Genomic DNA, 57,671 nt, shown 5'->3' with positions numbered 1-57,671 from the left:
TTTTCGGCCGGACGGACCGCGCATTGACAAAGCGGGCATTATCACTATGCTACAATAAAGGTCTTTCGGCACAACAACGGGATGTTCCGACGAGGGGCGTCCCGTTGCGTCGTTTTACGGGTGGCCGCATGCGCGGCCCCGCCAACCGAAGCCGACAGCGCCGGAGCTTTTGCCGGAGCGCCGCCCGTCCAACACGGGATGGCCGCCGCAACCAAGGGTTTTTGTGAACGCGAAACTAAAGGACGCCACCTCCACCCTCCGCAACCGCCTGGTCAACCGAGCTCTGCGCCTGGCCGACCAGGCCGCGGGCGTCCCCACTCTGGCCGCCGTCCGTTCGGCGCTTATCGTCATGCTGCCCTTCATGTTCCTGGGCTCTCTGGCGATTTTGCTGAACAGCTTTCCCCTGACCGCCTACAGGGACTTCATGGCCCATGTTTTCGGCCCGCGCTGGACCCTGTTCGGTGAGATCCTCTACAGCGGCACCTTTGCGATCATGTCCCTGAGCCTGGTCTTTTCCATCGGCCAGCATCTGGTGGACCAGTTTAACAGCGCCAGCCGGATTTTCCGGGCCAACCCGGTCATTGCCGGTCTGGTCAACCTGGCGGCCCTGTTCTGTCTTTTCCCGCAGTCGGCCTCGTCGGACAATCTGCGCTGGTTCGGCGTTTCCGGCCTGTTCGTGGCCCTGCTGGTGGGTCTGGCCTCCACCCGGCTGTTTCTGTTCTTTTTTTCCTTCAAGCAACTCCATCTGCATTTGCGCGGCGGCGCGCCGGACATTGCCCTGCCGCGTACCTTCAGCTCCTTTCTGCCCGGCATTCTGACCTTGCTGGTCTTTGCCGCCGTCGGCACGCTGCTGCACGGCACGGGTTCGTCCCTGCACGAACTGGCTTATCATTACATCCGCCTGCCTTTCGACGCCCTGCACGATGGTCTGGAGCGGAGCCTGCTCTATATCCTGTCCCTGCATGTGCTCTGGTTTCTGGGCATCCACGGGGCCAATGTGCTGGACCCCATTACCCACGATATTTATGGCGCGGCCATGCTTGCCAATGAAACCGCCGCCGCCGTGGGTCTGCCCCTGCCGCACATCATGACCAAGAACTTCATGGATGTGTTCGTGTTCATGGGCGGTTCGGGCGCTGGCATCTGTCTGGCGGGCGCGCTGATTCTGTTCGGCAAAACCCGCACCAGCCGGGGCCTGGGGTTTTTATCCCTGCTGCCCGGCATGTTCAACATCAATGAAATTCTGCTCTTCGGCCTGCCCGTGGTGCTCAACCCGCTGATGCTGATCCCCTTTGTGGGCACGCCCCTGATTTTGGCGGGCGTCAGCTATCTGGCGGTGGTCTGGGGGCTGGTGCCGGGCGCGAGTGTGGCCACGGAATGGACCACGCCCGTACTGCTCAACGGCTATCTGGCCACCGGCTCCCTGAACGGCTCTTTGCTGCAACTGCTGAACCTCTGCCTGGGCGTCTGCATTTACGCGCCCTTTGTGGTGCTGACCAACAAGGTCAACATCCGCCGCACCAACGCGGCGTTCAGCACTCTGACCGGGCGGATCTGCGGCGGGGACGGCGGCCCCTACAGCCGCCAGCAGGACGATGCGGGCACCCTGGCCCGCAGCCTGATTCTGGACCTGGAAAGGGAGAGCCGCAACGCCCAGGGCCTTTTTCTGGAGTACCAGCCGCAGATTTGTGCCCGCAGCGGCAGGGCGGTGGGCGTGGAATCCCTGCTGCGCTGGCGGCATCCGGCCTACGGGTCCATTCCCGCGCCCGTGACCGTGACCCTGGCCGAGGAATCCGGGCTGATCCGGCCCATCGGGATCTGGATTTTCGAAACCGCCTGCCGCACGCGCCGCCGCTGGCTGGACGCGGGCCTGACGGACCTGACCATGGCGGTCAATGTTTCCGCCTTGCAGCTGCAGGCCTCGCTGCCGGAGCGCTTTATGGAGATAACCCGCCGCTACCGCGTGCCGCCCGCGCTGATGAGCGTGGAAGTGACCGAATCCAGCGCCCTGGATTCCGGCTCGCCGGAAAGCCGGGTAGTGGCGCGCCTCCATGATCTGGGCTTTCCCATCGCCATTGACGACTTCGGCATGGGGCACAGCTCGCTGAAGTATCTTAAGCAGTTCCCGGTGAATTATGTGAAAATCGACGGCGAAATCACCAAGGAACTGGTCACCAATCCCATCTGCCGCGATATCGTCTCTTCCATCACCCGTCTCTGCCGGGCACGGGGCATGAGCTGCGTGGCCGAATTCGTGGAAAACGACGAACAGGTCGCCATCCTGCGCGAGGAGGGGTGCGACATTTTCCAGGGCTGGCGCTACAGCCCTGCCCTGCCCGAAGCGCAATGTCTGGCGTATCTTCAGCAAAACAGGACCGAGGGCGGCGAAGACTGCGCCGCCCTATCCGTCGCAACGCGGCCGGGGCCCGCCGCCGGGGAACGCTAGCCTGTGGCGGAACAACAGCAACGCCTGGTTCCGGGCGGTTTCCGCACCCTGCGGCTGCTTTGTCTTCCGGCGTTGTTCTGGGCATTGCTTTGGGCGTTGTGGCCCGCGCGTGCGGATGCGGCGGATACCACGGACAGTCCCGACAAGGGCAGCCCGGCCCGGACGCTCCTGCCCGAGGACAGCCCGCTCAGCCCCCTGGTAAACGACGCCCATCTCAGCGGCGGCCTGTATTTCTTCGGCCGGGACCGCCAGCGCTACGACGTGGACCGCAAAACCTACCGCACCAACCTGCGTCACGGTTCCCTTCAGGCCAATCTGGATCTGGTTTCCGGCTATGCCTGGGACCATCTGGGTTTTGATTTCGGCGCCTTCACCTCCCATGATCTGTTCAACTACGGCGCGCCGGACCATGAAATGGGCTACGTACCCTGGCAGGACCCCTGGCATCCGGACTGGAGCAGGCACTTCACGCTGAACGGCGTTTCCATCTATAAGGCCGCACTCAAGGCCAAGGCCGGTCCGGCCTGGCTGCGCGCGGGCTGGCTGCAGCCCGAAGGGCCCGGCGTGCTGGGCGTGAACTGGTCCATCATGCCCGGTTCTTGGCGAGGGGTGAACGCGGGGCTGGATTTCGGCGGCTTTTCCGTGGCCGGTATGGTGGCCGACACCTACAAAGCACCCTGGTTCCTGGACGAATACAAGCTGATGAAGAACGACGGCGAGAGCCATGTGCCTGGCGTCTGGAGCTTGGGGGCGCGCTACGCCTTTGACAACGGCATTACCCTGGAGGCGGCCTACGGCCAGTCGCCGGGTCATCTGCACAACGCCCATTTCAAGAGCAGCTGGGAGCTGCCCGCGGGACCGGGACGGCTGAAGTTCGGCTACCATCTTTACGCCATGGCCGACAGTGACGACGGCGACGGGGTCAACAACAATTTCGACGGCCCGGCCCTTCAGCACTATCTCTTCGGCCTGTATGAGCTGAATCTGTGGACCTTCCGCCTGGAAGGCACCTATACCGGCGCGCCCATGTCCGGGCCCTGGAGCCAGGGGCAGTTCGCCTACCGCCTGGCGGACCGCAACGGCGGAGCCAAGGGCGCCTATGAGGTCTGGTGGGATTCCCGCTCGGACTGGAACGCGGACGATGAAAAGGCGGTCTTCGCGGGCGTGGAGCGCCGTCTGGACGATATCCTTCCCGTAAAGGGCTTTTACGTGGGCGTGAGCGGGGCCGTGGGCTGGGACGGGCGGGGCTGGGGAACGTCCGAGCGCCTGCGCGAATGGGCCGTGAACGGCGATCTCGGCTATGTCAAACCCGACGGCCCCCTGGAAGGCGCTTTCGTCAAGCTGCATTACACGGAATATCGTAACGGTACGGACGCGCCCAGTTGGTCCGTGTACAAGAACGGTTTCCAGTCAGAGCACGATTTCAAGATTCTGATCGGCCTGCCGTTTTCGTTTTGAAGTAAAAAATTTGTCCGCAGGGCTAATCCCCGGAGAAAGTTTGCCGTAAAGCTGATCAAAAGGGTCATATATCAGCCGCGCCCCGAGCGGCCAATCGTGCGAATTTTTCGCGGGAGATGCGAGTATGCGTTGGCGAGACATCCGGCTTGTGTATAAATTGAGCCTTGCCTTTGGGGTGATTTTTCTGTTGTTCGGCCTGTACACTGTTTATAATTTCAAAGTCATCGGCGACATCTCCGGGGTTTCCGACGCCCTGGACCGCAGCAGCGAGTCCGAACTGACTCTGCTCAAGGCTGAAAACGCCCATTTCGTCTGGGCGGCCAATGTGGCGGCCTACCTCTTGGACGATACGGTGACCAGGCTCAATGTGGTCACCGACGGGCATCAGTGTACGTTCGGCAAATGGTTTTACGGCGAGGGCCGCAGGGAACTGGAACAACGCCTGCCCGCCGTGACCCCTATTCTGGACTCCCTGGAACAGCCGCATCTGGCCCTGCATGCGGTGGTGCCCGGCATCGTGGCGGCCCATGAAAAAGGCGATGATCAGAGCATGCAGACGCTCTACCGGGATGGAATCGCCACTAATCTGCTGCTGATCCGCCAAGGCCTGACCAAGGCCATCAAACTGGTGGACGAAGACCTCATGCGTTCCAACACGGCTCTGGCCAGGACCCTCGTCCAGAGCCGGAATGTGGCTTTGACCATGAGCGGCGGCATTCTGCTGGTCTGCGTGCTGCTGGCCGTCTTTCTCACCCGCAGCATCGCCGGGCCGTTGCGCCGTCTGGTGCTCTATGCCCAGGAAGTGGCGGGCGGCAATCTGCGCGAGCCCCGCATCGCCCAGAAAGACGAGGTGGGCCAGTTGAGCGCGGCCCTGGGCGTGATGGTCGGCACGCTCAAGCACAAGATCGAGGAAGCCCGCGAACAGACCGATATGGCCCTGGCTAAAAGCCGGGAGGCCGAGGAAGCCCTGGATTCGGCCAAAGTGGCCGCGCAGGAGACGGCGGCCAAGAATGATATGATTCTGGGGGCCTGCCAGCGCATCGAGGATGTGGTGAGCAATGCCAACCGCGCTTCGGGCGAGCTTTCAGCCGGTATTCTCCAATCCAAGAAGGGCGCGGAGGTCCAGGCTCGCAAAATTTCCGAGACCGCCTCGGCCATGGAACAGATGAGCGCCGTGGTGATCGAGGTGAGCCGCAACGCGACCTCGGCGGCGGAACTTTCCGCCGGTGCCCGCCAGAAGGCCGAGGAGGGCGCGGACGTGGTGCTGGAAGTGACCCGGAGCATCCGCAGCGTGCAGGAGCAGTCCCGCAGGCTGAAAGAGGATATGCAGACCCTGGGCCAGCATGCCCAGGCGGTCAACAGAATCATGAGCGTGATCTCGGATATTGCGGACCAGACTAATCTGCTGGCCCTGAACGCGGCCATTGAGGCCGCGCGGGCCGGTGAATCCGGGCGCGGCTTCGCGGTGGTGGCCGACGAGGTGCGCAAGCTGGCCGAAAAAACCATGGCCTCAACCACGGATGTGGATAACGCCGTGCGGGCCATCCAGCAGAGTGCGGACAAAAATATGCGCCAGGTGGATGAAGCCGTGCAGACCATCGAGCAGGCCACGGAACTGACCGGCAGGTCCGGCGAGGCCCTGCGCGAAATCGTTTCCATTGTGGACGGCGCCGCCACCCAGGTGCGGGCCATTGCCACGGCCAGCGAGGAGCAGGCCGTGTCCAGCCGGGAGATGGCCGACGCCATCAACGAGGTGGATACGGTGGCCGGGCAGACCGCCCAGGCCATGAACAACGCGGCGCGATCCGTGGCGGACCTGGCCGGACAGACCCGCACCCTGCACGCGCTGGTCACGGAAATGCGCGGCAAGGAGTAACGGGGCGCGGAAAAAGCGTGTTTTTTGTGTCCAGAGCGAAAAAGAAACATACTCTTGCGTCAGCTTTACTGTAACTTTGCGGTTATGTTACAAAAGCCGCATTTCCGCAAAACCAGCCCCCCGCTCACTTGCCGACAATATCGGCTGCGTTCGCGGGTCTAGAAGACGCACCGCTGGAGTCAAATGCATATCCGGAGTGGAGACATTCATTCGATTGCCCTGCGCGAAAGCGCAGGGCAGACGCATCTAATTTCAGCTTTTGCTGACCTCTTATTTGACGAGATTATCCGTCAAAACCAGCCTTTTTGGCGCTGGCGGCGTCATCTGGCGCTTTTTGCTGCTCATGTACTTGAGTACATTCCGCGCAAAAAGCACCATTTTCCTTGCCAGCGCCGAAAAATCTTAGTTTTTAGGATTCTCCCGGCATCAGCCATCCGCCTACGCTTCGCTCCGGCGGAGCAAAGGTGGCTTTACCCAACTCCGTAGCGTGTATTAACTATTTTAAATAATTAAATTAGAAATACACTGGCCGCGTTTTTTTAGATGCGTCTGCCCTGCGCGAAAGCGCCTCACCCCTTGACAGCCCCGCCTTGCCTGGGTTATGTCCAACCCCTTGGAGTTTTCCCCGTTTAACTGTTCCTTATGGAGGAATGCATGCCCACGATCAATCAGCTCATCCGCATTGAGCGGAAAGCCGTGGTGAAACGCAAGAAGACCCCGGCGTTGCAGGCCTGCCCGCAGCGTCGCGGCGTATGCACCCGCGTTTACACCACCACCCCGAAAAAGCCTAACTCGGCCCTGCGTAAGGTCGCCCGCGTGCGCCTGACCAACGGCATCGAAGTGACGGCCTACATCCCCGGCGAAGGCCACAACCTGCAGGAGCACTCCGTGGTAATCATCCGCGGCGGCCGTGTGAAAGACCTTCCCGGCGTCCGTTACCACATCGTGCGCGGCACCCTGGATACCTCCGGCGTGGCCGACCGCCGCAAGAGCCGTTCCAAGTACGGCGCCAAGCGTCCCAAGTAGGTTCCCGGCATTTCAAACCCCTTTGCCAATCCGCCCGGCGTGCGCCATGCGCCGCGCCACGGCCGCCCGCTTTGCTCTGGGCGCCGGCGCGTCGCGGGGTTGGTGACGCCGCAATACAAGCATGAAGGAGAAACCCCATGCCCCGTAAAGGTCCCGTTCCCAAGAGGGAAGTGCTGCCCGATCCGCTGTACTCCAGCCGTCTGGTCACCAAATTCGTGAACCGGCTGATGTACGACGGTAAAAAAGGTGCGGCTGAAAAGATTTTTTACAGCTCCCTGGAAACCCTGGCTGAAAAGACCGGCGAAGACCCCATGCGCGCCTTTGAAAAGGCCCTGGACAACGTCAAGCCGCATATGGAAGTCAAGGCCCGCCGCGTGGGCGGCGCCACCTACCAGGTGCCCATGGAAGTGCGTCCCGAGCGTCAGGTCTCCCTGTCCATCCGCTGGCTGATCAACTATTCCCGCTCGCGCGGCGAAAAAGGGATGACCGCCAAACTTTCCGCCGAACTGCTGGATGCCTACAACGGCCGCGGCGGTGCGGTGAAGAAGCGCGAAGACACCCACCGCATGGCCGACGCCAACAAGGCCTTCTCCCACTACCGCTGGTAAGGCCGTTCCGATTTGAATCGCATGCCGCCGACGCCGCGTCCGTAAGGAAGCGGCGTCGGTTTGGTACCACACCTTCCGCAGTATGGAGGAAATACCGTGTCCCGCACTGTTCCCGTAGACAAACAGCGCAATATCGGCATCATGGCCCATATTGACGCCGGCAAGACCACCACCACCGAGCGTATCCTTTTTTACACCGGCGTTTCCCACAAAATCGGCGAAACCCACGACGGCGAATCCACCATGGATTGGATGGAGCAGGAGCAGGAGCGCGGCATCACCATTACCTCCGCCGCCACCACCTGCTTCTGGAAAGACTGCCGCATCAACATCATCGACACCCCCGGCCACGTGGACTTCACCATTGAGGTGGAGCGCTCCCTGCGCGTGCTGGACGGCGCTGTCTGCGTGTTTGACGCCGTGGCCGGCGTGGAGCCGCAGTCCGAAACGGTCTGGCGCCAGGCTGACCGCTATCACGTGCCGCGCATCTGTTTTGTGAACAAGATGGACCGCATCGGCGCCAACTTTTTCCGTTGCGTGGGCATGATCCACGATCGTCTGGGCGCCAAGGCCGTGCCTTTGCAGCTGCCCATCGGCGCGGAAGACAAGTTTGAAGGCGTGGTGGACCTGGTGCGGGGCAAGGCCATCCGCTTCGACAAGACCACCAAGGGCGCCGAATTCGTGGAAGAGGACGTGCCCGCCGACATGCGGGACCTGTACGACGAAAAGCACCATGAGTTGCTGGAAGCTGTGGCTGAGGAAGACGAAGCCCTGCTTGAGAAGTACCTGGGCGGGGAAACCCTCACGGAAGAGGAAATCATCTCCTGCATCCGCAAGGCCACCATCGCCCGGAACATCGTGCCGGTGCTCTGCGGTTCGGCCTTCCGCAACATGGGCGTGCAGCCCCTGCTGGACGCCACGGTGGACTATCTGCCCTCGCCCGTGGACATCCCGCCCATGATCGGTCACGTGCCCGGCAAGGAAGACGAGATCATCGAATGCCCCTGCGACGACAAGCGGCCTCTGGCCGGTCTGGTCTTCAAGCTCTTTTCCGATCCCTTCATCGGCCATCTGTCCTTCTTCCGCATCTATTCCGGCTTCCTGGAATCAGGAACCAGTGTGTATAACGCCAACACCGGCAAGAAGGAGCGCATCGGCCGCATCCTCAAAATGCACGCCAACAAGCGCGAGGACATCAAATGGGCCGGAGCGGGCGACATCGTGGCTCTGGTGGGCCTGAAGAACGCCTCCACCGGCGATACGCTCTGCGACGAAAAGCACGAAGTGATCCTGGAGTCCCTGAACATCCCCGAGCCGGTCATTGAAGTGGCCATCGAGCCCAAGACCAAGGCCGACCGCGATGCCCTTTCCGCCGCGCTGAACAAGCTGGCCAAGGAAGACCCCTCCTTCCGGGTCAAGGGCGACGAGGAGACCAACCAGACCCTTATTGCGGGCATGGGCGAACTCCATCTGGAAATCATCGTGGACCGCCTGACCCGCGAGTTCAGCGTCAACGCCAATGTGGGCAAGCCTCAGGTGGCCTACCGCGAAACCATCTCCAAGCCCGCCAAGTCGGACATGAAGCATGCCAAGCAGTCCGGCGGCCGTGGCCAGTACGGCCACTGCGTCATTGAGGTGGAGCCGAATCCGGGCAAGGGCTACGAGTTCGTCAACTCCATCACCGGCGGCGTGATTCCCAAGGAATACATCCCGGCCATCGACAAGGGCATTCAGGACGCCATGAAGTCCGGCGTGCTGGCGGGCTTCCCCTGCGTGGACTTCAAGGTCAACCTGGTGTTCGGTTCCTACCACGAAGTGGACTCCTCGGAGCAGGCCTTCTATGTGGCCGGTTCCATGGCCATCAAGGACGCCATGCACAAGGCCGGTCCCGTGCTGCTCGAGCCTATCATGGATGTGGAAGTGGTTACGCCCGAGGAATACCTGGGCGATGTCATGGGCGACCTCAACGGCCGCCGCGGCCGCGTGCAGAGCATGGAAGCCCGCGCCGGAGGCGCGCAGAGCGTGCGCGCCCAGGTGCCCCTGGCCTCTATGTTCGGGTATGCCACGGATCTGCGTTCGCGTACCCAGGGCCGCGCCACCTTTACCATGCAGTTCGACCATTACGAACGTGTGCCGGCGGCATTGGCCGAAGAGATCCAGAAAGCCAAGAGTTAGCGGCATTCGGCCCTTTTCGCCGCTGACCGCATCAGACCGCGCGGCGCGCCTCGGTCACGTAGTATGCTACGCTCCGTCGGCGCGCCGCTTGTCTTTTTTGTCAGCGACGAAAAAATCTCGAATGCCGTTCTGTGGACGGCGAAGCAAAGCGCCATCTCATTTGCATGAGGATAGACAATGATTGACGATCTTCCCAAAGGCTTCAAGGCCGGAGCCGCGGCGGCCAATTTCAAAAAGGCGGGCCGCGACGACCTGGGCCTGATAATTTCCGACCGGCCCTGCGTGCTGGCCGGCATGTTCACTCAGAATCTGTTCAAGGCCGCGCCGGTCCTGGTCTGCCGGGAAATCCTGGATACCTTCGGCACGGCCCGCGCGGTGCTGGCCAATTCCGGCCAGGCCAACGCCTGCACCGGCGAGGAGGGCCTGGACAACTGCCGGGCCACCCAGGAGATGGCGGCCGAGGCCACGGGCCTTGAGGCGCAGGAGATTCTGCCCATTTCCACCGGTGTGGTGGGAGCCCACCTCAAGATGGACCTCTGGCGCAAGGCTGTGCCCGCCCTGGCTCAAAGCCTGGGCAGCCGCGACGCCGAGGGCTTCACCCGCGCCTTCATGACCACGGACGCCTTTCCCAAATTCGCCATGCGCGAGGTGACGCTTTCCGGCGGCACGGTGCGCCTGACAGTCATGGCCAAAGGCGCGGGCATGATCTGCCCCAATATGGCCACCATGCTCTGTGTGGCCCTTACGGATGCCGCCGTGGAGCGTGAGCCCTGGCAGGCCATGTTCGGCCGGGCCGTGGACAAGACCTTCAACCGGGTCAGTGTGGACGGCGACACCTCCACCAACGACACCATCCTGGGCCTGGCCAACGGCGCGTCCGGTGTGGCCGCCCGCGATGAAGCGGATCTGGCGTTGCTGGAAGAGGCCCTCACCGCCATTCTGGGCACGGTTTCGCACATGCTGGTCATGGACGGCGAAGGCGCAAGCAAGGTCATCCATATCAGCGTGCGCGGCGCCCGCAATGACGCGGACGCCGAGTTGGTGGCCCGCAGCGTGGGGCATTCGCAGCTGGTCAAGACGGCCATCTACGGCGGCGACGCCAACTGGGGCCGCATCGTCACAGCTGTGGGCTACAGCGGCGCGAGCTTCGATCCCGCCAAGGTGGGCCTGCACCTCTGCGGCGTGGAACGCTTCCGCCTGGGCCGTCCGGTGAACGACGATCAGGAGGAAAAGCTGGCCGAATTGCTCAAGGCCAAGGATATTGCTGTGGACATCAATCTGGGTGACGGCCCCGGCAGCTATACGTTCCAGGCTTCGGACCTGGGCCATGAATATGTGACGCTGAATTCCGATTACCGTTCTTAGAGCGTTTTGATATTGAAAATATCTCAACGCGCGGTGCGGATTTTCCGTGAAAATCCGCACCGCGAAAGTAGCGCAAGGCGAATTTATTTCACCGTTAAGCGATAATTTCAAGCGCAAATGAAACGCTTTGCGTTTCAAAATGTAGAACGCCCGCTCCTTTCAGCAAGGAGCGGGCGTTCTACATACGGCGTCCGGCCTCAGATGTCTTCGGTCACCCAATCCACGATGGGAGCCATACGTTTGAGCGTGTACTGGTTGGGACCGGACTTCTGGGCAAGGTCGTCGAACTGGCCTTCCACCCGGTAGATGCGCCAATCGCCCTCGGGCAGGCGGCCCGCCGCGATTTCAGCGTTGAGCGCCGCGCGGGCGTCCGCGGGCGCACAGAAGAGGGAAAAGTCCTGCGCCATGGGGTCGAGCACCACGTCCGCGCCGCCTGCAATGTCGATAATATAATTGCCCGGCGCATAAACATAGACAAAGGGGCAGGGCGCGGGCTGGGGAGCGGGCGGCTCCTCCGACGCATTTTTGGCGCCGCAGGCGGCGAGCAGCAGGACCAGCATAATTCCCAGCGGGAGGCGTAGTTTCATAACCTCGACCTTTGTTGTGAAGTGGATGGTGGGCGGTGCGGATTTTCCACAAAAATCCTTATTTAGAAACAGCTCCTAACGCCGGGCGGCGGCCATGGCCTGCAAACGCCGGATGCGCTCCTCCAGCGGCGGATGCGTGCTGAACAGGTTGGCCATGCTGCCGTCAATGCTGAACATGGGCGCCACAATGAACATTTGCTCCGTGCTGGGATTGCCCTCCTGCATGGGAATCCTTCCGCTGGCCGCGCCCAGCTTTGCCAGGGCTCCGGCCAGGGCCAGCGGCTGGCCGCACAGTTCCGCGCCCGTGTCGTCGGCCAGGTATTCGCGCGAACGCGAAATGGCCATCTGGATCAGCCCGGCCGCGATGGGCGCGAGCAGGGCCAACACCAGCGCGCCGATGGGATTGCCGCCGCCTTCGCCGTCACGGTTGCCGCCGAAAATGGCGGTGAACTGAAAGATGTTGGCCAGGGTCACAATGGCCGAGCCCAGCACGCCCGCAACGGTCTGGATGAGGATGTCGCGGTTGACGATATGGCCCACTTCATGGGCTACCACGCCGCGCAGCTCCTCGGGCGAAAGCAGGCGCATGATGCCCTCGGTCACGGCCACCACCGCATGCTGCGGATCACGGCCCGTGGCAAAGGCATTGGGGGCCTCTTCCGGCACCACGCAGACGCGCGGCTTGGGAATGCCGGCATTGCGGGCCAGCTCTTCCACAATCCGGTGCAGATAGGGGGCTTCCTCAGGGGCCAGTTCCCGGGCATGGTACATGGAAAGCACGATTTTGTCCGAGTACCAGTAGCTGCCCACATTCATCACGAGGGCCAGGCCGAAGGCGATGATCACGCCGGTGCGGCCGCCCATCAGGCCGCCCAGCACGATAATGATGCCGGACAGCAAGGCCAGCAGAAGAACTGTTTTTATCTGGCTGGTCATAACATTCTCCTTATCTTCAAAATGCGCTGGGGCGCGTCTTCTCTATCGTAACGACTATAAAATATAAGCATGGCATGTGCGCTGGCAAGGTTCGGGCCAAGCGAGATTTTTTGTCGACGGCGTTGCGAAGCCCAACGCCGTCAGGGGCAAAAGGCTCAATTGTTTTTTCTGGCCTGCCACCAGAGTTGGAAGACCAGCAGCGTCCACAACGGCTTGCGCAGATCCGCCCGGCCTGAAATATGCTCGTCCATGAGCGCGCGCACGGCACGGGGATTGAAAATGCCCTGCCCGCGCAGGCGTGCTTCGCTGAGCAGATCTTCCATGAGCGGGCGCATCCGCCCGCGCAGCCAGGCCGCCACCGGAATCTGGAAGCCGCGCTTGTTGCGGTGCAGAATCTCCGGCGGCAGCAGGTCGGCAAAGGCCTTTTTGAGCAGATACTTGCGCTTGAAGCCGTGCAGCTTGTGGCGCACGGGCAGCCGGGCCGCGAATTCGGCCACGTCCCGGTCAAGGAAGGGCGCGCGCACTTCCAGGGAATGGAGCATGGAGCAGCGGTCCACCTTGACCAGGATGTCGTCCAGCATGAACTGGCGGACATAGACGTGAAAGGCGCGTGCCAGGGGAGCCGCCGCGCTTTCCGGCAGCCAGTGCTCGTATTGCTCGCGCGTGGGAGCGAAAAGCCGGTCGGACCGCAGAAAGTCGCCGTGCGCTTCCAGCCAGGGTGTGTCCAGGATTTCGCGCTGCATCTCCGGGGTGAAGGCCGTGAGCATGGTCTGCACCCGCTGCCAGGCCGGGGCGTGCGCCCCGCGCAGAAACGTAGCCACGGCCAGGCGCGGATTGATATACCCGGCCGAGGCGGGCAGATGCCGGGCCAGGGGTTCGATGATCACGCGCCGGACAAAGGCGGGCAGGGCGTTGTACCACTCCGCCACCTTGAAGCCGATATAGTGCTCATACCCGGCCCAGAGTTCGTCGGCGCCGTCTCCGCCCAAGGCCACGGTGACATGCTCGCGGGTGACGCCCGAGAGCAGCCAGGTGGGCGCTACCGAGGCGTCGGCCATGGGCACATCCATGCGGCTGACGATGCCGGGCAGCTCGTCCGCGCATTCCTCGGCCGAGAGTATTCGCTCGTGATGGTCCGTGCCGAAGGCTCGCGCCGCGATGCGGGCATAGCGCGATTCGTCGTAGCTGGCTTCGGTGAAGCCGATGGAAAAAGTCTTGATGGGCGTGGCGGACTGCCGGGCCATGAGCCCGGCCACAATGGAGGAGTCAATGCCGCCCGAGAGAAAGACGCCCAGCGGCACGTCGCTGACCATGCGGCGGCGCACGGCGCGGGAGAGCAGATGGTTCAGCTCCCGGCAGAGTTCGCCTTCATCCCTGGGGTCGGCTTCGTCGGGCACGGGCATGTCCCAATAGCGTTCCAGGCGGACGTCGCTTTGTCCCGAGAGCAGCAGATGGGCGGGCGGCAGGCTGCGGACTTCGCCGTAAACGGTCTGGGGCGTGGGCACGTATTCGTAGGCCAGGTAACGCATGACGGCCTGCGGGTCCAGCGTGAGGGTCAGCTCCGGCACGCGGGCCAGGGCCGTGAGCTCCGAGGCGAAGTACAGGCAGCCGTGCTGGACGGTATAGAAAAAAGGCTTCTTGCCGAAGCGGTCGCGCGCGCAGAACAGGCGTCGGCGCTCCGCGTCCCAGAGGGCGAAGGCGAACATGCCGTCGAAGCGCGTCAGGCAGTCCGCGCCCCAGCGGCGGTAGCCTTCCAGAATGACTTCCGTGTCCGAATTGGTTTGGAAACGCGCGCCGCCCGCCGCCAGCTCGTCCCTGAGTTCGGCGAAGTTGTAGATCTCGCCGTTGAACGTCACGCTCAGGCGGCCGTCGGCGCTGTGCATGGGCTGGGCACCGCCCGTCAGGTCAATGATGGAAAGCCGCCGATGCCCCAGGCAGACCGGGCCGGCCTGCCAGAGGCCTTCGCCGTCCGGCCCCCTGTGGGTTAGGCAGTCGGTCATGGCCTTGACACGGATTCCGGCTTCCGGGGAGAGCGTTTCCCCGTCCAGACGACAGATGCCAGCTATGCCGCACATGTTTTTTTCCAGTGGGCGTACCAGCTGATGAACAGCTCGGCCAGCCGCAGGTTGTTGGTATGGGGATCGAACATGTCCCGGGCCAGCAGCGCGCCGTTGCGCCCCATGCGCCGGGCTTCCTCCGGATGCCCGACCAGCCGGAGCACTGCTTCGGCCAGGGCCTGCGGGTCGCCGGGCGGTATGGCCAGGCCGGTCTCGTGGTCGCGCACCACCTCCGGCAGCGCGTTGACCGTGGTGCTGATTACCGGCAGGGCGTAGGCCAGTGCTTCAATAACCGTATTGGGAATGCCGTCGCGTCGGCCCGAGGCATGCACCACGCAGGGGGCCACGAAGATGTCATGCTCGTCTAGAATGCGCGGCAGTTCGTTGTGGGAAATCAGGCCCGGCATGTCGACCTGTTTTTCCAGGCCCAGATCCTTGCGCATTTTGACCAGCTGCGCGCCCAAATGCCCGAGTCCCATGACTTTGCCGCCGCCTCCGGCCAGGGTCAGGCTGAAATTCAGGCCGCGTTCCCGGAGGATGCCGCAGGCAGTCAGCAGCACGTCAAAGCCCTTGGTCACGTCGAAACGACCCAAAGCAAGCAGGCGCACGGGGCCCTGTTCCAGGCGCGGCGTTTTCCGCGTGCAGCCCCCGGAACGGGAGGCCGTGGAGTCCACGGCGGGCGGCGGCAGAGTCAGGCTGTTGTAGACCAGGGCTACCTTGCCTCTGGCCTGGCTGCGGTCAAAGGCTTCGATGCGGGCTTGGTCCGCCGCGTTGTTGGCGCGCACAAAAAGGGCCGCGCTCAACTTGTCCGCCAGGTCCGGGTCCGCTGGTTCCAGATTGTCGCCGCGCGCTGACGTGGAAAAGGGCACGCCCGCGATGTCGGCGGCCACCCAAGCCGCCGTGGCCGCGCCGCGCGGCCACGGCGCATGGATCATGTCAATGCCGTCCTCACGGAACCGACGGCCCAGATACAGGCCCGCGCCGAAAGCCCAGAGATTTTCGCCAAAGGTTTCAAGGCTGCGCCAACGCCGGAACATACTGCGCCGGAAGAGGCGGCACAGGCGCAGGGGATGGGTCAGCAACTGACGCAGCAGTTCCAGGGCGAAAAGAGGCGCGGCTTTGATCCCGAAGGTGCGCACACTGTCCGCCGCCGCCCGCATTTCCGTGGAGCAGTGGCGCAGATTGCGCGCATACAGGCTGTAGACGGTCAGAGGCAGATGTTCCTTGAGTCCTTCCACTTCGCGGAAAATGAAGGGCTGGGTAAAAAGCGGATACCACAAGAGCACATAAGCCACATGGGGCAGGCCGGCGGGTAGGGGGTTTCCTTCCCCGGGAGGGGATGGATTGATCTGTTCTGTCGTCATGCGGGTTCTCCTCGGTCGCTTCCCCAAGTTGTTCCCCCTTGTCCGGATTCTTTCTCCTGTTCCGCCCCTGTTGTCCAGTCGCACGCGACGTCCGAACGCGGGCAGGCCGCCGAGCTCCCCAGCTCCCGGCGCAGGCCGTCCATGGTCAGGCAGCGCACCTCCCAATGCGCGTGCAGCCAGTCCAGATAGGCTTCGATTTTGGTCATCAGCCGTTCCACCGAGGCTGCGTCGGGCAGATGCGGCGCGCCGCCGGGCAGCATTTCCGAGGAATGCCAGGTCAGCGACAGCACGCGTCCCCCCCGGGCTGCGAACAGACTGGTCACGGCCCGCATGGCCCAGAGCGGGTGCTCAACGGGCAGCAGGGCCAGAGCCCCCCAGTGCCGCAGGCTTGCCCGCACGGCCCGGCCCCATGAATCCGGCCCGTCGGGGAGGGCTCTCAGCATTTTGGGCAGGGGGCGAAGCAGCGGCGTGACCGTCAGGGGCACTTCAAAAATGTGTTTGCCCTCCACCGGCACCCAGTAGGGATCGCTGGGGGCATTGAAGTGGTCCGGCCCGGCCGCGACGCCATCCGCGCCTGTTTTGGCGCAGTGCAGAGGGCGCACCGAAGCGTCGCACAAAACTCCCGCCCGCGCCAGCAAAGGCCAATGCGCGCGGTGCAGATCCCAGCGCCCCATGCGGAAAGAGGTCAGGGGCGCGCCCTGAAAATCCTCGCCCACCCGGAACAGAGTGCCCAGCTTGGCCGCCATCAGGGCAGCGGGAACCGATGCCGCAGGCACGCTGTTTGTCACGTCCGCCATATCCGACTGCCCGCCCGCATGGCTGTCCAGGTCCAAGGGCGGCGTGTTCCAGTGGTGCAGATGCGCCCCGATTTCCGCGCCGGACATGTCCCGCAGCCGGGCCAGGATCGCGCGCGAGGCCGGGTCGGTCAGCACGCTGTGCGCGCAGAAAAGCGTGGGCCGCACGCCCCGTTCCAGCAGGGGCGCCAGGCGGGAGAGCTGCGCGGTATTGGTCACGCGCGGCGCACGGCGGGCATAGCGGCCGCCGAACAGCCCCTCCTCTTCCACATCCAGGCTGACCACCAGGTACAACGTCTCGCGTCGGCGCATGGCTCAGCCCTGTTCCGTCCGCCGGGAGCGATCGGCCGAAAGATAAAGGCCGCGCAGGGCCGTGATGTTCGTATCCCTGTCGAACATCTGTTCCACCAGCGCGCGGCCCGCTTCAGCCATGCCCAGGGCCCGCTCCCGGTCTTCCAGCATGCGCCGCACGGCCAGGGCCAGGGCGCGCGGGTCGCGCTGGGGCACCAGCAGGCCGGTTTCCCCGTCGCGGATCACTTCGGAGATGCCGCAGACGTCCGTGGCCACCACGGGCATGCGGTGGGAAAGAGCTTCCATGATCACGTTGGGAATGCCGTCACGGTCGCCGTTGCTGTGCACCACGCTGGGCACCACCAGCATGTCGTGGTTTTGCATGAATTCGCGCAGCCGGTCATGGGGCAGGAAACCCGGCATGTCCACGCAGTCGGTCAGGCGCAGTCGTCGCCGCAGGGCCATGAGCTTGCGCCGCCAGCCGCCGTCGCCCACCAGGGTGAGCCGCACGGGCACCTGCTCGCGCCGCAGTCGGGCCATAGCTGTCAGCAGTTCGGGAAAACCCTTGGTGCGCGCGAAGCGGCCCACGGCCAGCAGGCGGTAGGGCGGCCGCATGGGCAGGGCGCATTCCGTCCGCTCGGTAAAGGTCAGGCTGTTGTAGACCAGGCGCACCTTGTCCTGCTGCCGCGGCGGGCAGAAACTTTGCAGCCAGCCTACATTGGCCTGATTGTTGGTACGGATGAACAATGCGTCGCGCGCTTTCTCACGCAACAGGCCGTCCTGGGGATAGATGTCTCCGGCTCTGCCGGTGAAGGCAAAAGGAATGCCCGTCAGGCGCGAGGCCACCCAGGCCGCGGTGGCCGGGCCGTTGGCCCAGGAGGAATGGATCAGGCTGATGCCGTCGGCCCGGCACTGTTCGGCCAGCAGAAAACCGGCCATAAAGCACCAGAGATTTTCGCCCATGGACTCCAGATTGCGCATGCGGCGGAAGCAGCCTTCGCGCAGCAGTCGCCAGACCTTGCCCGGTTCCCGCCGCAGGGCGCGGAAAAACGCCGCCCAGATCCGGAAAAAGGCCGTCGCCCCCATGCGGCGCACCGGACCTGGGAAGTCCCGCATTTCCTGGGAGCAGCCTTTCAGGGCCTTGCCGTACATGGTGTAGACGTGGATGGGCAGGCCCAGGGCCATGAGCTGGACGATTTCCCTGAAAATAAAGGTTTCCGAGGAGAGAGGAAACCAGAGCAGCACATAGGCCAGAGAGAAGGGCGTGACGGCGTCGCCTCGCCGGGCCGAAGGTGTGGCGTCTGAGGAAGATGGGTCTGGGGACGCGGCTGTGGGGGCCGCCTCGGAGCGGGACATGGCATTCTCCGCAAGAAGTGCAAAAAAGGCCGGACCGGTTTTGCGCCGGTCCGGCCGAGGCTGCTGTCAACGCCGAATCGGACGGCACGGACGGGGCAAGAATGCTAATCGTCCTGTGCTTCGTCCTGATGCTCACGCCGGTATTTTTCCACAATGGCCTGGGCGTTGGGCAATTCTTCCACCACGGCATCCAGGGTTTTGCGGACATGTTCCTCGGTGTGGGCCGCGGAAATAAAGAAGCGCAACCGGGCCGTGCCTTCTTTGACCGCCGGGAAGGAGACGGGCATGACGTAGATGCCCCGCTTGAAGAGCTGCTGGGACAGGAAGCCGGAAACCATGGAGTCCCCGACAATGACGGGCACGACGGCATAGCCTTGGGCCGCGCCGGTGTCCAGGCCCTTGCTCTGGGCGTATTCGAGAAAATACCGGCTGATGTGCTGGAGCTTATGCACCCGCTCGGGCTCACGCAGCATGATTTCCAGCGCCTTGCGGCAGGCCGCGGCAATGACCGGGGGCATGCCCACGCTGAATACGAAACCCGGCGAACCGTATTTGAGAAATTTTATCAGGTCGCTGCGGCCCGCGATGAAACCGCCGCACCCGCACATGGCCTTGGACAAGGTGCTCATCCACATGTCCACGTCCGTGGGGTCTATGCCGTAATATTCGCGCGCGCCGCGCCCGGTCTTGCCCAGCACGCCCAAAGAGTGGGCTTCGTCCACCAGGAGCATGCAGTCGTATTTCTTTTTGAGCTCAATGATCCGGGGCAGGTCCGGGATGTTGCCGTCCATGCTGAACAGCCCCTCGGTAACGATGACCGCGTATTTGTGCTCGCCGCGGTGGGCTTTAAGCATCTCCTCCAGCGCGTCGCAGTCGTTGTGGGCGTATGAGTAGCGCGTGGCGCCGGAAAGGCGCGCTCCCTGAACCAGGGAATTGTGGGCCAGGCCGTCGTGAAAGATGGCGTCGCGCGGTCCGAACATGAAGCCCAGGGTGGAGACGTTGGCCGCGTGCCCGCTGACGTAGACGATGCAGTCCTCCACCTCATACAGATCGGCCAGGGCGCGCTCCAGATCATGGTGGGGCGGGCGCTCGCCGCCCACCAGGCGGCTGGCTCCGGCCGAGGTGCCGAAAATGCCGGCCGTTTTGGTCACGGCCTCGGTGATTTCGGGATGGGCGTTGATGTCCAGATAATCATAGGTGGAAAAATTGATGAATTCCTTGCCGTTGATCAGCGTGGTGGCCTTGGCCGCCCGATCGTGGCAAACAAAGAGAGGATTATCCATCCCCATTTGGCTGGCCATTTCCACAAGCCGCTCGAAAGAGAGTTTGGAACGCATGCGGTTGAAGCCGGAAGCGCAGCTCTTTGGCGCAACGGCGCGCTGTTCCGCCGCTGTGGAGCCTGCCTGACAGGAATGGTTGTTCTTCATGCCTTATCCTCGCGAATTGTCCGGAATTTGCCGGATATGGGACCGGCGTGATGGAGTGCCGCTGATTCGGCACATCTTTGTAACGATTCAGTATAGCTGAAGCCGAAACGCAAGGCAAGCCCGTAATGCGCTGAAAGCGGCAGTAAATATCGGCCCGCCCGGCGGGTTTCGGAGAGGGCCGGCGTTCATGACGCGGGCGGACCGGGGCCCCCGGCCGTGTCGGAATGCGGCACAGGCTGGACAACAGCCTGGATATGCCCTAGCATTTTTCGCCCGCTCCGCAAGACCACGCCGGATGTTCCGCGCGCTTTTGCGGCGGCGCTTCAAAGGCCGCCATGCACAACGACGATGCCATAACCGCCTCCCTTGCCGCGCCTTCCGCGTCGCTCGCGCTGGAAACCTTCCGGCGCGTCCTTCTGCCTGTCGGCGGTCCGGAGACGGATGCCGCGCTTGTCCTGGCCGCGCCTTGCCTGAGCCTGCTGCGCCTGGGCGCGGCGCGCGGCGCGCCCACCGCCCTCTGGGTCGGCATTGCTCCTTCCCGGTCTTTTTCCACGGACGCTGTTGTTTTTTCCCGCGCCCTGCAAGAGGCTCTCGCCGGGGATGCGGCGGGTTCGGCTCTTATCGGCGCGCCGCGCCTGCTGACAACGGATTTCAGCCCGGAACTGCTGGAAGAGGCGGACCGTTTTCTGGCGGAAAACACGCATGCCCGGCTGGCTCTTGTGTTCTGCCGCCCGCAAGGGAACGAAGCGGGTGTCGGCGGCGGCTGGATCTGTGAGCCGTTGCTCCTGCGCCGGTTGCCGCCCGAGGATGAGGCGTCAGCCTCGGCATCCGGACCATCCGTGAGTTCCCCGGACCGCGCCCCGGCCCTGGCCGGAGTCGTCGGCGCATTCGGCGGCAATGCCGCGCGGGAGACCAGGGAGCCGGATGAGCTGGTGTTGGACGGCGTGCGCTATGTGGATCTGCGCCAGAACGGTCTGGACTGGCGGCTGGCCGGAATCAATCCGCTCTGGCGGCAGGAGCTTCTGAGCCTGGGCGCAAGCCCGGACGCCGGGGCCGTCAGCGCCCTGGAGACGCGCGGCCTGTGGCTCGCCCCGGCCATGCCGGCGCCGCCGCTGGCGGTCATGTGCTGCGGCCTGGGCGCGGTTTGGCCGGGCATGGGGCGCGAACTGTACGACAATTTTCCGGCGGCCAGGGCGGCCATGGAGCGCATCGCGGCGGTGGCCGACTGGGATGTGCTCGGGCTCATGGACGAGACGGATGTGGAAAAGATCAGCCTTACCCGCTGGCAGATCCCTTACCTTTTTCTGCTGGAATACGCCCAGTGGAGCCAGTTCGTCTCGCTGGGGCTCGCTCCGGCCCTGATGTGCGGCCACAGCCTGGGCGAACTTATCGCGCTCTGCTTCGCGGGCATTTATGAGCCGGAGGTTGCCTGGTACATCCTGGACACCCGCGCCGTGCACATGGCCGAGCTGGAGGCAAAGGCCACGCGCGAAACCGGCATGATGGCCGTGCACGCCGACGCTGAAGTCATTGAGGAAGCACGCAAAACCTGGCCCGCGCTCTATGTTTCCAACTACAATACCCCCCGGCAGTTCATTCTGAGCGGGCCGCGCGAGGTCCTGCTGGAAGCCCGCAAGCATATGCGCAAGCGGCGCATCCCGGCCATCATGCTCAATGTCAGCCTGGCGTTTCATCATCCAAGCATGCGCGTGCTGCGCGATCTTTCCCAGCGGCGGCTGAACGCTCTTGAAATGCACGCGCCGCGCCTGCCTATGCTCAGCGACATCACCACCGGCTTTTACCCCCGGGAGCAGCCGGACATCTGCCGCTACATCACGGATCTGGACGAAAATTCCGTGCGCTGGGTGGAAGGCGTGCGCGCCATGTGGGAGCGGGACGGCATCCGCCATTTTCTGGAACTGGGGCCGCAGGATACTCTCTGCGGTCTGGTGGGGGATATCGAGCCGCGCGCCCTGTGTTTTTCCGCCGGGCGAAAGGGCAGGGAAACCGAGGGCCTGCGCCAGGCCTGCGCCCGGTTGTATGCTTTGGGCCATCTGCCGCGCGCGGCCATCCGCGCCGGAGTCGCGGCCCTGGGCGGGCGAAGCGTAGCGGCGCGGGAAGGTCCCGCGCCGGGCAAAGTTCCGGCGGCTTCGGGCACGGCCGCCCCGGCGCGCGCCGCGTCCGGCGTCACTTCCGGCCAGATGGGCATTGTGCTGGAAGTGCTGGCGAAGGCCAGCGGCAGGTCTGTGGAGGAACTGCGGCCCGAAATGGACCTGCGCTACGATCTGGCCCTGCGTTCGAGCCGTTTTCCCCTGATCCTCCAGGAGGCCGAACAGCGCCTGGGCCTGAGCGTCAATTTTGAGGATCTCTTGCAGGTGGCGACCATCGGAGATCTGGCCCGCGCGCTGACCGGGGCAAAGGCCGACGCGGAACGGAAGAGCGGGGAGCCCGCGTCCGGTCCGGAACACGAGCACGCGCCGGAATATGCCCGGAACCGCGCTCTTGCGCCCCTCTGCCGTTTTGCGCCCCGCCCGCCGTACGCGGACGGCGGTAATGCCTCATCGCCCGTAAAGCCGTGTCCTTCCCCTCTGCCCCTGGACCCCTGCGGCCAGGGACTGCCGTTGCGGCGCGGCGATGTGGTGGCACTTTGTGTTTTTGACCGGGACCTGCTGCCGCAGTTGTTGAGCGGCCTTGCGCCGCTGGGCTGCACGCTGGCGCCGCCCCTGGACCTGCTGGACGTCTGCGCGCCCCTGGCCAAGGCGGGCGCGCGTCTGACACCGCTGGACTTTACCTGTGCCGCAAGGCCGGACGCCGAAAGCCTGCGCACGGCCTTCCGCCGACTTGCCGCCGAGGAAGGGCGGGTGGACGGCGTATTTTTCGTGCCCGCGTCCGAGGCCAACGCCGCCGCTCCGGCCCTGCTGGAGGATTGCCTGCGCCCGGCGCTGGCGCACGGGCTGCGCTACGCCTGCTGTTTCAATCGCGTGCCCCTGACGCCCGCCGCCGTGGAGCGGGCCTTTGCCGCCGGGCCCTTGTCCGCGCGCCTGTCCGGCCGCCTGAGCGCCCTGGCCCGCGAGGGGGGCTTTGCCTGCCGCGCCGTTGAGCTTCTGGATGACGGCCGGCGGGCCGGGCTCAATGAACTGGGCGACATGCTGGCCCGCGAGCTGTTGCGCGGGGACTGTGAAAGGGTGATCTGGGGCCGGGAAAATGCCCTGCGCCCGGATTGCGCGCCGCGCGCTCTGCCCCTGCTGGAAAGGCCGGAGTTTTTCCCGCTGGTTTTTCCCGATCCGCGGCCGCCGCTCCGGCCCACGTCCACCCTGTTCCAGGGGGCCTGCCAGTTTTCCCGTTTCGCGGATCCGGCGCTTTCCGCCCACGGCGGGCGGGGCTCCAATGCCGTACAGGCGTCCGCGCCCTGGCTGCCGGCCAGCCGCGCCCTTCAGGCCCTGCTGGAAGGTTCCCGCCTGTTCCTGCCCTGGTTGGCGGTCACCGGCCTGTCCGACGTGCGCTTTCATGAGCCGCCCCCGCTGCCGACCGGCATTACCCGCGAATGCCGTCTCACTGTGGAGGCCCGGCCCTGGTTGATGCATGACCGGGTCATGACCCGTATGTGCCGCGCGGACCTCGTTGTCCGCCAACTGACGGACAACGGCCGCCATACGGAGCAGTACGCGCCGGTGGCTGAAGGCATGGTGCTGCTGGCCGCCGCCCCCGCCGAAGTACCCCCGCTCTGGCCCGCCGCCGGTGCTGACGGCGTCGATGGAAAGCCGGTGGACGGCGAGGGGCGGGAGGAATTGGCCGTATTTTACGATGCGCTGGGGCTGGACGCTCCCTGGCGTTTGCTGTCCGGCTTTGCGGTTCTGCCCGAAAATATGTACCGGGCCGCTTTGCCCACACCGGAAGAGCCCATTGCTCCCGAAGGGAATTGGGGCTATACTGATTGCCTGTATATGGTGGAGGGGATCGTGCAGGCCGCGTCGCTGGCCCTGGCCCGGCAAGGGGACGGCCCGGTGCGCGCGGATGGTGTCGGCATGGCCGCCGAATTGTGCCGCTGGCGGCTCAATGCGGCTGGTTTCATCCGTTTCGGCGGCGAGCGCGGGGCAAAGGGGCCTTGGCGTCTGCAATTGCGGCGTTCCTGGGCTGACGGCAGATTGCAGCGCTTTGACGCTCAGATTTCCGATGCGCGGGAGCGCGTATTGCTGACCCTCCATCACCTGGAATTTGACCGGCTGGAAACGGCGTCTCTTGAACAGGAGCCGCCGTCCGCCGTCGTTGCGCAACCTTGACATGGCGCGGCGCCGTTTTCCGGCGCAAGCCCGCAAAGGGTCAATCACCGATGCCGCATTTCGCATTACTCACGCCGTCAGCGCGCGTCTTCCTGCCGCTGCTCATGGCCCTGACCCTGTTTTTCCCGGCCTGCGCTTCCAACAAGGCCGGACTCAAGTCGCCGGAACTGCCGGCCAGGCACTGGCTGGAGGAAGCGCCGGGCGTACCCGTGGAAAACAAGACCAAGCTGGAAGCCGCCGTGCCCAACCTGTACGACGCGGGCAAAACTTTCGGCTTTGAGGACTGCGTCTTCCTGACCATCCAGCAGTCGCCCCTGTTGGTCAACAGCGCCGTGAACCTGGAAATCAAACGCGTGGCCCTCACCGACGCGGTCTGGAAGTATCTGCCCGAGCCGCGCATGACGTTGCAGGTCTCCAACAACCTGACCCGGCTGAACATGGACAGCAAGGATACGCCCGGCGATTACGGGCGGACCAAGTTGCGGGTGGGTTTTTACGCCGCGTTTCCCAATCCCGTGGCCACCTATTTCGAGCATCAGGTGCAGAAGATCATGGTCAATCTGGCCATTTCCACGCACCGCAAGGCCATCGGCGAAGCCGTTTACAAAATCGCCCAAGCTTATCTGAAACTTCAGGCCCAGCGCAAGATTGTGGCCGCCCAGAAGGAACTCCTGCCTGTGGGCAAGGAGCTGATCTCCTACTGGCAGCAGGTGGAGTCCGTGGAAGGACGCCAGGGCGTGTCGCTCAACCTGGCGACCCAGCACCAGCGTGAACTGGAGCTGACCGTCGAAAAGACCACGATGGAAGAGATCATGCAGCGCACCCAGCTCAAGATCCTGGCCGGGGTGGAGCCGCAGCAGCGCCTGAACGTGGATACCGAAAGCGCCGACGGGATTCTGGCCGGTTTTGACGGGCACGGGCTGAAGTGGGAAGAGCGCTGGCCCGCCACCGAGGACGATCTGCTGCTGCGCGCCCAGGTCAAGCTGGGCGACTACAATATCATGGTGGCCTGGGCCCAGTATATCCCGGACATGTCCATTCAGATCAACAACAGTCCCCCGGCCGGACAGTACCAGCCGGTCAGCGGCCAGGAAGATACCTTCCTGCACCTGACTTTTGATTTCCCGCTGCTGGACTGGGGCCGCCGCTATCGCGGCGTGCAGACCGCCCGCATGCAGAAGGCCCAGGCCTTCCACGAAATGGCCCGCAAACGCACGGATTATTCCAATACCTGGCTGCAGGCCGAGCAGCGCGTGGCCCTGGCCGAAACCCAGCTTAAGTTGGCCAAGACCCGTTTCGGCACGGCCGAGCTGCAGTACAAGGAAGCCCGCATTTCCTTCAACGAAGGCACGGAACAGCTGCCCGTGGTGGCCGAGCGCCAGGAGGCCATGACCAACGCCCGCATCGCTTATATCGAGGCGGAGCTGGAATATAAGCTGGCTAATCTGGAATGGATGTACGTCGCTAATCTGCTGCAAGAGCGTTTCCTGGGCCTGCCCGCCAAGGAGTTCATGTGATGCCGTCCCCTATTTCCCCTTCGTGTTTTCTTCAGCGCGCGTATTGCCCGGGCCGCCCGACCCGTGTGTCCCGGATTTTCCGTGCCGCACTGGCCGCGTTGGCCGCGCTGCTCTGGGCTGCCCTCTGGCCGGTCGCCTCCGGCCCGGCCCTGGCCGCCGAATCCGCTGCGTCCACTACCATCCTTACCGGCAAGGTGGTCACCACCGTAACCCGCGCCGTGCCCATCCCCTTTAACGCGGTAGTGGACGAAGTGCTGGTCAAGTCCGGCGACGCCGTGGAAAAAGGCTCGCCGCTCCTGCGCTACCATCTGCAGGAAGAAGCTGAACGGATTTTGCAGCGCGAAGTGACCATCGGCGCGGCTACTGAGAATCTCAAGGGCCAGGTGCTGGACTTTGAGCGGCAGCTGGCCGAGACCACGGCCCAGCGCAACAAGGCCCGCCAGCTGGTAGCCTCCGGCCTGGGTTCCCGCCAGGCTCTGACCCGGCTGGAGGACGATGTGGACTCCCTCAAGCGCCGCATCGAGCTGTTGCGCACCACCATCCAGAAGACCGAAAGCAACTTCGCTTCCCGCCTCAGGGAGCTGGAAGGTTATTACGGCGTGCCCATCAAGGAGGGCGAACAACTGCCCGTCACTCTGGTGCTGACCTCGCCCATCAAGGGCTATGTGCTTTCCCTGGACTCCACGCTCAATCCCGGCACGGTGCTGGCCGCCGGTACCATGCCCATTCGCGTGGGGCAGCTCAATCCCGTGTTGATCCAGGTGCCGGTCTATGAGGCCGAAGTGAGCGGCATCAAGGAAGGCGACACCGCCGAAGTGGAAATCCCGTCCCTGGGCAACCGGAAATTCACGGGCACGGTCAATGAGATTTCCTGGGTCTCCAACGATATGAGCGTGGGCAGCCCTTCCTATTACACGGTGGAGCTGACCGTGCCCAACCCTGACCTTGAATTGAAGCCCGGCTTCAAGGCCGTGGTGCGCTTCAGCGGCGGCAGGTAAGCCGCCTCCATGAAGCTGAAAAGCATTCCCCGACGGCTCGGCTATATTCTGGGCGCGCAGTGGACGCGCGATCTTTCCTGGACCATTTTCACCATTCTGCTGGCGCGCCGCAGTCCGGACATCATGGGCCAGATCGTTCTGGCCCTGACCTACGGCTATCTGGTCAAAACCGTGGCCGACGTGGGGCTCAACGATTTTCTGCTTTCCACGTTCGCCCGGCGCGAAGGGCGGCCCCGGGCCTTGCTGGGCGAGGTGAGCTGGCTCAAAATGGTCGTGCTGCTGGCCGCTTTGGGCGTCACCTGGCTGATCACCGGCTGGCAGCACTACACGCCGGAATTACGTCTGATCGTGTTCTGCATCGCCGCCGGACTGGGGCTGGACGCGCTCAGTGATTCCTTTTTCGCGCTCTGCCAGGCCCGTGGAAGGCAGGATGTGGAAATGCGCATCCGCGTGCCGTCGGCCCTCATCGGCATCGGCTACGGCATTGCCTGCGTGTTGCTGCACGCGCCGCCCATCCTCATAGCTCTTTACAAGCCCCTGGAATCCCTGCTTTGCATCGCCCTGGCCCTGAGCGCCCTGGGCCGCAACCCCCTGGCCGGGGTGGGCACGAGCGGCATGCTGGATCTGGCACGGCAAATGAAGAGCGGGCTGATCTTTACCTGCATGGCGGCCTGCGCCATGTTTTACAACAAGATCAACGTGATCTTCCTCAAACAATACGGCGGCGACGCGGATGTGGGCGGCTACGGCGTAGCCTGGGAAACCGTGGAAGGCCTTTCCGTGCTGGTCTCCAGCGCACTGCTGGGCAAAGTGATCTTTCCGCTGCTGGCTAAGTCCTGGCAGCAGGATCGCGAGGCTTTCCGGCGTCTGGCCGGGCAGACCGCGCGCACGCTCTGGGCGGCTTCGTTGCCGGTGATTTTTCTGATCTGCGTGGAGAGCGACCGCTTCCTGCCCCTGATTTACGGTCCGAACTACGCCAGCGCGGTGACGGCCCAGCGCCTGCTCACGCCGTGCCTGGCAACGGCTTTCCTGCATAATCTGGCGGCATACGCCATGATCGGCATGCGCCGGCACAAACTCCTGCTGGGTTTTTACCTCAGCGGTCTGGTGCTCAATATTGTCTGCTGCTTTACGATGATCCCGGCCATGCCTCTGGAGGGCGCCGCCCTTTCCCTGACCATTACCAAGGTTTGGGTGGCTATCCTGACCGTCAGTTTCTTCCAGTGGGCGGCCAAGCCCATGACTCTGGGCCAGTGGGCCCTGATGCTGGGTGCCGCTGCCGCCAGCGTTGCGCTGTGGTGGGGCGTGGGGCTGGCTTTGCCGCGAGAGCTGGCCGAACTGGCCGGTCTTGTGCCGCTGCTGGCCCTGTTCTGGTTCTGGCGGCCGCCGCCGCCCTTTGAAAAGGACGAGGCCGCGCCGCTGACGGTTGCCTGAACAGGGCCATTCCTTTCCGCGCTTGTAGGCAGAATTATTCTGTATTTATAGGGTATTACCTTTCAAGGGTAATTGTTCCATGGGCTTGTCATACGGATGAGGAATTTCGAGCCCTGCCCGCGCCGGAGGCGGCCTAAACGCCGGGAGGCGTAAAGCTCCCGTGCCCGCAGGGCAGAATAAAACAACGAGCGGAGAACGGAATGCCCCTGTGCCTGACTCCGTTCAGTTGACGCGGTGAGCCGCTCAGGGATAAATTGCTTTTTATGTTCGAGGTTGCCGCCGAGGGCACCGCCGGGCGTAAGGAATGAGGGATTGTGGGGAAAAATCGTTTTTTTCAGCGCCGCCGTTTTCTTCAGGGCGCAGCGGGCCTGCTGCTGGGCGGAACGTTGCCGTCCGCGCTGGCTCCCGTTGCGGCCAAAGCCGGGAATCTTACCGGTGAGCCTCTGACCACGCTCATTGACGTGGACGCCTGCGACGGTTGCGGAGCCTGCGTGCGGGCCTGCCGGGATCGTAATCTGGAGGGCGTGCCCCTGCCGGTCCGGCAGCCGCCTCAGCCCTATCCAAGCTGGATACGCATTCAGGACTGGTCCGGCAAGCGCGACGTCACTGACCGGCTTACGCCGTACAACTGGCTTTATCTCCAATCCTGCACGGTGCAGACCGAGGCCGGGGCGCGCAAGGTTTTTCTGCCCCGTCGCTGCATGCATTGCACCAATCCGCCCTGCGCCAATCTCTGCTCCACGGGAGCGGCCCGGCAACGCGCCAGCGGCGCGGTATATATCGACCGCGGCAGTTGCATGGGCGACGGACAGTGCGACCGCGCCTGCCCCTGGATGATCCCTCGGCGGCAATCCGGCGTGGGGCCGTATCTCAGCTTTGCGCCGCGTTATGCGGGCAACGGTCAGATGTTCAAATGCGATTACTGCCAGGATCTGCTGGCAGAGGGAAAACCGCCCGTCTGCATCGCGGCCTGTCCGCGCCAGGCCCAGCGCATAGGGCCGCGCAAGGATATGGTGCGCGCGGCCCGGGTCATGGCGGAGGAGCGCAAGGGCGATATTTTCGGCCTCAATGAAAACGGGGGCACCAATACTCTCTATGTCTCCTCGCTGGCCTTTCGCGACATGGAAGCGGAGCTGTTGCGCGAGGATCAGATCGGTTACGGCCGTCCCAGCCTGCGTCCGGCCGGAGCCAGCATGGACAAGGAAAACCGCCTGCTGGGCACGGTGCTGCTGGCCCCGCTGGCCGGAGCGGCCTTGGCCTGGCTGCGCATCTGGCGGGAAAAGCAGAAAAGGCGGCGGCCGTGAAAGAAGATCCTCGTCTGTTCTCGGCCTTTTTCAAGTTGCTCTGGGCGGCCTGCATGCTGGCCGCCATTGTGAGCGGTCTGGCCCATCTGCCCTTTGCTTTCCGCTACGGGCTGATCAACACTTGGCGTGCCTCGCCCACAGTGGCGCATTACTGGTCGGCGGCAGCCCTGCTTCTGCTGGGCACGTACGCGGCGGTGGTCTGGTGCGTAGTGGGACGGCGGGACTACGCGCTGACCCCCTGGGGCGGCCTGCGGGTGGCCCTGCTGCTGGTTCTGGCCGTTACCGGCCTGCTGCTGATCCTGCACAATCTGCCGGGATTCTCCGTATACGGCGCGACCTACGCCGTCATCAAACTCGGTCATTTGTTCTGCGCCCTGGCCCTGCCCCTGCTTCTCTTTGTCCATGGCTGCCTGCGTCTTCTGGGGCGCGGTCGCTGGGTCAGGCTGTTGCCGGCCGCGCGCAGGCGTAAATCGCGCGGGCTCCCGGCGACGGATTAAAACGCGCCGTAGCGTTTCTGTGTCTGCTGAAACGGATAATTACAGCATTTTGCACTTGAAATGTTGCCCATTTGCACATTTCAAACTCTACGCCGCCCCGGTCGCTTCCTTGCTCTTGGGCGCTGGCGTCCGTTTACGCGACGCCAGGGTAATTCATTTATTTCAAAAGTGAATTGCTCTGAGAGGGGCAGGGGGCGGGTAGCGGCCTCATGCCGCGCGGCGTTCAGGCGCACTCCGGAATTGTTTCGGGTGCGCTTTTTTCGCGAGCACAATGTCGTCGTCCTGTCCCCGCGCTGCCATCAACTATGCCTGATAATAATTGACAACAATAAATTCAATTGCCGTGTCGGTTTTATTTTCATAGCTGTGGGTTGATGAAGACTCAAAACACAGCGCGTCTCCCGGTCCGTGACCGCCCGCGTGATGCCGAAAGGCGAAGAAACTGCGGGGCGGGTAATCGCCGACGTTTCCCAGCGGGAGGATCAGACCTCTCCGGTGGACGCCGCCTTGAGCTGCCCGCAGGCGGCCTTGATGTCCTGTCCCTTGCTCTTGCGGACAATGGCCGTGATATGGCGCTTCCAGAGGCATTGCTCAAAGGCCAGCACGCGCGCCTCGTCCGGAGCCGCGTAGGGCGCGCCTTCGGCGGGATTGTAGACGATGAGATTGAGCTTGCCCTTGATGTCGGCCACCAGCCGGGCCAGTTCCTCGGCCTGTCCCGGTCCGTCGTTGATCCCGCCCAGCAACAGATACTCAAAGGTGATCCGTTCCCGCGTCTTCAGCGGATAGGACTTGAGCGCGGCCAGCAGCTGGTCCAAAGGCCAACGCGCGGCCTTGGGCATGATCCGGGCGCGCAGCTCCTGAGTGGGCGCATGCAGGGAGACGGCCAGATAGGCCAGGCCGCTGGCGCCCAGCTCGGCCAGACCCTTCTCAATGCCGCAGGTGGAAACCGTGATCCGGCGCGGCGAGAAATTGAGCCCCTTGTCGTTGTTCAGGCTTTGCAGGGCGCGCATAACTTCGCGCAGGTTGAGCAGAGGCTCGCCCATGCCCATGAACACCAGATTGCGCAGCACGGGCCAGTCGGGCCGGTTGTCGCCCAGGTGCTCGCGGGCCACCAGAATCTGCCCCAGAATTTCTCCCATGGTCATATTCCGTTCAAAGCCCATGTCGCCCGTGGCGCAGAAGGTACAGCCCATGGCGCAGCCCACCTGCGAGGACAGGCATTGGGTCCAGCGCCGCACGCCTTCGCGGGAATCCGAGGGAATCAGCACCGTCTCCACCAGCGCCCCGTCTTCCAGGCGGAGCAGAAACTTGGTGGTGCCGTCGCTGCTTTCCTGCACGCGGGCCACTTCAGGCCAGTCGATACGCGCCGTTTCCGCCAGGCGGGCCCGGCAGGCTTTGGAGACGTTGCTCATGGCATCGAAATCGCGGGCCATTTTCTGCCAGATCCACTGCCAGACCTGCACGGCCCGGAACTTGGGCTCGCCCAGCTCGGTCTGCATCCAGTCCGTGAGTTCGGGAAGGGTATAATTGAGGAGATTTATCATTGGCTTGTCCTGCCCGGCGGCAAGGGAAAGGCCGTTACCCCACGGACTTCCGCGCATACTCACGCACAAAGGCCACGGCGGATTCCAGATCCGTCACTTCGCCCGTGATCTGGGCCTGCAGCAACGCGTCGCGGATCACACCCACCATGGGGCCGGGGGCCAGACGAGTTTCGCTCATGATTTCATTGCCGTTGAGCAGGGGTTCCAGCATCTGTTCCGGGGTTTCGGCCCGGTCCAGATATTTCATATTGTGGTTGAAGGACGTATAGCTGCCTTCGCGGGCCTGAAGGTCGGCACGGGCCATGGCGATAAGGCGCGGATATTCGTCCAGGGCCTTAAAGCGGCGGATGCCCCTGTCGGTCATCATGAAGTGGAAGCGCATGTGGTGGTTCACCAGGTGACAGAGCAGGTCGATGTCCTCCTGGGCGAAGTGCAGACGGCGCAGGATCTTGCGCGTGACCTTGGCCCCCACCCGGTGGTGCTGGTAGAAGGTCCACTGGCCGTCGAAATATTCACCGGTGAAGAGCTTGCCCACATCGTGAAAGAGCATGGCCATGGTGCCCAGCCAGTCGTAGTGGAAACCTTCTTCCGGGTAGTGTTTCATGCATTCCAGGGTGTGGTCGAAGACATTCACCTCCACGCCGTCCCTGTCGCGCTCCTGGCAGACGCAGGAGAGCGCCGCCACTTCCGGGATCAGGCCTTGGAGGATGTGGGCGTCGTACAGCAGGCGCACGAAGCGGTACATGGATTCGGCGGCCACCTTGCGCCATTCGTCCATAATGTCCGTGGCGGGCACGTAGTCCAGTACGCGCACCGAGGAGCGTACAATCGCCATCCAGGTGTTGGGATCAATGGGGATGTCGAAGTTGGCCGCGAAGCGCAGGGCCCGCACGGCCAGCAGGTAGTTGTGGCGCAGGGTTTCGTCCGGCAGGCCGGTGAGCCGGATGGTGCCGCCCTTGAAATCAGCAAAGCCCTCATAGGCGTCACCGGTGGGGGCCGGGCTGCCGAAACCGGTCATGCGCAGTTGCTCGCGTTCCTTGGGGTCCATCATGGCGGCCATGCTGGGCGTGATGCGCAGCAGCGAAAGCTCAGGATGCCCGGCGTCCGCCACTTCCAACGGATAGAAACGGAAAAGCACCCCGTTTTCCTCCAGTTCGGCCAGCGCACGCTTTTCCGACTCCATGCGGGCCTTGGGGAAGAGCTTGACCAGGGTGTCCATATCCGGCTCGCAGGCGATGTCCACGGCGGGCTGCCGGACGGCGCGCAACAGTTGCTCCTGCAGGGGCGCGTTGATGACATGCGCGTCATAGCCGTTGCGCAGCAGGGTTTTGCAGATGGTGATGGCTTCTTTGAGCGCTTGATGCATCGTGGGCTCCTTGCGAAAGATGGGCACAGCGTCGTCCTCGCGGCCGGGCAGGCCGCAAAACGCGCGGAAGAGCAATGGCGGTGCAACGGACGGGAAGCCACCCCGGTAGGGATTCTTTCTGAAAATCCGGGCGGGTCGTGGCGGGAGCGGCTTCCGTTGTGTCGTTATACGCGTGGCTCAAGGGTAAAATGCGCTGGTGTCGCGTCAAGCGACACATGCCGCAAGCCCGTAAAGGATTGCGCGCCGCCATAGACGACGTAAGCACAGCAAAAACCATGGGTCCTGCTGTGCGATCTTCACGCCGAACCGACAGGTGGGGCATGATATTGCACTAGTTCAATTATGCACAGGAGGCGGTCTGAAAGTCAAGCATCCCGCTCTGTTGGGCCGGGAATGCCGCGCCGCGCGCCGGAAAAGCGAGGGCGGAAATAAAAACGCCCCGCGCCGTTATGGCGCGGGGCGTCGCTTCAGTGTGAAACAGGAAGGTTAGTCACTGAAATGATGGGCTTCCCGCTTGACGCCCAAGGCGATCTTCCAGAGCAGGGAGAGCACCAGCGCGCCCACGGCGTATACGCCGAGGGCCACGGCAATCTCCTTGGCCGTGGGCATGTAAGGCGTGAAGGCTTCAAACATGTTGGGCGTGAAACCGCCGATGAGCAGGCCCAGGCCCTTGTCGATCCAGCTGGCGGCCACCAGCATGATCAGCGCCACGGGCAGCAGGGGGCCGGTCCGCCACTGCGGCGGAATCAAGATAGCCAGAGAGGCGAAGGCCATGATCACGGCCGCCCACATCCAGTAGCTCACCCAGGCCAGATGGCCGCCATGCCCGGAGAAGAGGAAGAGCATGGGCTCCATGTGGCCCGGAATCTGGCTGTAGAAGGCGGTGAAGAGCTCCAGCAGATAGAAGAAGACGTTCACGCACATGGCGTAGACGATGATGGTGGACAGGGTCTTGACGGCGTCCTTGCCGGGATCGAAGCCAGTCAGCCTGCGCACCAGGAAGAGCAGGAGCAGCAGGATGGCCGGGCCGGAGCAAAAGGCCGAGGACAGGAAGCGCGCGGCCATGATGGCGGTGAGCCAGTAATGGCGGCCCGGAATGCCCGCGTACAGGAAGGCCGTGACTGTATGGATGGAGAAAGCCCAGAGAATGGAAAGGTAGATCAGGGGTTTGACCCATTTGGGCGGTTCCACGTCCAGGCGTTCGGCTTCCAGGGTGACCCAGCCGATGACGATGTTCAGGCAGAGATAGCCGATCAGCACGATCATGTCATAGAACATGACCGAATTGGGCGTGGGGTGGAGCATGACGTTGAGCATGCGCTGGGGCTGCCCGAGGTCCACCACGATGAACAGGGCGCACATGACCACGGCCGCCACGGCCATGAACTCGCCGAAGATGATCATGCGCTTGAATTTCTTGTAGTGGTGGAAATAGGCGGGCAAGACCAGCATCACGGCCGAGGCCGCCACGCCGACGAAATAGGTGAACTGCGAAATATACAGCCCCCAGGAGACCTCACGGTTCATGCCCGTGATGCCGAGACCGCTCTGGAGCTGGTCCAGATAGACAAGGCCGCAGCCCGCGATGACGCAGAGCAGAAAGAGCAGCCACACATAATAGCTCTTGGGACCGGAAAACAATTTTTCAAGCATGGCCTGTTCTCCCTAAATAAGGTAGTAGACGCCGGGCTGCGTGCCCAGATTGGGCTTGCGGCGAATACTGTAGTTGGCGGCCAGGGCCTGACGCACCGTTGAATTGGGATCTTCCAGATCGCCGAAGAGAATCTTGCCGCCCGCGGCTTCCACGCAGGCGGGCATCTGGCCCGCGGCCAGGCGCTCGGCGCAGAAGGTGCACTTTTCCACCACGCCGATCATGCGGGTGGGGAAGGTCGGGTTAGGCACGGGATCCGAAAGATACTTGCGCGGGTCCACAAAGTTGAAGGAACGCGCCCCGTACGGACACCCGGCCATGCAGAAACGGCAGCCGATGCAGCGGTGGTAGTCCATGGCCACGATGCCGTCTTCCATTCTGTAAGTGGCCTGGGTGGGGCAGACGCGCACGCAGGGCGGATTGGTGCAGTGGTTGCACAGCAGCGGATAGCTGGCCTGGCGCGTCTTGTCGTTGATGTGGGCGTTCATGTCGTCCGGGAAGACGTGGTCGTACTTGTCCAGCCAGAACCATTTGATGTCCTGGTTGCCGGGAATGTGCGGCACATTGTGGACCTTGTGGCAGGCTTCGATCAGCGGCTCGTAGTCTTCGGGGCCGCGGAAGAGGCGGGTGTCGATGACCATGGCCCAACGCTTGGCGGTCAGCGCATGCTCCCCTTTCTCATAACGGCCGGGCGCGATCTGGGCCCGCGCCGCGCCCGCCGTACCGGCAAGGCTTGCCATCCCGCTGCTCAGGGCAAAGGCCGAAAGCCCCGCCACTTTCAGAAAGCTTCTTCTGCTCGTGTTCATTACTTGCCCTCCGTGGGAATAATGTGGCAAGTCCAGCAATAGGGATAGACGCTGTTGGCCACGTGGCACTTTTCGCAGAATTCCTTGTAGTTGTTGTGGCATTTCAGACAGGTGTTCTGCAGGCTGATGACCCACTTTTTGCCGTCTTTGGCGGACACATATATGCGGTTTTCCTTGCGCAGGGCCTCGTCACGCCACTCGTTGAGCAGGCGCATATGCTGGGCGCGCATGAATTCCACGTCCTCGATGCAGTTCTTTTCATCCTTGGGCAGCACCACGTCGGTTTTCTTGTAGTCCTGTCCCAGATAGCTCACCCAGAAGGGGGAGCTGAACAGCACCACAAAAATGACGATGCCCGTGATCACAGCTTTGGCGTTATACATCTATCGGCCCTCCCCCTGCGCCTCAGGCGCATCCGCCGGGCTTTCCTCCGGCTCGTCCTCCGCCACGTTGGGCAGCTCTTCCTGGCGCAGGTCCATGGTGCGCTTGATCTCGCCCTTCATGACCAGGGCGTTGCCCACCAGCTCGTGCAGGCCGCTCACGCTCACGCCGGGCGCCCAGTAGTCGGCCAGCGGCGGCAGCGTGGCGCGGTCGATGGCGCAGACGCAGGCCATGTGGTTGACGCCGTCTTTCTGCTGCACATAACGCAGGGCGTTGCCGCGCGGCATGCCGGAACGCATGCGCAGCTCCATGATTTCCTCGGTGTTCAGACCCGAACCCGCGCCGCAGCAGAAGGTCTGCTCGCGAATGGTGTTTTCGGGCATTTCCACGAAGTTGTTGCAGACGTGCTTGAGCACGTAGCGCGGTTCGTCCAGCAGGCCCATGCCGCGCGCCGGGTTGCAGGAATCGTGGAAGGTGGTCACCAGATGGTCGTTGCGGCTCGGGTCGAGCTTGAGCTTGTTGTGGTAGATCAGGTCGGCCGTGAATTCCGCGATGTGCACCATCTTGGTGGAGGTGGCGTTGCTGAACACCGTGCCGGTAATGGGCGACACCGGAATTTCCATGTTGGCCGGGGCCGGGCCGTTGTAGGTGTCCATGTACTGGTTGATCACGCGCCACATATGGCCGCACTCGCCGCCCAGAAGCCATTTGACGTTCAGGCGCTCGGCCTCGGCGTACATCTTGGCGTTGAGCTTCTTGGCCATGTTGAAGGAGGTGAAGGAACCGAAGTTGCCGCCCTCCGAGGCGTAGGTGGACAGGGTGTAGTCCAGGTCCAGCTCGTGGAAGAGCAGGAGATAGCCCATGAAGGTATAGATGCCGGGATCCGCGAACACGTCGCCCGAGGGGGTGATGAAGAGGATTTCGGCGTTCTTTTTGTTAAAGGGCGTCTTGGGGCGGATGCCGGTGACGGTTTCGCAGTCGTCGGCCAGCATTTCCACGATTTCCACAAAGGAATGGGGCTGGATGCCCAGGTGGTTGCCGGTGAAGCTGCAGTTTTTGACCGGGTCCATGATCCAGTGGATGCCCAGGCCCACCTCATGCAGCAGTTCGCGCACGATCATGGTGATTTCCGCCGTGTCGATGCCGTAGGGGCAGTACAGCGAGCAGCGGCGGCATTCCGTACACTGGTAGGCGTAGTAGAAGAGTTCCTTGACCACGCTCATGTCCCAGCCGCGCGCGCCCACCTTCTTGCCCAGAATCTTGCCGAGCATGGTGTAGTCGCGCCGGTAGAGGGAACGCAACAGCTCGGCGCGCAGCACGGGCATGTTTTTGGGGTCGTTGGTGCCCAGGAAGAAGTGGCACTTGTCCGCGCAGGCGCCGCAGCGCACGCAGATGTCCATGAACAGCTTCAGCGAGCGGTGCTTCTCCAGCCGGTCGGCAAAGGCGTCACAGAGAATTTTTTCCCAATTCTCCGGCAGGTTCCAGTCCTCGGCGGCGGGGTCCCACTCGTGAGGATTGGGCATGTGCAGGAGTTCCATGGTCTCTTTTTTGGCCGGATAGCAGAAGCTGCCCGGCATGAATTCAGGCTTGGTGTCGAGCCAGCTTTTGTCCGGAAAGGCCGGGCGGCTGGCGACGAGCATTTGCGGCGTAGGTAACTTTGCCATGATGACGACTCCTTACTCGGCGGCCTTTTCGGGTTGCTTATCCAGCGGCAGGCCGGCTTCGGCCATGGCTTCGCGGTAGGTATCCTCGTACTCGGGGTAGGTGAAGTACTGCTTGGGCGGATTCCAGGGGTTGATGTGGCGCACCCGGCGGGAATTGTTGGCCTGGTTGCGCGTGGGGCTGAAGAACACGCCGGGCATGTGCACGAGTTTGGAGAAGGGGAAGTAGATCAGCAGCACGCTGACCAGGGTCAGGTGCACGAAGAACAGGGCGTTGATGCCTGTGGCCGCCACGGGCGCGAAGTGCGTGAGGCCCATGACGAAGATCTTGACCTCGGCGATTTCGGTTTTATCAAAATACCGCAGGCAGAGGCCCGTGCCCACGATGCCGATGAGCAGCCAGAGCGGGAAGTAGTCGTTGAGCAGGGAGAGATAGCGCAGGCGGTGGTTGAAAATGCGGCGGCACAGCAGGAAAAGCAGGGCCACCAGCACCAGGCCGCCGGTCCAGTAGAAACGCGGCGAACCGACCTGCATGATCCCGTCGATGGATTCCAGGAAGGTGATACAGGACGGCACAGGCTCGATGAAGAAGCGGAAGTGCCGGATAAAGATCAACAGGAAACAGTAGTGGAAGAGCAGGGCGAAACACCACAACCACTTGGAGGAATAGTAGACGCTGCGCGGCCCGTTGCTGATCGGGTCATTTTCGCGCACATCCGCCAGGGAGTTGCGGAACAGGGAACGGAAGAAAAAGACTTCCAGGAACATCCGCTTTACAACGCCCCAAGTGGTGCTGGGGCAGTCGATCTTGTTCTGCTTGATGAAATCAAGCGATTGCTCCTGCCCGCCGGTGGTGGGGATGCAGAAGGGCACGGGCGATTTGGCCCAGTACACCATGCGCCAGACCATCCCGGCGATGAAGACGACTACCGCCACATAAGGCAGCGCCACGCCGAACAGAGGGGCGAGTCCCGCGCTCGCTCCCGCCCAGGCGATGGCCCCTATGAGCAGCACCAGCAGTAATGATGAGAACATTCCCTACCTCGCTTGACTACAAGTTATCCTGAAACCGCCCGGCGGATTCCGGCCGGGGATTTCAGGAAGATCGTTGCGTCCCACACGCCTGTGGGCCTTGCCGTCCGCGTGTTTTTGCCGGGGCTTGTCCGGCGGCGTGCGCCACCCCGGATCGGGTTTTCCCGTGCCGCGCGCGTGGCTTTTCACGGGGCCCGGCGGGCCGTCGCCGGCCGCCGTTCCACAGTAAAAAGCCGGCCGTGGACACTGTCCGCCGCCGCGCTTCGGCATCAGGCCGCCTCCCGCCGCCGCGTCAACGCGCGCCGGACGGGCCTTCCTCCAATGTCTGCGCCCAGCGCGCCAGTTGGGCGTACTGGTTGCGGATTTCCTTGATGCGCGACTCCGCCAGCGTTTCGCGGGCCGCGGTATAGATGTCGAAGGCCAGCAACGCCAGGCTGTCCAGGCGGGATTCAGCCGTGAGATAGGCGTCAAGCTCCCCCTGTTCGGCCAGCTCGGGCAAAATGCGCTCCCGCAGAAGGGGCTTCATCAGGTAAAAAACCCCCAGGCCTTGGCTCGGCGTGAAGGTCTGCACGGCGCGCAGCTTCACGAAGCGTTCCAGCGCGTTTTTGACCGTGGCCACCTCCACCTCTTCTCCAGCCACGGCGTCGTACAGCGTTCCCGCCGCCTCCTTGGTCATATTTGCCACGGGATTGCCGAAAGCGTCCTGCTTGGTGCGCAGGAATCCGGTGGTCTCAAAGGGATAGGTGGAGTACACCGCCTCTGTCCAGAGGCGGACCACATCGTTTTTCCGGCTGCGAAAAATTTCTTGTGCGTTCATGAATTCCAGCCAAACGGCCAAGTATATAGATTCCTCATATAAGGGGGAAGGGCAAAGCGCGTCAAGCCCTTTCGGTCATTTCACGCACTGTTCCCGGCCCCGGAGCCTCGGGCAAGCATACGTCGCTTTTGGCAAAACAAGCCGGGAGCGGACGCGTTGCATGCCGTGAAAAACTTTGTCCGTCAAGAGGCATGCCGGAAGATTTAGAATTGTGAATTTTTATACAAGATGGACATAGGCCTAAGAAGAAAGAAAACGGACGGCTAAAAAAAGAGTATGAAGCATGCCCCGTGCGAAGGCATGAAGGCTCAAGTGCAATCAGGCCTTAGAAAGTTTTGATATTGAAAATATCTCAACGCTCTGTGCGGAGTTTTCATGAAAATCCACACCGCAAAAGTATCGCAAGGCGAATTTACTTCGCCGTTAAGCGATAATTTCAAGCGCAAAATGCTCTAGGGGCAGGGGGTCGGGCCTCCGCACTGCCCCGCCACCTGCGGGTCCAGAGGCAGACCGGCGTCCTGACCGGCCTGACCTGTCGGGTAGGCTTGGTCGGACGGGGGCAGGACGGGAGACTGCGCCGCCGGAACGCCAGGTCGGCCTTCCGTCTGGTCGGAAACGGAACCGGGGGATTGGCGCTGTCTGCGCTCTTGCTGCTTGACCAGCATGGCGGGCAGGCCGTGATATTCAAAGAAGGGCACGGTCTGCGCCCCGGCGGAAAAGACATGGGCCTTGTTGCGCAGCATTTTGAAACGCAGCCAGAGCAGATCGGGGCTCAAGGACGCGAGCCCGCGCGGCACGGCCACGTTCTGGGACTGGGCCAGGGCCTCGGCCAGATTCATGCCCGCGTCCAGCAGGCGGCGCATCTGGGCCACCTTGTACACATCATTGTCGTTTTCGGCCAGGGGATAGAAAGCCACATCCACATGGCCGGACAGGATGTTGATGCCCTCGCGGCAGCTCGGGCAGGAGGGCGAGAAGAACATGCGTACCGTGGCTTCGTCACCGGCCCCCATGATGGGCCAGACCTCGGTCTGCGAGCGGGCCACGGCCCCCACGTTGACGGTAAACAGCAACACCCAGATCCAGAGCAGCACGGAGCGGCGGCCATGGCTGTCGCGCCCGCGCGCCTGCGCTGGCTCGGCCTGTCGGAAGCCCAGATAGCTCAGGACGAAGAACACGGCCACCACCAGGCAGCTCACGCAGGGCGCGGTCAGGGCCATGAGCAACAGCAGGCAGATATCGCCCAAAAGGGCCAGCCCGGCCAGAAGACGTCCCGCAGCGGCAGCCCCCAGCAGGGCCAGCAAGGCCAGCAGGGCGAAGGTCCCCGTGCCCAGCCACCAGAGCGAAACGCCGCCCACGGTGAAGTCCTGATACAGGGAACAACCGGCGGTCACGCAGAAATTGACGTCATTGCCGAAGGCGCTCCAGACGCAGAAGGCCGCTGCCAGCAGCGTGACGCACAATGAGCCGGTGAGTATCTCGCGGGATTGCTTCATGAAACACCTGTGGGTATGGCTGTGCGGCGCGGACGTGTCGCGCCGATGTTGTCGGGATTGCTCCGCCGGAGTGATCTGGGGCGTGCCGCTGAGAGAATCGGGGCCACAAAAGTACAACATCTATAGGCTGTTTTTTACTTTTCGTAAAGCGCGAGGGCTTTCGGCGGCGGAGCAGGCGCATTAGGGAGTGCGCCCTGTGCAAACTCTCAACCCGCAGATGCGCTTGCTTCGCATTCAGCGGAGCAGATGTCACCGGGCGGCACCGGCGGCATCGGATGGCAAAGGTCGAAGGACGGCTCTTCCGGGGACTTGCCTTGGTCCGGTCCCGCGGCTTATTGAGAAAGAGCGTGCCGCGCCTTGTGCGCGGGAAACGGCTTTTCTCCTTTCGCGGAGGCCCGCCATGCCCCTTACTCCCCTGGAATTGAGCTGCGCCGCCCTGGCCGTGTTCTGCGCCGGCCTGATCCGGGGCGCCACAGGTTTCGGCTTTTCCATGATCTGCATTGTGCTGCTGACCCTGCTGCTGCCCCCGGCGCACATCGCGCCGGTGATCATGCTCTGGGAGATCGCGGCCAGTGTTGGGCATTTGCCCTTTGTCTACAAGGAAGCGGATTGGAAAGCCCTGCGCCATCTGGCGCTGGGCGTGGCCTTGGGCACGCCGCCGGGCGCGTACTGTTTGGCCTTGGCGCCCGCCGCGCCGATGACCGCGGTCATCAATACGGTCGTGTTGGTCCTGACGGGCATGCTTTTTTTCGGCTTCAAGCTGCGGCAGCGGCCGGGCCGCTGGGGAGCCTGCGGGGTGGGCGCGCTCACCGGGCTGATCAACGGCGCGTCGGCCAACGGCGGGCCGCCGGTCATTCTCTTTTTTCTGTCCGGCCCTTCCAGCGTGGCGGTGAGCCGCGCTTCGCTCATCGCTTTTTTCCTGTTTACCGACGTGCTGGCCGCCGTGGTGTATTGGGGCTACGGCCTGATGACCGGCCAGGTTTTCCTGCTGGCCGCCGTGATGCTGCCCTGCGTGGGCCTGGGCATCTGGCTGGGCTCGCGCTGGTTCCGGCGCGTGGACGAGGTCCGTTTCCGGCGCGTGGTGCTGGCCCTGCTCCTGCTCATAAGCCTGGCGGGCCTACTGCCGTCCCTGATCAGCATCACGGGCTGAGCGCTTCGGAAAGCGCTTGTCCTTTGCTGCCATGCGGGGCACACTGTCTGGAGTCTGTCGTCATGAGCGTCTCTTCGGTTATCTCCGTGTCGAGCATCGCCTTTTATTCCGGTCGCGCCAGCCGTTCACAGCACTGCTGTGTTGCTTTAGCTGCAGCCGCAAAGCGGCGTACAGATAAGGACAGCAACGATACGGATAGCGGCTGTGATTTCGATGAGAGAATTTTTGTGTAACTCATTGCAGCCTTCATCCGTAGCCAGAGTTGCTGTTTTTTCCATACAGCTCACAAGTTCGCCTACGGCTAAAGCTCCTTCGTCTTAACGGCTGAGGCAAGAGTATACTCCCTGCATGCTTTAGCCGTTATGCGAGGAACGCGCATTACGGATAAAGACAGCAGTGCTAAAAGGCTCGTTCTCCTTGATATAACACGAAAATCCATCTCGTGACGACAGCCTCTAGGGCAAACTCAAAGTGAAATTGCCCTAACGCCGCACACAATGCGGCGTGCCGCGAAGACCGACCCGACGAGCGGCCCGTAGGGCCGTGCCTATAGCCCAAAGGGCGTACAGGCATCGAGAGCAACGCGGCGTGGATTCCGGCGAAGCGACCGAAGTCAGCCCGAAGGGCTGTCCATGTTGGCGACAACGGAGCCATACGGGGATCGACAGCAACGATAACCGTGTTTTTCGCCAGAATGCGAACTTTGAAATTTGTAACATTTCAAAGTTAATCTGCTTTAGATCAAGCGGGATCGGCCGCCTGAACTTTTGTCCGGAGAGAGTGCCATGTGGAAGAACGTTATTCTGTTGGGGGCCTTCGCTTTTCTGCTCTGCGCCTGCGGCGGCGCGCGCAATGCCAAACTGCCTGACGGCAGCGAAGGCTATTCCATCAACTGCAACGGCACGGACAACGACTGGGCCGACTGCTACAACCAGGCGGCGGACAAGTGCGACGGCCCGTACGAGATCGTCAGCACCAATACCGTGGGAGTGGGCAATACGCCCATGCGCAATATCATTGTGAAGTGCAAGAAATAGAGCGCGTTTCCGGCCGTGGTTGCGTATCGCCTTAACGGTCGCTTCAGAGCCTGGAGCGGATTAACGTTAAATGCTACGCATTCCAACGTTAAAGATACGCTTACTCCGCCGCTTCGCTATGCTGTTCGCGCCCGTAAAGCTCGAGGACTCGCTCACGGGAGAGGCAACAGCGCAAATAAGTTGCGCTTACGGCTTCGTAGCGCGAGGCGCTCTCGCAGTCTCGGTAGAGCATTTCAAGATTGAAATGCTCTAAAAAAAGGACGCCCCGAAGGGCGTCCTTTTGTATACTTGCGATGAGGCCCGCTGCTACATGGTGGAACCGGCGGCGGCGCGCTGCATCTTGATTTCCACCTTTTCGGTGAGACCGGAATAGTACTCGCGCAGAATCACGAGCACTTCCTCACGGCCGAAGTGATCCGGCACTTCCGCGCCTTCGGAGAGCATCTTGCGCAGTTTGGTGCCCGACAGAATCACGCGGTCTTCCTTGCTGTGCGGGCAGGTGCGCATGGAGGCCATGCCGTCGCACTTCTTGCAGTAGAAGGTCCAGTCGATGTTCAGGGGCTCGCAGAGCAGGCGTTTGCCTTCATCGGCGGGCGCGGGCATCTTGCGGAAGATTTCTTGGGCCTCGAACATGCCGTAGAAGTCGCCCACACCGGCGTGGTCGCGGCCGACCAGCAGGTTGTTGATGCCGTAGTTCTGGCGGAAGGTGGCGTGCAGCAGGGCTTCACGCGGTCCGGCATAACGCATGTCCAGAGGATAACCGGCCTGGATCACGAAGTCTTTGACAAAGTATTTGTCCACCAGGGTGTCAATGCACTTCACGCGCACTTCGGCCGGAATGTCGCCGGGCTTCAGGGAGCCCACCAGGGAGTGGATGACCACGCCGTCGCAGATTTCCACGCCGATCTTGGCGAGGTATTCGTGCGAACGGTGCATGGGGTTGCGCAGCTGCAGGGCGGCAACTTTCTGCCAGCCGCGTTCGTCCATCTTTTCGCGCAGCTGGGCGGGGGTCATGTACACGCCGGGGAACTTTTCGGGGAATTCGCCCTGCGAGAGGACTTTCACCGGGCCGGCGATGTTATATTCCTTCTGGGCCAGCACCATTTTGACGCCGGGGTGGTCATTGGGGGCCACTTCCCAGAACTTTTCGGAGTCCGGGCCTTCGCCCTTGAAGACCAGCTCGCATTCCCACTTTTTGTCGGCTTCGGTCATCTCGTAGATTTCTTCCACCTTCATGGTCGCCATGATTTCGCCCTTGCGGACGAGAGCCACTTCCTGGCCGACTTTGAGGCCTTTCGCGTCTTCGGCGGAGATGTCGAGGGTCACCGGCACGGGCCAGAAGGTGCCGTCGGAGAGCAGCATTTTTTCGCACACGCTCTTCCAGTCGGCTTTGTTCATGAAGCCGGTCAGGGGCGAAAAACCGCCAATGCCCATCATGATCAGGTCGCCCTTGGCGCGGGAAGAAATCTCGATCTGCTTCAGGCCGGCGGCCTTTTTCTTTTCATCTTCCAAAGCCTTGCCTTCCAACAGGCAACACACCAGGCCTTTGCCGCCATGCGGGGGTACCAGTTTGGACATCGCGAAATCCTCCATGTTTTGGTTATGGACGCCTTGCCGCGCCGGACAAGAACGCGCGTCGGACGGCAAGGGGCTGTTCCGGCATCCATCTTGTGAATAATCTAACAAAAAGTCAACTACCTTTCAGAATTTTTTGTGGCTTCTCCGGGCGCTTGTGGGGAAAAAAGTCCCCGGCGGCCGTAAGGCCCGCGCCGGGGACAAAGATACACCGGCAATCCGCGTCAGCACGGATTGCCGGTGCAAGAGCAGGGTCTTTCTAACCTTGAGCTGCTCGGGAAAACACTGACGATCAGTGTTGCCTAGAAGGGCACTTCATCCATGTTGGAGGCTTCCGAGGGGAAGGCCGGGCCCAGATCCTCGTCTTGGGGCTGCTGGCGCGGAGCCTGACGCTGCTGCGCCTGACCGCCGCCCCCCTGTCCGCCCTGGGCCCGCTGGCCCCCGCCTTGGCCGCGCGGAGCCTGCCGGGGTGCGGACCCGCCACCGGCGGCGTAGTCATCCTCATAGCCGCCGGGGCCGCCCTGGCCGCCGCGCGGGGCGTCGCCCTTGCGGTCCAGAAACTGCACGCGCTGGGCCTTGATTTCCGTGGTGTAACGGTCCTGGCCCTGCTGATCCTGCCATTTGCGGGTCTGCAGACTGCCTTCCACATAGATAAGGCTGCCCTTGGCAAGGTAATTGGCGCAGTTTTCAGCCTGGCGCTGAAACACGGACACACGGTGCCATTCGGTGCGTTCCACCTTGTTGCCGTCGCGGTCGGTATAGGATTCGTCGGTGGCCACGTTCAGACTGGCTACCGGCGAGCCGCTTTGGGTGTAGCGCAGTTCGGGGTCGCGGCCCAGGCGGCCGATGATCATGACTTTATTCAACATGGCTGTTGCTCCGGATGAAAGCGGATAGAGCATTTTCACAATGAAATTGCTCTGTTATTATCAAAATGTTCGGCCTCGTAAGACGGAAGTGAAACCAGAGCAGTTTTACTTTGAAATTGCTCTAACGCCGCACAGGGCGCGGCGTGGATTCCGGCGAAAACCACGTTTTTCACCGGAATCCCAACTTTGAAATTTGTAAAATTTCAAAGTTACTCTGCTCTGGACCCACGAGATTTCCGCGGTCGGGCAAAGCCCGCCCGCGGAAACTTCAAGCGCAATATGCTGTTAGCGGATGTGCCGGGCTCAGGCCACGAAGGCCCGTTCCAGATTGTCCAGCACGTCTTCCAGTTGATCGCTCAGAACGTTGGCTTCGCGCGGCTGCCAGTCGGCAAGCGCCGCCTCCAGCTCCTGCTTCAGGCGCGCGGCTTCGCGGATGCCCGGTCCCAAGGCGTCCTGGCGGGCCTTGGACCATTTCATGAAGGTCAGGCCCTCGTCCAGGGCGCGTACCATTTCCAGCACGCCGCGCTTTTCGTGCTTGATGGGCACGCTGAAGGCCAGTTCAGTCAGTTGGGGCCAGAGTTGTTCCAGAAGATCTTCATTCCAGGTCACGGCGCTGACCCGTATTTGCAGTGCTTTTCCCATAGTAGTGTACCGTATGTGTTAGTGTTGGGGCGGCGTATCATGGGCCGCGTCGGCTGACGCGGGATTTGCCGCCGTTATTCTTTTTCCGTCCATTCGGTCTGAACGCGCATGATCACGTCCTGAATGGCCGGAAGCTGGTCCTGCGGGCAAACGCCGATGAGCGGCGCGCCCGTGTCCATGTTTTCGCTGTACTTGAAGTAGACGGCGTAAATGACGCCGTCCGGGCCCGTGTAGTGCAAGGGTACTTCGCGTTTCATGCGCGACATGATCAGAAGTTCCATGCCGTCCCGCACCGCTACGGAATGCGCGTCCGAAGCGCGGATTTTCTTGTCCACTTCGGGCGTGAAATAGTATTTGGCCCGCTCGGGCGCGCGGAACAGATGCAGGGCCTTCTGCAGAATGGCCCGCTGCACTTCCTCGCGGGTGAGCATGTGGCGCAGCACGGCCAGCGGCGTTCCGGCCTCTACGAAGCAGCCCTCCAGCTCGCTGTGCAACTCGCTGATTTCGCCTTTTTCCGGCGTGCAGATGGGCTTGGGATTGCGTTCGCGCTCCAGTGTGGCCAGCTGGGTGCCGGGTTTTTCCTTCCACTGACCCTGGGGCCCCAGGACCTTGTCGCCGGTTTTGAGACCGGCAAAGGTCACCCGCCCGGTGTGGGGCGCGGTAATGACGATCTCGCGGTAGGGCGAGGCCTTGATTTCATCCAGCAAGGCGGAAATGTCGATCATTTTCTGTCCGTTATGGCTTATGTCTATGGCGCGTTCTGCGTATTTTTTGTTCGTCTTTTACGAAAAACAGCTTTTTTCCCGCAGTCGGCGTCATACTCGTTTTTTTGATGCGCACGTACCTGAGTACGTTTACGCTCAAAAAAACGAGCTTTCCTTGACCGCGAAAAAATATCTTATTTTTTGCAAAACCCGTCCAAACCGGCACCCGCCTTCTTCGCTACGCTCAGCGTGGCGGTATAAGGAAACAGAGCTTGAACGGTCGTGTTTTTGAGGAAGTGCTGAGTAATGAGGATGTTTGTCCTTTGCCAAGAAAGGCGAACGTCGGGCGTCACGAAGTGTATCAAAACATACACGAGTTTCGCACGGGGTGAGCCTGACGCAGGCAAAGGGCAAAAAGACCATTACTCAGTACTTCCTTACCGATAATACAAGTTTCTGCCGCCGATGGTAAGCAGAGCCTGCTTGAGGTTTGCGCGGATCTGCCTCCGGTCCCAGATGCCCTGAATGTGGCCGCGCGACAGCGCGCGGTAGGAGCGGTGGTATTTGGGCGGAATGTCCATGCCTGTGGTTTCCTTGATCACGCCCGGTCCGGCGAAGCCGATGTTGGAGGAGCGCACCGCGAACTGGTAGGGCGAGCAGCCCAGGAAGCTGGCCACCGGCCCGGCGAAGGAATTGGTATCGTACAGCACCATGTACAGGCCGCCGGATTCGATGTAGCGGCGCACGGCCACGGTGCAGCGCGGCATCTGGATCACGCCGTGGGTGCCCTCCTGGATGCGGATGCCCGCCGTGCCGTGCACGTAGGCCAGGAAGGGGTAGCGCTTCTTGGCGGCGCGCTGCGCGGCCTCCACGAATTTGTAGCCTTCGGCCGCGCCCACCGAGCCGCCCCGGAAGGTGCCCATGAGCATGGCAACCACCATCTTGGTGTTGTCGATGCGGGCTTCAAAGGTCATGCAGCCGCTCTTGGCCCCGGTCTTTTTCTGGGCGTCGCTGATGCGCTCGGCAAAACCGGGAAAGTCCAGGGGATTGCCCGCCTCGATTTCGCTGTTGAACTCAAAGACCGAGCCGGGATCGAAGACGTTTTTCACGTACCATTCGGGCTCCATGGGAAAATGGTAGCCGCAGTGGCTGCACACGCCCGCGAATTCCGCGAAAAGGTCCGGACCCCAGAGATCCAGACAACCGTAGGAAGCACTGTTGGGACAGGTCAGGGTGCGGTCGACCTTGTAGCGGGGCGAGAGATAATTCCACTTGTGCCGCCGCGAATCGTCCGTCCAGGCCGAAAGGGCCGTGAGTTCCCTGGCCTTGTTGTCCGCGCGGCTGGGCAGATTGCGGGTGAGCTTGCGCCAGGGGGAGAGCAGGCGGCCCTTGAACATTTCCCACTCGTTGTCCACCTCTTCCATGAAGCCCCGGATCTGGCGTTGGTGCTTGCGATAGAAATCGTACTTGAAGCTGACCCAGGGCTTGGAGAACCAGTCCCAGAAGGCGGCGGCGGTCTTGGTCAGGAAGGGGCGGCGGTCGCGCGCGGCCTGGCGTGAGAGGCGCAAAAATTTCTGCTGGCGGCGTTCGCGCAGACGGTCCTTGGCTGCGGCCGACAGGCCCCAGCGGATGTGCAGCTCGTCCAGGTTGACTTCCGGATTGCGGTGGCGCGAGAGGGCCAGCCCTCGGAAAACAGGCATCTTGCGGGTGGAGATGACCACTTCGTCCGTGGCCCGGATGACCTCCTGGCGCAAGGAGCGGAAAAAGTCGAAATGCCAGGGCCGCGCGCCCAGGGACGGCTCCTGCACCACTCGGTCGATATAGCCGAAGCGCAGATTGTCCTGGGCCGTGATGTGCAGATTTTCGGCGCAGTGCTCGATCAGCTCGGGCGTGGCGCGCTGTCCGGCCTTGAGCCGTCCTTCGATGGCCGCGGCGCCTTCCGGCGAAATGACCGAATAATAGCCGTGCGAGAGCATCAGGCGCTTGTCCGCCAGGCCGATGGCCTCGGCCCCGCCGGAGCCGCCCTCGGAAATCACGGCCACCACGGGCACGCGCAGGCCCGCCATGCCGTAAATGTTGCGGGCGATCTGCTGGGCCGCGCCGGGGTAGTCCTCAATGGGAAAGGAGCCGGGCGTGAAAATATAGGCGTGGATGGGAATGCCCTCGGTTTCGGCCACGCGCATGTACTGGAGGGCCTTGGCGTTGCCCCAGGGCTTGACCGAGCCGCCGTTGCGGAATTCCGCGCCGTGGCCTTTCTCCTGGCCGATGACCATGACCGACTGGGTGTAAATCTTTTTGCCCCGGCGGCGGGTGATCACCGCGCGGGCGATGAGCATGCTGGGGTCCAGGCTGTGCTCGTCCTGGCCGCCCACTTCAGTGAAGTTGTCGTAGACGTTTTCCAGGATGTCGCGCAGGCAGATACGCTGCGGATGACGCACGATGCGCACCCGGTCCATGGGCGTGACGCTGCTTTCCAGACGGCGCTCCACATAGGAGAACAGATCCTCGACCGTGGCCAGTTCCGCATAGGGATCGTTGAGCGAACCGGAGCGGGCGCGTTCGGCGAAAGCCGTGAGCCGCTCTTCCAGCAGGTCCGCGTTGTCCTTGTGCTTGCCCGCGAAAATGTCCTGCATGTAGGTCAGTCGGTCGCGCAGGCTCTGGATGCGTTTTTCGATGTTGTTGTCCATAAGTTAGGTGCGCCGCTTACATCGGTGTCTTGAGGTAGTTGAAATAACTGCCGCTGCACTGGACAGCGGCCAGCGGATTATGTCCCAGCATGCGGTCCTTGACGGCCAGCACGGTGGCCGGGGCCTCCAGATGGCGCAGGGCCAGGGTGTCGTGGCCCACGCAGAGTCCCAGCAGCACGTTGAAGTCCACCTGGGCCCTGTTCATCAACTCGGCCTGGAGCACGGGATTGCACATGCTTTCCGGCTGCTCCGGGTTGAGCAGATCCTCGCCCGAGAGGCCCAGCTCGCTCTTGGACAGCCCGCCCGCCTTGCAAACGGCGGAAATTGTTTCCAGGCCCTGGGCCTCGAAGATTTCCGCCGCTCCCGCGGCCTCGCGCCGCAGGCCGATACAAAAGAGCAGGCCCAGACGATGGTAGCCCATGGCCCTGGCAAAGGCCACGATTTCCAAGATACGGGGGCGGCAGGGCATGCGCCCGCCGTCGGGCAGTTTCGCGTAGCTGTGCCGCTCCACCCGGGCGGCCTGGCGGGCGAAATGCCGGATGTCCGGCTGCGCGTAGGTCCGGCGGCTCTTCTCCACCAAGTCCGTGTGCGCCGCCGAAGGGCAGTCCGGCGGATGTTTGCCGCCCGGCACGCAACAGAGCCGCTCTTCGCGTTTGAAGGGACAGGCCGCGCAACGGGGCGGTGGGGAGGAACTGTGCATGCCGACGCCTTGGCCGTGGTTAAAAACGCAGAATGCGTCCGGTATTGGCCTTCAAAAAGCCCACATTGGATTTAAGGGGGTCGCCCGCGCCGTTCTGGCCTTCCAGGCGCAGGGAGTCCAGAAATTCCAGGCCGCGGGCCTTGGCCTCCTCCAAGTCCTTGCCCCAGATGATCGCCAGGGCCAGGTTGGGGTCGAATTCCGTGGGGATCTCGTAGGGCTCGTTGCGGGGCACATGAGTCAGCATGGCCAGCCAGGGCTGGTCCTTCCACTGGAAGTGCTCGATGCGGCCCACCCAGGGCGTGAAATTGTTGTCCGGGTCCTCGGCGATGAGACGGTACTCGATGCCCACGCCCTCGGAGGCGATTTCCGCCTGGGTGTAGCCCAGGGGCTGGCCCAGGCCGATGCGGATCTGCTCGGCGATGAGATCCACGCCCTCTTTGCCGCGAACACGCGAAATGCGGGCCGAGACGCCGTTTTCCACCTGGATGCGGGTGTTGACCTCCATAAGGAAGGGGTCGCCCTTGCGGGTGACGATCCATTCCCAGGTGCCCACGTTGTCATAGCCCACCTTGCGGGCCATGGTCAGGGAATAGTCCACAATGTCCGTAAGCACGCGGCCCGCATTAAAGGTATACTCCAGTTCGTCCGGCGCGAAGCCCGGCGCGACCTCAATGCGTTTCTGCAGGCCCGTTGACTGGATGGAGCAGTTGCGCGTGCCGAAGTGCACGGGGTTCGTGCCCGAGCGGTCCGAAACGATCTGCACTTCCAGGTGGTTGAAATCCGTGATGCGCTGCTCAATGAGCACGCCTTCGTCCTTGAACTGGCGCAGGGCGTAATTGCGGATGCGCCGGTAGACCGAGCGGAACTGGTCCGGGTCGTAGACTTCCTCAATGCCCATGCCGCCGCCGCCCGCCGAGGCCTTGACCAGCACCAGCGGGCGCTGGATGCCCTGCTGTTCCTGGAATTCAAAGACCGACTTGGCGATGCGCTCGGCCTCCATCTCGTCGTAAATGGGGCGGTCCGAACCAGGCACCGTGGGCACGCCCAGACTGCGGGCCAGGCGCTTGGTATTGATCTTGTCGCCCAGCTCGCGGATGATTTTCCAGGAGGGGCCGATGAAGGTCAGTTTGCGGTCGCGCTTGGTGACCCGGCGGGCGAAACGGAAATCCTCGGCGAAAAAGCCGTAGCCCGGATGCACGGCGGTGCAGCCCGCCTCGTCGGCAACGGCCATCAGTTCGTTGGCGTCGTGATAGGAGGACACGCGGAACAGGCTCTTTTCCCCGCCTTCCTCGCGGGCCAGGCGGACATGGCCCGAGGCCGCGTCCTCGGCGGTGTACACGGCCGTGAAGGCCACGCCCAGCTTGCGGCAGGCCCGCATGATGCGTATGGCGATCTCGCCCCGGTTGGCCACCAGAATTTTATGCTCGGTCAACGGAATTTCCGTGGGAGCGCCTTTGGCGGCGCTGCCGGCGGCGGCCTTTTTTTTGCTGCTGTCCTGAGCTTTGTTCAAACCTCTCTCCCCAGGGAACAGTGCTCTTCCCTATTATGGCATGCCCGCGCCGCGCGCCCGCCCTTGTGGGCCGGATGCGCGCGGGCTATAGTGGCCGGGCGATGTCTTTCACCCGAAAATCTACCAGAAGTCGAGAGATAATCTTATGCAAAATCCACAAGAAGTCCAGCTTGCCGTCGAGGCGTTGCGCGCCGCCCTGCCCGATTCCGCCTTCGGGGCGGAAGCCCCTCTGGGTCTGATCCTGGGCACCGGCCTTTCGGGCCTGGCAGCCGCCCTGGCTGGCGACGCGGGCGGGGCCGGTCCCTGCGTGGCGCCCTTCGCGCAACTGCCCGGTTTTCCGCTGCCCGGCGTGGATTCGCACCACGGGGCCTTTGTCCTGGGCCGCCTGGGCGGGCGGCCGGTACTGGCCCAGCAGGGCCGCTGCCATCTGTATGAGGGCAGAAGCCCGGCTGAGGTCTGCATGGGTGTGCGGGTCATGGCCGGGCTGGGCGTGAAAACCCTGATCATCACCAATGCCGCCGGAGCGCTCAACCCGCTCTTTGAGGCCGGGGACCTGATGTGCATGGCCGACCAGATCAACCATACCGGCGTTTCGCCGATCATGGGGCCCAATTGCGCGTCCTGGGGCGAGCGCTTTCCGGACATGAGCGTGGTTTTTGACCCTGAACTGCGGGCCCTGGCCCAAGAAACGGCGGAGCATCTGGGCATCCGCCTGGAGCGGGGCGTCTACATCGGAGTGCATGGGCCGGAAATGGAAACTCCGGCGGAAACCCGCATGTACCGCCAGTGGGGGGCCGACGCCGTGGGCATGAGCACCGTGCTGGAAGTGATCGCGGCGCGGCATCTGGGCATGCGCGTGTTGGGCTTTTCCTGCCTGTCCAACAAGAATTTGCCGGACTGCATGGCGCCCGCGCCCCTGGAGGAAATCATCGCCGTGGCCGGGCGCGCCGGGGCCAAACTGGACCGCCTGCTCAGGGCCTTGGTGACAAAACTTTGAAAAATGCGTACAAAGCCTCTCCTTCAGGCTGATGACAAGCCCCGCTCCGCAGTGTTTGCGCCGCCGTCGGCGGCCTCTCTCCAGAGCGTTTGCACTGTTTTTTACGGCGGCCTTCCGGTTCGTCGCCGCCGTATCCTTTTCTAATCCAAGGCTTTTCCCATGCAGCAGAATGATTCTCTCCGCAATGTTGCCATTATCGCCCACGTTGACCACGGCAAGACCACCCTGGTGGACGCCCTTTTCAAGCAGAGCGGCGTATTCCGCGCCGACCAGCGCGTGGACGACCGCGTCATGGACAAAATGGATCTGGAGCGCGAACGCGGCATCACCATTGCCGCCAAGAACTGCGCCGTGCGCTGGAAGGGCGTGAAGATCAACATCATCGACACGCCGGGCCACGCGGATTTCGGCGGCGAGGTGGAGCGTTCCCTGTCCATGGCCAGCGGAGCCATTCTGCTGGTGGACTCTTCCGAAGGCCCCTTGCCGCAGACTCGCTTCGTGCTGCGCAAAACCCTGGAAGCCGGTCTGCCCGTGGTGGTCGTCGTCAACAAGATCGACCGCAAGGACGCCCGGCCGCAGGAAGTGCTCAATGAAATCTACGATCTGTTCATCGACCTGGGGGCCAGCGAGGAACAGCTGGAATTCCCCGTGCTCTACGCCATCGGCCGTTCGGGCGTGGCCATGAACAATATCGACGACCCGCAGGAAGATCTTTCCCCGCTGTTCGAAGCCATTCTGACCAAAATTCCCGGCCCGGCCTACGATCCGGAGCAGCCCTTCCAGATGCTGGTGGCTGACCTGGATTACTCGGACTATCTGGGGCGGCTGGCCGTGGGCCGGATCATGCACGGCAAGGTTTTTGCCAAGGAATCCCTGGCCTGCATCGGCGAGGGCGGCGAAGCCCGGCCCCTGCGCGCCACCCGCCTTCAGGTCTACGACGGCCTTCAGCTCTCCGAGGTGGAGGAGGCACAGCCCGGCGACATCGTGGTGCTGGCGGGCATTGAGGACGTGACCATCGGCGACACCATCTGCACCCGCGAGAGCCCGCGCGCCCTGCCGCGCATCCGCGTGGACGAGCCCACCGTGGCCATGCGCTTCGGCATCAACACCTCGCCCCTGGCCGGGCGCGAAGGCAAACTTGTGCAGAGCCGGGCCATCCAGGACCGTCTGGTCAAGGAAAGCCTGCGCAACGTAGCCATCCGGGTGGAAGAGACGTCGGACCGTGATGCCTTTCTGGTCAAGGGCCGGGGCGAATTCCAGATGGCTATTCTCATTGAGACCATGCGCCGCGAGGGTTTCGAGCTTTCCGTGGGGCGGCCGGAGGTGATCCTGAAAAAGGACGCCAACGGCAAGACCCTGGAGCCCATTGAGCATCTCTATGTGGACTGCGATGAAATCTTCATGGGCGTGGTCACGGACAAGCTGGCCCAGCGCAAGGGCCGTATGCTCAATTGCACCAACAACGGCACGGGCCGGGTGCGCCTGGAATTTTCCGTGCCCTCACGCGGGCTCATCGGATACCGCGACGAATTTCTCACGGACACCAAGGGCACGGGCATCATGAATTCCTATCTGGAAGGGTACGAGGAGTGGCGCGGCGACTTCCCCACGCGTTTTTCCGGTTCCATCGTGGCGGACCGCCCCGGTTCGGCCGTGGCTTACGCCCTGTTCAATCTGGAACCGCGCGGCACGCTCTTTGTGGAGCCCGGCGACCCGGTCTACGAGGGCATGATCGTGGGCGAGCACAACCGTGACAACGACATCGACGTCAACGCCACCAAGGAAAAGAAGCTCACCAACCTGCGCGCAGCGGGCAAGGATGAAAACGTCATTCTCACCCCGGTGAAGAAAATGACTCTGGAGCATGCCCTGCACTTCGTGCGTGAGGACGAACTGGTGGAAGTGACGCCCCTGTCCCTCCGCCTGCGCAAGGTCGAGCTTTCGTCCCTGAAACGCTACCAGATAGCGGGCAAGGCCGCCAAGAGCAAGTCCTGAGCCGTGTTGTCGCAGGCAAGGGAAAACGGGCGGCGCGTGGGCGGCGCAACCGGCCCGCCCCGGCGAGCCTCTGGCGCGGGCCTTCAGCGAACTGTTTCAGGACCCCGAACGTAATACGCGCCTGGAAGCCTGTTTTCTCTCCGTGGGGCTGCCCGAGCGGCCGGAGCATGTGCGCATTCTGCGCCATAACCTGGCTAATGCGGGCCCGGTGGAGCGGATTGTCACGCTCTACGCCCTGGCGGCCATGACCCGCGCTCCCGGGGATGTGGACGCTTTTCTGGATGCCCTTCCCGAACAACCCCAACTCTTTCTGGATGTGGGGAGCGCGGAATGGGATCTTGCTTTGAATCTGGGCACGGGCATGGCGGATTTTCTACTGCTCCTGGTGCACGAACCGCGCACGCGGGACAGAGCCCTGCCGCATCTGGCCCGGATCATCTGCAACAACGGTCCTGCGGAGACGCTGACTGTGGAGGCGCGGGCCCCGCTGGTCAAGCCTTATCTTGAGGCGCACGGGGACGCCCTGGTGCTCAAGGAAGGCTATCGCAGTGATTATGAACGGGGCAAAACCTGCGAGGCCAAAATCGAGACCCTCATGTTAAGCGGTGACCTGGATTCCCGCATAGCGGCGTTGCTGATATACAGGTACAGGTATTATCCTGAAATGGTGCGCAGGCTGGAAGAGGATTTTCAGCAAGGAAATATCAAACCGGATATGGGGCAGACCGCGGTGCTGCGACTGATCGTGGATGGTGAGGTTGTCCCGCGTGTTTTTCCCACGGATCAGGCATCTGTGGAAGCCGTTCTGCAGACGGAAAAACGTCTGTATAAAACAGCGTTTCACAGCCTTGCCTATTCTTTTATGAGTCGCAGCGACCCGCGCGACGCGGAAGTGCCCGCGGCTTTGCTGCGCTATGGCGACGGCTGGCTTGAGACTGTCGAGCGGCACTATCTTCAGAACCGTGTGAAGGGGGAATGATCGGTTGTGCTGCTGCAGCCGCTTTTGGAGATGCCTGGGAAGAGCCTTTTACAGTTCCAGGCGTTCTACTCGGGCCCGCGCGGTCAGGGTTTCCGCATCCAGTTTGCTCATGGCGTCCAGCAGGAAGATCCGGTAAGAGCCGGTGCCCCCGTCCACGGCCCGCAGTTTTTCATAGGCCAGCTCGCCGCAGACGCCCATGGCGGCCATGGCGCAGACGCAGGCCCGCAGGGGAGTTTGCGGATTCGCGCCCAGATATGCGCCGGTCACGGCAGCGGACATGCAGCCCGTGCCCGTGATGCGCGCCATCATGGCATGGCCGTTGCGCACGGCCCAGGCCTCCCGGCTGTCCGCCACAATATCGATGGGCCCGCTGACCATGATCACCGCGCCGGTCAGCGCGGCCACTTTCCGGGCGCGCCGGGCGTTTTCCGCCAGGTTGTCCCCGGTGACCAGGCTCTCCGGACCGGCGTCCACGCCCCTGGCGTCGGCCATGCCTCCGGCCAGGAAGCTGATTTCCGAATTGTTACCCTTGATGGCGGCGCAGCGGATCTCACGCAGCAGGCGCAGGGCCGTGTCGTTGCGGAAATCGGACGCGCCCGCGCCCACGGGATCAAAAACCACGGGCCTGCCCAGAAGGTTGGCCGTCTGACCGGCGTGGAGCATGGCCTGCACCGTGCGTTCGTTGAGCGTGCCCATGTTCAGCACCAGGGCCGAGCAGAGGCCCGTGATCTGCCCGGCCTCGCGGGCGTCGTCAGCCATGATCGGCGAAGCGCCCGCCGCCAGGGTGATGTTGGCGCAGTCATTGACCGTGACGTAATTTGTGATGAAATGCACAAGCGGGCTTGTTTGCCTTACGGCGCGCAGGGTTTCCGCAACGGCTTCCAGTGGCGGATTTTCCCGCTGACCGCTTGCGGATTCAAGGAGGTTTTGCCTCGGTCCGCCTTCCACGAAGGGATTGCGCGCCTCCGGCACTTCCTGATGGATGACGATGGGGTCGGAAATCAGGCCGAAGGCGGCATCTTCCGGATAGGTGACCGCCTGTGAGGGATTGTCTCCGGCGTAGGCAAGGACGTCCTCCCGGCTTTCCCAGAATGTGCAGAGAAAGAAATGGGCGTAAGCGCCCTGGTCCACAACTGAAACAAAGGCCCCCCGGTTGCCGGGCAGGGCCAGGGCGTCTCTGACGCCGGTTTGTTCCAGATACTTTCGGAAAGCCGTCTTTGTTTCCAGCGGCGTCAAGCCGTGCCAGGTTCTGGCGATCATTCTTCCCGCGCTCCTTTGCCCACGCCCGCGTCATGGGAAAGCCCCCGTCCCGCGAGCCGGAAACGGGGGCTTTGTCTGTTGTGCAACGTACCTTGTTAAGGTTTGATGTACGCAAAACCTTCGCGTTGCAGGCGCACCACTTCCACCAGGCCGGCGGGCACCACCGAGCAGCCCGGCCAGAGGCGGGCATGGTCGATCTTGTTGTCCGCCAGGGCATTGGCGCAGAGCATGACGCGCACGCCCTGGGCCAGAAGCGGCGCGGCCAGTTCGCGCAGATCCGCGTGTTCGTCCGTGAACAGGGTTACGGCGGGGCCGTTGGCAACCACGGCCAGTTGAAATTTTTCGCCGGGCAGGCCCTTGATGTAGTTGGCCGCGTTTTTCAGCACCAGGCGCAGCATGGCGGGGTCGTTGCTGTCTATATGCAGGCAGAGATCATAATTCATAAGTATTCTCCAGAGAGTTTCACGGATCCGCGATATGGCGGAAACGGCATTTACGCTAGCAAAGCGGCGCGGCTTTGCCAAGCGGGCGGGCGCTGCGGCGCAGGGCAGACGCATCTAAAAAAGATCTATAGACTGGGGGCTATGGAAGACCCTATTGAAATCACATTGGCTATTTTCCGTGACCTGCCTGACCCACGAGTAGAGCGCACAAAGATACATAGTCTTGAGACTATTATGTTTATTGCTTTATGTTCGTACTTGTCAGGCGGTGACGGCTTTTATGACATGGAAGATTATGCCCATGCCAGGCAGGATTGGCTCAGCAGCCATATAGGCATGCAAAGCATTCCCAGTCATGATACCTTCAACCGCGTATTTCAGGCAATTTCCCCGAGTTGCTTTGGCGAATGTCTCCTTGAATTATCCCGACGTCTTCGGGAGAAAGTGACCGGCGACATAGTGGCCTTTGACGGAAAAACACACCGGCGCACTACCAAGAAGAATGGGACAGCTTTACATATGCTCAACGCTTGGTCCGTGGAAAATCGTTTGGTTCTCGGACAACTGGCCGTA

At 62.7% G+C, this 57,671-nt stretch carries 44 protein-coding genes; 19 read left to right on the top strand and 25 right to left on the bottom strand.

The features are described 5' to 3' along the window. Positions 1–223 precede the first annotated feature (223 nt). The 7 genes from HMPREF1022_RS10005 to argJ all read left to right on the top strand — a co-directional run bounded on the left by HMPREF1022_RS10005 (position 224) and on the right by argJ (position 10,954). The gene (locus HMPREF1022_RS10005; RefSeq protein WP_009303008.1) at positions 224–2,446 is read left to right on the top strand and encodes an EAL domain-containing protein; all 2,223 of its coding nucleotides are present in this window, start codon (positions 224–226) and stop codon (positions 2,444–2,446) included. 3 nt (positions 2,447–2,449) lie between these two features. Then, entirely contained in the window at positions 2,450–3,904 is a 1,455-nt protein-coding gene (locus tag HMPREF1022_RS10000; RefSeq protein ID WP_009303007.1) for an OprD family outer membrane porin, read from the top strand. Positions 3,905–4,028: 124 nt separating this feature from the next. After that, positions 4,029–5,780 (top strand): methyl-accepting chemotaxis protein, encoded by a 1,752-nt coding sequence (locus HMPREF1022_RS09995; protein ID WP_008682240.1) that lies wholly within the window; start codon positions 4,029–4,031, stop codon positions 5,778–5,780. A gap of 654 nt (positions 5,781–6,434) precedes the next feature. Beyond that, the gene (gene rpsL, locus HMPREF1022_RS09990) at positions 6,435–6,806 is read left to right on the top strand and encodes a 30S ribosomal protein S12 (protein WP_008683436.1); all 372 of its coding nucleotides are present in this window, start codon (positions 6,435–6,437) and stop codon (positions 6,804–6,806) included. Between the two features lie 137 nt (positions 6,807–6,943). Further along, positions 6,944–7,414: a 30S ribosomal protein S7 gene (rpsG, locus tag HMPREF1022_RS09985; protein WP_008683437.1), complete on the top strand. Its 471-nt coding sequence runs from the start codon at positions 6,944–6,946 to the stop codon at positions 7,412–7,414. 96 nt (positions 7,415–7,510) lie between these two features. Beyond that, positions 7,511–9,589 carry an elongation factor G gene (fusA, locus tag HMPREF1022_RS09980; protein WP_008683438.1) on the top strand — a complete coding sequence of 693 codons (2,079 nt, stop codon included), beginning with the start codon at positions 7,511–7,513 and terminating at the stop codon, positions 9,587–9,589. Positions 9,590–9,769: 180 nt separating this feature from the next. Continuing rightward, positions 9,770–10,954, top strand: a complete 1,185-nt coding sequence (gene argJ, locus HMPREF1022_RS09975) for a bifunctional glutamate N-acetyltransferase/amino-acid acetyltransferase ArgJ (RefSeq protein WP_198005378.1) — start codon at positions 9,770–9,772, stop codon at positions 10,952–10,954. 197 nt (positions 10,955–11,151) lie between these two features. Here argJ and HMPREF1022_RS09970 read toward each other — a convergent pair whose 3' ends face one another. The 7 genes from HMPREF1022_RS09970 to HMPREF1022_RS09940 form a co-directional block, all read right to left on the bottom strand. Then, complete coding sequence (locus tag HMPREF1022_RS09970) at positions 11,152–11,541, bottom strand: DVU_2496 family lipoprotein (protein WP_008683440.1); 390 nt, start codon at positions 11,539–11,541, stop codon at positions 11,152–11,154. A gap of 75 nt (positions 11,542–11,616) precedes the next feature. After that, complete coding sequence (locus HMPREF1022_RS09965) at positions 11,617–12,477, bottom strand: zinc metalloprotease HtpX (protein ID WP_008683441.1); 861 nt, start codon at positions 12,475–12,477, stop codon at positions 11,617–11,619. A gap of 155 nt (positions 12,478–12,632) precedes the next feature. Then, a complete protein-coding gene (asnB, locus tag HMPREF1022_RS09960) occupies positions 12,633–14,552 on the bottom strand; it encodes an asparagine synthase (glutamine-hydrolyzing) (protein WP_009303005.1) in 1,920 nt (639 codons plus the stop codon). Next, a complete protein-coding gene (locus HMPREF1022_RS09955) occupies positions 14,540–15,898 on the bottom strand; it encodes a glycosyltransferase family 4 protein (protein ID WP_009303004.1) in 1,359 nt (452 codons plus the stop codon). The genes asnB and HMPREF1022_RS09955 overlap by 13 nt, the downstream gene beginning before the upstream one ends. Next, complete coding sequence (locus HMPREF1022_RS09950) at positions 15,895–17,004, bottom strand: polysaccharide deacetylase family protein (RefSeq protein ID WP_009303003.1); 1,110 nt, start codon at positions 17,002–17,004, stop codon at positions 15,895–15,897. The genes HMPREF1022_RS09955 and HMPREF1022_RS09950 overlap by 4 nt, the downstream gene beginning before the upstream one ends. 3 nt (positions 17,005–17,007) lie before the next feature. Then, complete coding sequence (locus HMPREF1022_RS09945) at positions 17,008–18,339, bottom strand: glycosyltransferase family 4 protein (RefSeq protein ID WP_009303002.1); 1,332 nt, start codon at positions 18,337–18,339, stop codon at positions 17,008–17,010. A 104-nt stretch (positions 18,340–18,443) separates the two neighbouring features. Continuing rightward, the gene (locus HMPREF1022_RS09940) at positions 18,444–19,766 is read right to left on the bottom strand and encodes an aminotransferase class I/II-fold pyridoxal phosphate-dependent enzyme (RefSeq protein WP_008683446.1); all 1,323 of its coding nucleotides are present in this window, start codon (positions 19,764–19,766) and stop codon (positions 18,444–18,446) included. A gap of 335 nt (positions 19,767–20,101) precedes the next feature. On the opposite strand from HMPREF1022_RS09940, the gene HMPREF1022_RS09935 reads away from it, so the two are divergent. From HMPREF1022_RS09935 to HMPREF1022_RS09910, 6 genes are all read left to right on the top strand, one after another. Further along, complete coding sequence (locus HMPREF1022_RS09935) at positions 20,102–24,046, top strand: acyltransferase domain-containing protein (protein ID WP_009303001.1); 3,945 nt, start codon at positions 20,102–20,104, stop codon at positions 24,044–24,046. Between the two features lie 50 nt (positions 24,047–24,096). After that, positions 24,097–25,563: a TolC family protein gene (locus HMPREF1022_RS09930; protein WP_009303000.1), complete on the top strand. Its 1,467-nt coding sequence runs from the start codon at positions 24,097–24,099 to the stop codon at positions 25,561–25,563. Then, positions 25,563–26,561, top strand: a complete 999-nt coding sequence (locus tag HMPREF1022_RS09925) for an HlyD family secretion protein (RefSeq protein ID WP_009302999.1) — start codon at positions 25,563–25,565, stop codon at positions 26,559–26,561. The genes HMPREF1022_RS09930 and HMPREF1022_RS09925 overlap by 1 nt, the downstream gene beginning before the upstream one ends. A 9-nt stretch (positions 26,562–26,570) precedes the next feature. Next, positions 26,571–27,995 carry an oligosaccharide flippase family protein gene (locus HMPREF1022_RS09920; RefSeq protein ID WP_008683452.1) on the top strand — a complete coding sequence of 475 codons (1,425 nt, stop codon included), beginning with the start codon at positions 26,571–26,573 and terminating at the stop codon, positions 27,993–27,995. 314 nt (positions 27,996–28,309) lie between these two features. After that, positions 28,310–29,299 carry a 4Fe-4S dicluster domain-containing protein gene (locus tag HMPREF1022_RS09915; RefSeq protein ID WP_009302998.1) on the top strand — a complete coding sequence of 330 codons (990 nt, stop codon included), beginning with the start codon at positions 28,310–28,312 and terminating at the stop codon, positions 29,297–29,299. Continuing rightward, on the top strand, positions 29,296–29,796 hold the full coding sequence (locus HMPREF1022_RS09910) for a hypothetical protein (protein ID WP_008683454.1): 501 nt from the start codon (positions 29,296–29,298) through the stop codon (positions 29,794–29,796). Before HMPREF1022_RS09915 ends, HMPREF1022_RS09910 begins: the two co-directional genes overlap by 4 nt. A 482-nt stretch (positions 29,797–30,278) precedes the next feature. Here the strand turns inward: HMPREF1022_RS09910 and rlmN are convergent, their stop codons facing one another. The 9 genes from rlmN to HMPREF1022_RS09865 all read right to left on the bottom strand — a co-directional run bounded on the left by rlmN (position 30,279) and on the right by HMPREF1022_RS09865 (position 40,550). Beyond that, a complete protein-coding gene (rlmN, locus tag HMPREF1022_RS09905) occupies positions 30,279–31,340 on the bottom strand; it encodes a 23S rRNA (adenine(2503)-C(2))-methyltransferase RlmN (protein WP_009302997.1) in 1,062 nt (353 codons plus the stop codon). Positions 31,341–31,374: 34 nt separating this feature from the next. Next, positions 31,375–32,706: an HD domain-containing protein gene (locus tag HMPREF1022_RS09900; RefSeq protein WP_009302996.1), complete on the bottom strand. Its 1,332-nt coding sequence runs from the start codon at positions 32,704–32,706 to the stop codon at positions 31,375–31,377. Between the two features lie 486 nt (positions 32,707–33,192). Next, positions 33,193–34,359: a sulfate reduction electron transfer complex DsrMKJOP subunit DsrP gene (gene dsrP, locus HMPREF1022_RS09895; RefSeq protein WP_008683460.1), complete on the bottom strand. Its 1,167-nt coding sequence runs from the start codon at positions 34,357–34,359 to the stop codon at positions 33,193–33,195. A 12-nt stretch (positions 34,360–34,371) separates the two neighbouring features. Further along, positions 34,372–35,163: a sulfate reduction electron transfer complex DsrMKJOP subunit DsrO gene (gene dsrO, locus HMPREF1022_RS09890; protein ID WP_009302995.1), complete on the bottom strand. Its 792-nt coding sequence runs from the start codon at positions 35,161–35,163 to the stop codon at positions 34,372–34,374. Next, positions 35,163–35,546, bottom strand: coding sequence for a sulfate reduction electron transfer complex DsrMKJOP subunit DsrJ (gene dsrJ, locus HMPREF1022_RS09885; protein ID WP_008683462.1), 384 nt, complete (start codon positions 35,544–35,546; stop codon positions 35,163–35,165). Before dsrJ ends, dsrO begins: the two co-directional genes overlap by 1 nt. Continuing rightward, complete coding sequence (gene dsrK / locus HMPREF1022_RS09880; protein WP_009302994.1) at positions 35,547–37,208, bottom strand: sulfate reduction electron transfer complex DsrMKJOP subunit DsrK; 1,662 nt, start codon at positions 37,206–37,208, stop codon at positions 35,547–35,549. Between the two features lie 12 nt (positions 37,209–37,220). After that, positions 37,221–38,240 carry a sulfate reduction electron transfer complex DsrMKJOP subunit DsrM gene (gene dsrM, locus HMPREF1022_RS09875; RefSeq protein ID WP_008683465.1) on the bottom strand — a complete coding sequence of 340 codons (1,020 nt, stop codon included), beginning with the start codon at positions 38,238–38,240 and terminating at the stop codon, positions 37,221–37,223. Between the two features lie 289 nt (positions 38,241–38,529). Next, positions 38,530–39,054 (bottom strand): RsbRD N-terminal domain-containing protein, encoded by a 525-nt coding sequence (locus HMPREF1022_RS09870; RefSeq protein ID WP_008683467.1) that lies wholly within the window; start codon positions 39,052–39,054, stop codon positions 38,530–38,532. Positions 39,055–39,506: 452 nt separating this feature from the next. Next, positions 39,507–40,550 carry a hypothetical protein gene (locus HMPREF1022_RS09865; RefSeq protein WP_009302992.1) on the bottom strand — a complete coding sequence of 348 codons (1,044 nt, stop codon included), beginning with the start codon at positions 40,548–40,550 and terminating at the stop codon, positions 39,507–39,509. Between the two features lie 400 nt (positions 40,551–40,950). On the opposite strand from HMPREF1022_RS09865, the gene HMPREF1022_RS09860 reads away from it, so the two are divergent. Both HMPREF1022_RS09860 and HMPREF1022_RS09855 read left to right on the top strand, forming a co-directional pair. Beyond that, positions 40,951–41,700: a sulfite exporter TauE/SafE family protein gene (locus HMPREF1022_RS09860; protein ID WP_009302991.1), complete on the top strand. Its 750-nt coding sequence runs from the start codon at positions 40,951–40,953 to the stop codon at positions 41,698–41,700. Between the two features lie 785 nt (positions 41,701–42,485). Next, the gene (locus HMPREF1022_RS09855; protein WP_008683480.1) at positions 42,486–42,737 is read left to right on the top strand and encodes a hypothetical protein; all 252 of its coding nucleotides are present in this window, start codon (positions 42,486–42,488) and stop codon (positions 42,735–42,737) included. A 306-nt stretch (positions 42,738–43,043) separates the two neighbouring features. Here HMPREF1022_RS09855 and sat read toward each other — a convergent pair whose 3' ends face one another. The 7 genes from sat to HMPREF1022_RS09815 form a co-directional block, all read right to left on the bottom strand. Further along, complete coding sequence (sat, locus tag HMPREF1022_RS09845; RefSeq protein WP_008683482.1) at positions 43,044–44,315, bottom strand: sulfate adenylyltransferase; 1,272 nt, start codon at positions 44,313–44,315, stop codon at positions 43,044–43,046. Positions 44,316–44,614: 299 nt separating this feature from the next. Beyond that, on the bottom strand, positions 44,615–45,181 hold the full coding sequence (locus HMPREF1022_RS09840; protein ID WP_009302989.1) for a single-stranded DNA-binding protein: 567 nt from the start codon (positions 45,179–45,181) through the stop codon (positions 44,615–44,617). Between the two features lie 303 nt (positions 45,182–45,484). Then, positions 45,485–45,823: a hypothetical protein gene (locus HMPREF1022_RS09835; RefSeq protein WP_008683484.1), complete on the bottom strand. Its 339-nt coding sequence runs from the start codon at positions 45,821–45,823 to the stop codon at positions 45,485–45,487. A 74-nt stretch (positions 45,824–45,897) separates the two neighbouring features. Beyond that, on the bottom strand, positions 45,898–46,548 hold the full coding sequence (locus tag HMPREF1022_RS09830; protein WP_008683485.1) for a biotin attachment protein: 651 nt from the start codon (positions 46,546–46,548) through the stop codon (positions 45,898–45,900). Positions 46,549–46,964: 416 nt separating this feature from the next. Continuing rightward, positions 46,965–49,214 carry an acetyl-CoA carboxylase carboxyl transferase subunit alpha/beta gene (locus HMPREF1022_RS09825; protein WP_008683487.1) on the bottom strand — a complete coding sequence of 750 codons (2,250 nt, stop codon included), beginning with the start codon at positions 49,212–49,214 and terminating at the stop codon, positions 46,965–46,967. 16 nt (positions 49,215–49,230) lie between these two features. After that, complete coding sequence (locus HMPREF1022_RS09820; protein WP_008683488.1) at positions 49,231–49,914, bottom strand: DUF1847 domain-containing protein; 684 nt, start codon at positions 49,912–49,914, stop codon at positions 49,231–49,233. Between the two features lie 19 nt (positions 49,915–49,933). Then, complete coding sequence (locus HMPREF1022_RS09815) at positions 49,934–51,352, bottom strand: biotin carboxylase N-terminal domain-containing protein (protein WP_035061541.1); 1,419 nt, start codon at positions 51,350–51,352, stop codon at positions 49,934–49,936. A 217-nt stretch (positions 51,353–51,569) separates the two neighbouring features. Here HMPREF1022_RS09815 and HMPREF1022_RS09810 point away from each other — a divergent pair, with 217 nt between their 5' ends. From HMPREF1022_RS09810 to HMPREF1022_RS09800, 3 genes are all read left to right on the top strand, one after another. After that, complete coding sequence (locus tag HMPREF1022_RS09810) at positions 51,570–52,421, top strand: purine-nucleoside phosphorylase (RefSeq protein WP_008683490.1); 852 nt, start codon at positions 51,570–51,572, stop codon at positions 52,419–52,421. 159 nt (positions 52,422–52,580) lie between these two features. Then, positions 52,581–54,416: a translational GTPase TypA gene (gene typA / locus HMPREF1022_RS09805; protein ID WP_008683491.1), complete on the top strand. Its 1,836-nt coding sequence runs from the start codon at positions 52,581–52,583 to the stop codon at positions 54,414–54,416. Positions 54,417–54,558: 142 nt separating this feature from the next. Then, positions 54,559–55,395 (top strand): hypothetical protein, encoded by an 837-nt coding sequence (locus HMPREF1022_RS09800; protein ID WP_008683492.1) that lies wholly within the window; start codon positions 54,559–54,561, stop codon positions 55,393–55,395. Between the two features lie 48 nt (positions 55,396–55,443). Here HMPREF1022_RS09800 and thiM read toward each other — a convergent pair whose 3' ends face one another. Next, entirely contained in the window at positions 55,444–56,655 is a 1,212-nt protein-coding gene (gene thiM, locus HMPREF1022_RS09795) for a hydroxyethylthiazole kinase (RefSeq protein ID WP_009302988.1), read from the bottom strand. 95 nt (positions 56,656–56,750) lie between these two features. Further along, on the bottom strand, positions 56,751–57,098 hold the full coding sequence (locus HMPREF1022_RS09790; RefSeq protein WP_008683495.1) for a DsrE family protein: 348 nt from the start codon (positions 57,096–57,098) through the stop codon (positions 56,751–56,753). A gap of 141 nt (positions 57,099–57,239) precedes the next feature. Here HMPREF1022_RS09790 and HMPREF1022_RS09785 point away from each other — a divergent pair. Beyond that, positions 57,240–57,671: ISAs1 family transposase (locus tag HMPREF1022_RS09785; protein ID WP_035061536.1), on the top strand; the 432-nt coding region annotated here is incomplete at its 3' end.

The sequence above is a fragment of the Desulfovibrio sp. 6_1_46AFAA genome (genome assembly GCF_000224635.1).
GTDB lineage: Bacteria > Desulfobacterota > Desulfovibrionia > Desulfovibrionales > Desulfovibrionaceae > Desulfovibrio > Desulfovibrio fairfieldensis.
Note: the sequence above shows the minus strand (reverse complement) of the source record. Positions and strands in the feature narration are given on the sequence as shown.

What these genes read in the sequence shown, in the direction of transcription:
- HMPREF1022_RS09995 (WP_008682240.1), top strand. Translation starts at nt 4,029, where the DNA reads ATGCGTTGGCGAGACATCCGGCTTGTGTATAAATTGAGCCTTGCCTTT.
- rpsL (WP_008683436.1), top strand. Translation starts at nt 6,435, where the DNA reads ATGCCCACGATCAATCAGCTCATCCGCATTGAGCGGAAAGCCGTGGTG.
- rpsG (WP_008683437.1), top strand. Translation starts at nt 6,944, where the DNA reads ATGCCCCGTAAAGGTCCCGTTCCCAAGAGGGAAGTGCTGCCCGATCCG.
- HMPREF1022_RS09970 (WP_008683440.1), bottom strand. Translation starts at nt 11,541, where the DNA reads ATGAAACTACGCCTCCCGCTGGGAATTATGCTGGTCCTGCTGCTCGCC.
- HMPREF1022_RS09965 (WP_008683441.1), bottom strand. Translation starts at nt 12,477, where the DNA reads ATGACCAGCCAGATAAAAACAGTTCTTCTGCTGGCCTTGCTGTCCGGC.
- asnB (WP_009303005.1), bottom strand. Translation starts at nt 14,552, where the DNA reads ATGTGCGGCATAGCTGGCATCTGTCGTCTGGACGGGGAAACGCTCTCC.
- HMPREF1022_RS09955 (WP_009303004.1), bottom strand. Translation starts at nt 15,898, where the DNA reads ATGACGACAGAACAGATCAATCCATCCCCTCCCGGGGAAGGAAACCCC.
- HMPREF1022_RS09950 (WP_009303003.1), bottom strand. Translation starts at nt 17,004, where the DNA reads ATGCGCCGACGCGAGACGTTGTACCTGGTGGTCAGCCTGGATGTGGAA.
- HMPREF1022_RS09945 (WP_009303002.1), bottom strand. Translation starts at nt 18,339, where the DNA reads ATGTCCCGCTCCGAGGCGGCCCCCACAGCCGCGTCCCCAGACCCATCT.
- HMPREF1022_RS09940 (WP_008683446.1), bottom strand. Translation starts at nt 19,766, where the DNA reads ATGAAGAACAACCATTCCTGTCAGGCAGGCTCCACAGCGGCGGAACAG.
- HMPREF1022_RS09935 (WP_009303001.1), top strand. Translation starts at nt 20,102, where the DNA reads ATGCACAACGACGATGCCATAACCGCCTCCCTTGCCGCGCCTTCCGCG.
- HMPREF1022_RS09930 (WP_009303000.1), top strand. Translation starts at nt 24,097, where the DNA reads ATGCCGCATTTCGCATTACTCACGCCGTCAGCGCGCGTCTTCCTGCCG.
- HMPREF1022_RS09925 (WP_009302999.1), top strand. Translation starts at nt 25,563, where the DNA reads ATGCCGTCCCCTATTTCCCCTTCGTGTTTTCTTCAGCGCGCGTATTGC.
- HMPREF1022_RS09920 (WP_008683452.1), top strand. Translation starts at nt 26,571, where the DNA reads ATGAAGCTGAAAAGCATTCCCCGACGGCTCGGCTATATTCTGGGCGCG.
- rlmN (WP_009302997.1), bottom strand. Translation starts at nt 31,340, where the DNA reads ATGATAAATCTCCTCAATTATACCCTTCCCGAACTCACGGACTGGATG.
- HMPREF1022_RS09900 (WP_009302996.1), bottom strand. Translation starts at nt 32,706, where the DNA reads ATGCATCAAGCGCTCAAAGAAGCCATCACCATCTGCAAAACCCTGCTG.
- dsrP (WP_008683460.1), bottom strand. Translation starts at nt 34,359, where the DNA reads ATGCTTGAAAAATTGTTTTCCGGTCCCAAGAGCTATTATGTGTGGCTG.
- dsrO (WP_009302995.1), bottom strand. Translation starts at nt 35,163, where the DNA reads ATGAACACGAGCAGAAGAAGCTTTCTGAAAGTGGCGGGGCTTTCGGCC.
- dsrJ (WP_008683462.1), bottom strand. Translation starts at nt 35,546, where the DNA reads ATGTATAACGCCAAAGCTGTGATCACGGGCATCGTCATTTTTGTGGTG.
- dsrK (WP_009302994.1), bottom strand. Translation starts at nt 37,208, where the DNA reads ATGGCAAAGTTACCTACGCCGCAAATGCTCGTCGCCAGCCGCCCGGCC.
- dsrM (WP_008683465.1), bottom strand. Translation starts at nt 38,240, where the DNA reads ATGTTCTCATCATTACTGCTGGTGCTGCTCATAGGGGCCATCGCCTGG.
- HMPREF1022_RS09870 (WP_008683467.1), bottom strand. Translation starts at nt 39,054, where the DNA reads ATGAACGCACAAGAAATTTTTCGCAGCCGGAAAAACGATGTGGTCCGC.
- HMPREF1022_RS09865 (WP_009302992.1), bottom strand. Translation starts at nt 40,550, where the DNA reads ATGAAGCAATCCCGCGAGATACTCACCGGCTCATTGTGCGTCACGCTG.
- HMPREF1022_RS09860 (WP_009302991.1), top strand. Translation starts at nt 40,951, where the DNA reads ATGCCCCTTACTCCCCTGGAATTGAGCTGCGCCGCCCTGGCCGTGTTC.
- HMPREF1022_RS09855 (WP_008683480.1), top strand. Translation starts at nt 42,486, where the DNA reads ATGTGGAAGAACGTTATTCTGTTGGGGGCCTTCGCTTTTCTGCTCTGC.
- sat (WP_008683482.1), bottom strand. Translation starts at nt 44,315, where the DNA reads ATGTCCAAACTGGTACCCCCGCATGGCGGCAAAGGCCTGGTGTGTTGC.
- HMPREF1022_RS09840 (WP_009302989.1), bottom strand. Translation starts at nt 45,181, where the DNA reads ATGTTGAATAAAGTCATGATCATCGGCCGCCTGGGCCGCGACCCCGAA.
- HMPREF1022_RS09835 (WP_008683484.1), bottom strand. Translation starts at nt 45,823, where the DNA reads ATGGGAAAAGCACTGCAAATACGGGTCAGCGCCGTGACCTGGAATGAA.
- HMPREF1022_RS09830 (WP_008683485.1), bottom strand. Translation starts at nt 46,548, where the DNA reads ATGATCGACATTTCCGCCTTGCTGGATGAAATCAAGGCCTCGCCCTAC.
- HMPREF1022_RS09825 (WP_008683487.1), bottom strand. Translation starts at nt 49,214, where the DNA reads ATGGACAACAACATCGAAAAACGCATCCAGAGCCTGCGCGACCGACTG.
- HMPREF1022_RS09820 (WP_008683488.1), bottom strand. Translation starts at nt 49,914, where the DNA reads ATGCACAGTTCCTCCCCACCGCCCCGTTGCGCGGCCTGTCCCTTCAAA.
- HMPREF1022_RS09810 (WP_008683490.1), top strand. Translation starts at nt 51,570, where the DNA reads ATGCAAAATCCACAAGAAGTCCAGCTTGCCGTCGAGGCGTTGCGCGCC.
- typA (WP_008683491.1), top strand. Translation starts at nt 52,581, where the DNA reads ATGCAGCAGAATGATTCTCTCCGCAATGTTGCCATTATCGCCCACGTT.
- thiM (WP_009302988.1), bottom strand. Translation starts at nt 56,655, where the DNA reads ATGATCGCCAGAACCTGGCACGGCTTGACGCCGCTGGAAACAAAGACG.
- HMPREF1022_RS09790 (WP_008683495.1), bottom strand. Translation starts at nt 57,098, where the DNA reads ATGAATTATGATCTCTGCCTGCATATAGACAGCAACGACCCCGCCATG.